Raw genomic sequence first — 41148 nt, 5'->3', positions numbered from 1 at the left:
GCCGGGCACCGCTGGTGGGGGCGTCCCCGGTGACCAGCACCACGGGGATCTGCGCCTGGACGGCCTCGGCGAGGGCGGTGAGCGCGTTGGTGTAGCCGGGGCCGTAGGTGGTGGTGCCCGCGGCGAGCCGTCCCGACGCACGGTAGTAGGCGTCGGCTGCGGCGATCGCGGCGCCTTCATGCCGGACGGCGGTGAAGCGGAGGCCCTGCTTCTCCGCGGCTTCCAGGAAGTAGACGTTGCCGTTGCCCATGACGCCGAAGACGTCGCTTACATAGCTGCTGAGAACCTGCGCCACGCGGCCGGAGACGGTGAGAGTAGTCATGCAGGAAGCGTGTGGCCTGCGTTTTACATTTGCAATACCCATGGATACTACTGGGATTTTTGGCAGCATGAAGCAGAAGAAGTGACAAAATGCCCAAAGGTGGTGCACGTCACCCGCGCTTACTCCGACGTGCGGGATTCCTGCTCGGACAGCCGGCTGATGAGTCCGTCGTAGCGGGGCGGCATGAGTTCCATGACGGAGATGGCGGTGCTGGTCCGCTGGATCCCGTCGATCTCCAGGATCTGGTTGGTGATGCGGTAGAGGTCGGCGGTGCCGCGGGCCACTACCTTGGCCATGAGGTCCGCGTCCCCGGTGGTGGCGTGCACCTCGATGACCTCCGGGATGGCAGCGAGCCCGCTTTCCACCGAGCCGAACCGCGTCTGGCTGATTTCCAGCGAGAGGAAGGCCATCAGTTCGTAGCCCAGTGCGGCGGGGTCCAGCCTCCGGCTGAAGGAGCGGAGCGCGCCGCTGCGTTCCAGCCGCGCCAGCCGGGCGTGGACCGTGTTGCGTGCGACGCCGAGTGTCCGGGAGAGTGCCAGGGCGCTGGCTTCGGGATCCTTGTCCAGGGCAAGGATGATGCGGCCGTCGAGCGAATCAAGGGTGCGAGAGTTCGCGATGGTCATATTTTCACCACAGTTACTAGAAGTTGAGCAGAAGTCCCACTGGCTAGAGCGTATCTTGCAATGTGGGCCGGGTCACTTCCATAGTCAGTCCTCATGACCGCTGAACAACTCTTGGCCGCTCCCGCCACCGTGCTGCCCACCCTTCGTGGCGCCGTCACCGGCCTTCCGTCCTACGTCCCCGGCCGACGCGGCGCCGGCGCGGACATCGCAGCCCTCGCCAGCAACGAAAGCCACTACGAGCCCCTGCCCGCAGCCGTCACCGCGGTGGCCGAAGCGGCGGGCAGGATGAACCGCTACCCGGACATGGCCGCCGTCGAACTCCGCGAACGGATTGCCCGGCACCTGGGCGTCACCGCCGCAGAGGTTGCCGTGGGACCCGGCAGCGTGGGCGTCCTCCAGCAGATCATCACCGGACTGTGCGACGCCGGGGACGAAGTGATTTTCGCGTGGCGTTCTTTCGAGGCCTACCCCATCCTGGTGGAGCTGGCGGGCGCCCGGCCGGTCCGCATCCCGCTGGACCACCTTGAGGGCCACGACCTCAATGCCATGGCCGCGGCTGTCACCGAGCGGACCAAGGTCATCCTGCTGTGCACGCCCAACAACCCCACCGGCGTGCCGATCAGCCACGACCGCATTGAGGCCTTCCTGCGCGCTGTCCGCTCGGACATCCTGGTGGTGATCGATGAGGCCTACGTGGAATATGCCGAAGCGGGCAGCGGCCCCGATTCCCTGGCGCTGTACCGCGAATACCCGAACGTCTGCATCCTGCGCACCTTCTCCAAGGCCTACGGACTCGCTGGCCTGCGCGTGGGATACGCCGTGGCGTCGCCGGCCATCGCCGAAGGGCTGCGCCGGACCGCCCTTCCCTTCGCCGTGAGCGCGTTGGGCCAGAAGGCGGCCGTCGCATCGCTGGACGCGGGGGAGGAGATAGAAGTGCGGGTCGCCGCCGTCAGGCAGGAGCGTGCACGGATGGCCGCTCAGCTGGAGGCCCAGGGTTGGAAGCTGCAGCCGAGCCAGGGCAACTTCCTGTGGATCCGGGCCGGTGAAGACCTGCTGGCGAGGCTGGTGGAAGCGTTCGATACCGCCGGTGTCATGATCCGGGCGTACCAGGGCGACGGCGTGCGGATCACCGTGGCGGACCCGGCCTCCAACGACCGCGTGCTCCGGCTCCTGGCAGCCCACACGGCCTGAACTTTTCTCCCCAACAGTTACCAACAACTAAGAGGAATCCCCATGGAACAACAGACAAAGACGTCTGCCCGCGCCCTCGGCGCGGCTCTCAAACCGCGCCAGCTCACGATGATGGGGCTTGGAAGCGCCATCGGCGCGGGCCTCTTCATCGGTTCCGGCGCGGGCATCCAGGCGGCCGGCCCGGCCGTGCTGGTCTCCTACCTCGTGGCCGGCACCCTGATCATCCTGGTGATGTGGGCGCTTGGCGAGATGGCCGCGGCCAACCCGGACAGCGGCGCCTTCTCCGTATATACCGCCAAGGCCTACGGTCCGGTGGCCGGCGCCACGGTCGGCTGGCTGTGGTGGATCCAGCTCGTGGTGGTCATCGCCGCCGAAGCACTGGGCGCGGCAGGCCTGCTGGCCACCATCTTCCCGGCGCTGCCGGTGTGGCTGATGGCATTCGTGTTCATCGTGGTGCTCACGGCTGTGAACCTGACCAGCGTGAAGAATTTCGGCGAGTTCGAGTTCTGGTTCGCGCTGCTCAAGGTGGCGGCCATCGTTGCGTTCCTGCTGGTTGGCTTCGCACTGCTCTTCGGCTTGGTACCGGGCGTGCAGTCGCCGGGCCTGTCCAACTTCATGGGCGAGGGCTTCGCGCCGAGTGGTTTCGCCGGTATAGCCACGGCGCTCTTTGTGGTGGCGTTCGCGTTCGGCGGCACCGAGATCGTATCCGTGGCGGCAGCTGAGACCGCCGAGCCTGCCCGCAGCGTGAAGAAGGCAGTCCGCACCGTGCTGTGGCGCATCCTGGTGTTCTACATCGGTGCCATCTTCATCATCGCGGCCGTGGTTCCGGTTGGTTCGGAGGGGCTGAAGAGCCCGTTCGCCGCCGTGCTGGAGGCCGCCGGCATGCCCGGTGCGGCCACCGCCATCACCCTGGTAGCCGTCGCAGCACTGCTCTCCGCGCTCAACGCCAACCTCTACGGCGCCTCGCGCATGGCGTACTCCCTTGCGGAGCGGGGTGAAGCACCTCGCGTGCTTGCTGCAGTGTCCAAGGCCAGGGTTCCGGTGGTCGCAGTCCTCGCCAGCGTCGCCTTCGGCGTGGTCACGGTGGTGCTGGAGCTGGCTTTCCCCGAGATGGTCCTTGGCGTCCTGCTCAATATCGTGGGCTCCACCTGCCTGCTGGTGTGGACGTCCGCGCTCCTGGCCCAGCTCGCGCTGCGCCTCCGCGCCGACCGCGAGGGAACGACGCTGCCCCTGCGGATGCCCGGCTTCCCGTGGCTCACAGGGTTCGGCCTGCTCATCCTCGCGGCGATCTTCACGGTGGGCTTTATCGGCGAGGACTCCCGTCCCCAGCTGCTGAGCACCTTCGGACTCGTGGCGCTGCTGGCGGTGGCGAATTGGTTTAACCACCGGAACCGGAAGGTTGGGTCCATGGTCGAAGCTTCGGACGGTTCCAAGCAGCCGGTGCTCATTGACTGAAACCAGGAGCTTGAACTACTTCTGGGTTAGGTCACAGAGTGCGCGCCCGGCTTTGGCCGGGCGCGCCTTTTTCGCAACTTCCGAATAAGGACCTATGTCACACCAGGAATCTTCGGCCGCAACAGACCTTGCTTCTTTGCAGACTCGGATCCAGTCCGAGTCTGCCGCTAAAGAAAGGACGAACGGCGGCAGCCCCGACATTAGAACAGCATTGCTGATGGCGAACCTGTGATAAGGATAAGAGACCCGGAGCGCCAGCTCGGATTTCACACTGGTGACGGCCTCGGTGGTGTTCCACTTTATGTGCCAGCGCCGGGCCGGGCACCAGCTGAGCCCGGTGTCCTAAGAGGTGGTTCGGGTGGTTGGCGCCCTCATCTGCGCCTACCTGCTCTTCCAGCTGGACAGCAGAGCCTCGGGGCTTCGTCACTGGGCAAGCGTCATACTCTTGCTCTAAGAGCCCGTTCCGCTAGGTCTTCCATCTCGTTCAACTTGGCTGACATCGCTTTCAGGTCCTTCAGACACTTCTCCCTGCGCGCCCAATCCCTAGATGCCGAACTAGCGTTTGGCCACTTCGGGCACGCGGTCAGAACCACTTCATATACCTCGGATAGAAGCATGCGAACATTCACCCCAAGGTGAAGTTCACGTTGTCTTGCCATCTCTTCGTTGGTAATCAAGTTCTGAATCGCACTAGGCCAGCGATCGACGCTCTCGGCGATCTTTGCCGTGCGCTTACTTGCCAACCTCAGTCGTGCCGTCGAGGTGAGCAGCATAACGATTATGTCCTGCTGCGTCGAGGGTTCAGTTGTTCGCGAGACCTCGTAGGCCTTGCCAATAGCGGCCACAAAACCGGCTATGGCTTCGATTTCGCGGGCATCACGGGCAACATTTCGCTGATGTTTGCTCGACAATGCAACGACAAACAGAGCGACAACGGCACCCATGAAAGCCCCTATGGCTCCGTTCCACAGAGCAATCCAAGTACCACACGAAACGCCAAACGCGTCGAAACAAGTTACATTCACTTGGCGAGTTTATCTTCGCTGTTGGGCGTGCAATCCCGAGAGGGTTTGGAGTGCCTCCTGCGACGTGAACGGCGCAGGAGGTCGTCTTCGCGTGGCGCTCCTTCGACGCCGGGACTGGTGCGGTTTGTTCCCGGGACTACGGGGGAGAGCCTCTCAGGCTGCGCATGGTTGTGCGACGTTCGTCAGGATGGAATGGATGGTTCCAGCGCCGGCAACTAACCCCGAATAGGATAAGCCGATGACTGCTGAACAAGACCAGCCCCGCTTCCTCACCATGGCGCAGGTCGCAGATGAGCTGAACGTGAAGCAAAGCCTTGTTCAGGGCCTCATCAGGACAGGGGAGCTGCGGGCTTTTCAGGTCGGCGGGAGGGGCCTTTGGCGCGTTGGCCGCCAGGACGTCGAGGACTATATTGAGGAGGCGTACCGGCGCACCGCTGAGCGGATTGCTGCCGGTGAGCTCGAAGATCGCACGGAGACTGGCGATCAGCAGTAGCTTATCCGGCACATGTCGGGCTCCCCCAGGTCCGTTGAAGGCTGGGACCTGAGTTCGGCTGATGCACATGAACGCTCGGGCCGGACAGTCTCCCGGGTCAGCCTCCGGTCGCCTGGGATGGCGAAGCGGTCTGCCTGTGAAGCATTCGGCGTTCCACCCACGGTACCAAAAGCATCGACTTCCCTGTGCGAATTGAGGATCACAAGACGGTCTTCTGTACGAAAGACCCACCCTCACGTCGGCCGTGAACTGTGTAAGGAATAGTGAGCGGCATGCCAAAGCAAACAACCGTTACAGCTGAATTATGGCAAGATGACCGGGTATGTGGCGGATCGGCCGGTAAGGACATTGAGAACTCTTGGCAAAGGAACATCTCGCAGAGGTTTAGCTGAAAAGAGTGTAGGGGAGTCCGGTCTAGGATCCCCTACACTCTGACTGCGAAGGCGCCTTAGCTACTGCAAGTCTTCAGACGATTCGTCCAGTACTTCTGGCTTTGAACTTGCAAAGCGCTAATCGTTGTCTTCTCCCGATAACTCTAAAGCGTGGTTGAAGTGCTTGAGTAGCACATCACGGCGGAATCGGAGCGCGACTGCATCATTGGGGCTCTGACTCAACCTGTCAAACTCGTTGAGCTCAAACTCGCCCCCGTCCTCGTTGGCTTTAGCGCTAGTCCGATTTTCAATTCGTTTTGATTCAAACTGCACAAGTCGCTCGCGCGTAATTTCTGTCAGCCAGTCTTGTTCCACCGCTTCCCGAAATACCAGGTAATAGACGCTAGCCATGCCTACAGAGTTCAAAAGTGTATCTTCACGAAGGAAAACGTCATGCATGGCCTCAAGGACAACAGAGACTTTGCTCGTCAACGCGGACGGATCGGAGACCCATTCGGCGGCATTTCTAACAAAGCGATCTAGATAGACCTTCTTGGTATCAGCGACGCCTCTTCGGTATTCAAAATAGATGAACTTTGTCGCCATATCGTAGTGGCGATAACGGGCATTGCTATATTTTAGATTGTCCTTGAAGAAAGGCAACTCGGCGAGCTGACGTGAAGCGACGGGTATCGGCCCGCCAAAAGCATTTCGTTTCTCTGCAGCATTGAGGGGAGCGGCTTCGTTCAGCCGTAGAAACATATCCTCAATAACTTCTGAGTCATCGGTTTCAATGGCTACAACATCCAGCTGAAAATTCTGGATCTTTCTCGCGATCGCTGAGTCAAAGTCGTAAAGCTCAGAAAACTTTCTACCCGCCAACGACTTACCGTCAACATCGGATGTTAGGTCCGTTGCTGTATCCACACCGTAGCGATCATTCATAAAATCCATTATCGCACGAATTCGTTGCTGGCCGTCGATTACGGAGTATCGGATTGCTCGTCCCTGAACTTCCACCATCGGGGCATGTTTACGAAAGTACAGTTTCGGTATATCGTAACCGCGAATGATGCTATCGATCAGTAGCTGTTGACGATCCAGACTCCAAACGTCACCATTCCTTTGATAGTCAGGATTTAGTTCAATCCGCGGATATGTTTCGACCAGATCTGCAACAGTAAACTTGTCAATTCGTTTGACTTCTACAAAACTCAACTGATCCTCCGGCCTACACGCCGACCTAGGTGCTCCAGATCAGGATAGATTGATGCCGCGTGGACGCCCAGGCGGTCCAATTCTTCGCGAATAAACTCTTTGGAGTCGTGCGGAATTATATATTTCTTGAGCGCTTGAGGAGCTTCAATTTCGAGTGGACGTGGATCCCGATGCGCGATCGTGAAGGCACCGGACTGTGCCCTTATTCTGTCAAAGCGTCGAATACCTATGAGCGCCAAGGGGTCGAGTCGACGGCCGGTTGCCAGCTGTGACGGTAGATACTTTCCCACATCATCGTCTTTTTCGTCTGTGACGTCGCAGACGGGCACGCGCCATTTCTGGTCGTACGTGACGCGCGCGGCTTCATTAAGTACCTGCGGTTTCAAAAGCCACAGAGCTGCGGGACCGGCGGCATCATCGACACCCGTCTCGTCGAGCGCGAAAAACAAACCGATGAGAGGGGACTCGGACCAGTCAAGGAGACGAGTTGGGACGTGGTAGTGCTGCATGATGAACATCCAGTCCCATTCGGTCAAACTCCAACCGCTAAGATCCGCTCGAGTCAGTAACGGTATAGCATCCCTCTTGAATTCTTCCATCAAGGGCTTTTCGTCCCTCACGCCGTCCAGCCGAACTAGGGACGGCTCCAGCAGCCAGCTCGAGCGCGCTTGACCGCGGTACCAGAGAAGTTCATCGTTGCTGTAGGTGGAAAGATCTGTAAGTAAATCACTGACGGATTTTACTTCGACCTCTTCAACTAATGGAGGAGAGCCAGGTGTCATGGGCTCAATATAGGTCACGAGTGCATGCGCCAAAAATCGATACCAGAGTGTGGAACTCACGGCTTTCATCGTTTGTCCGTCGTCGTGGGGTTTCCAAACGAGGGGGCAGTGCAGCCCATCTCGCAGTGAGCTAGAGTCCCTCTTTGCAGTTCTAGCGATGGGCGAGAGGACGTTGAGGCAAGATGACGCAACCAACGTGCCCACGCATCGAACCTGCTTGAGCCTGTCCGGCCACACATGCGTAAGGGAGCAGTGCCCATGTAGGAGCGCCTGAACCCGCCAGGACTTGTGGAGGAAAAGTTTCGGTGAAGCCGAATTCATACGATAAGTCGGACCGTCCAGGTGCTGACAGCATTGACCCAAAGGTCAGTGCCCGAATGACACGTATACGAGGTCGAGATACTCGCCCGGAAGTTGCTCTGCGTAAGGAGCTTAGGGCCCTTCGACTTGGGTACCGGCTTCACAAAAGGCCGATCCCCTCCTACAGGCGAACCGGAGACGTCCTCTTTCCGGGGGCCAAAGTTGTCGTGATGGTAGATGGTTGCTTCTGGCACCGCTGCCCCGAGCATTACCGACCGGCGACGCAACGAGCCGCGTTCTGGGATCAGAAGATAAATGAAAACGTGGAACGTGACCGCCAGACGGACCGATTCCTCAGTGAACGAGGATGGCTCGTGATACGAGTGTGGGAGCACGAGGTCCCTTCCGTTGCTGCGCAGCGGATTGCGGAGATGGTTCAAATGAGACGACGTAGAAGTCGGGCGTCGGAGGGGCACCCAGCGTAGATAGCTTTGTCGGCTAACGACGTTTGAATTACCTCGCCGTAAAAAGGGTCAGCAATTCATTCAGGTATAGGTGAAGATGACTCGACCACCAAGGACGGGAAGAGGTGGGCGGCTAGTTTGCTCAAGCCGACCAAGAAAAGGCCCGGAACAGAATTTCTGCTTGCCTATGCGTGCGGCCAAGAACGTTTCTCATCTTCAGTGTGGAGGAGTGCCTTACCTCTTGCTTTGTACCAAAATGGGCAGCAACCTCACGAACTTGTGCCGGGGTACAGAACCGAAGCCGGATAGGGCGCTGCTTGCGGGGCCCGCCGTTTTGTCGTCACGTAAGCACGCGCGCCAGATCATGGTCCGGCTGTCCAACCAACGTTACCGCAGCCTTTTGTGTTCCTGGCATTGCAGTTTGGCGCTTTGTACTGCTGCCGACAGCAGTACAAAGAGGAGCCTGTTGGCTGTAACACTGTATGAGACAAAGACGATGTAGCGATTACCCATAGCTTGCGAGTGGGACTAGGATCAGGCTAATGGGAACAAAAGTTCAGGACACATCCGAAGCGCAGCACGTTCACGTAGGCCGCTTCAGCTTATCTATTTCCGATGCTATGCGCAGCCAGCTGATGCGCTCCCTGGAAGTTCTGCAATGCGTACCCTTAATTCCGGAGCATGTCGACCACATCGAGCGCCGCCCTGGTATCTATCAGTTGTTTCTCGATGGCAAATCGGTATATGTCGGTAAGGCCGACGAGAATCTCGGGGCCAGAATAAGCCAGCATCACCGAAAGATATCCGGCCGAAGGGACACCGACGGAAATTCTAGTCGTCGTCTGGTGGAGCGCATGGAATTTCGTTGCATGTATATTGATGAAGATCTCGACGCGCTCGGTCCAGAAAAGATCCTGATATCACAGCTTCGCCCCGAAAAAAGGGCGGCATGGAACAGTAATGGATTTGGTAATAAGGATGTGGGTAAGGAGCGCGATACGTCTGCTGTCAAGTGGTTGCACTTCGATCGCACCTATCAGATCGATCTCGACTTAATAATCACGCCAGTAGAGCGAGCAACGAAAAGACACACTTATCCTGTGGATTCGCTTTATGAAGCAATGACAGTGCTCAAAACCGCTTTTCCGTTCACATTCCGATTTGGCCGTTCGCACGCCGACAAGGGGGAGTTGCTGGGAGTCGATGTCTCTGCAATAGATATCACTGGCAGCTCAAGAACGGTGCGCAGCTGGCTCGACTTGATAGCGGATCACTTGCCGGCTGGATGGAAAATAGTCGCTTTGCCGGGGTACGTTCTGGCCTATAAAACCAGTGATATTAAGAAGTACCGTTCCCGTATCTTCGTCTGGCATGCTGAGGGCGGTCATCATACATTCGAGGAAAATGAGCCTGAATGGGGCAAGGGCAACGTGCCAGAAGAGTAGCGTAACGCTTCGCTAGCTTGGCTGCCTTCCCTCATGCAAGATCGGAGAAGGTCTGGGCAGGAATCTATAGATTCGTTGTTATAGCGGCAGGGGAATTACCCTCTCCGCCTGTAGTGGCAGCGCCGCATTACACCGTGAGCGCGGCCTCGGTCAGCTCAAAGGCGAATTCTACATCTCGCAATTGGGCTGCCCTGAGATGGTCTGCAACACTTTCCGCGATCGTGGACGCTAGTTTCATTGGCACCGCATTGCCCAGCTGACGCATGGCTTCTCCCCAGGCTCCGTGAAGCTCATACTCGTCAGGGAATGTCTGTATGCGGGCCGCCTCTCGGACCGAATAATAACGGACCGTTCCATCGACTCGGCGAAGCATATTCTCGCCGCCCGGAACGCCATGTCCGCCTGCCTTGAGCGCTTTGCTCGGTTGATCCAGAGGACTGCCAGTGTGACCGGGATAGACCCTGGCGCCTTCTTTGAGCAGATGATTGTGCCAACCTTTGACACCGGACGCCTTCGGTTCCGGCATTCCCCGTAACGCATCGCGGACTGTTCGCCAGCGAATCCCGACCGGTGCGACATCTCCGGCTGCAATCGCCGCAATCCGATTAGCGAATCTGGCTGGCTTAGCGGGACGATGCTTGGACGCGAGTTCGTGTTCATCCCAATATTCACCTGTCACCCACTGGGACTCAAGCAGGGCATCATGCGAATGAGTGGGCGCGGGAAGTGACCACGGGGCTGAGATATCCGAGCGGAACCCGACGATAAAGACCCGGTGTCTGTGCTGTGGAACACCATAATCGGCGGCGTTGACAACAGTGGACGTCACGTTGTAGGTCAGGTCGTGTTCGTGGTTCGAAGTACCCTCTCGTTGCAGCCGCTGAAGATGCTCCATCCATGGTTCACCCTCGCGTGCAACGAGCTCAGGAAACCTGAGTCGGAGCAAAATCAGTTGATAATAATTAGCGAATGTACTTCGCGTTAGCCCTTTAACGTTTTCGAGCATGAATGCGCGGGGCCTCAGCGTCTGGATCACATGTGAGACTGCTGGAAACATGTCGCGTTTATCGTCTGCAGCTTGAGCTTTGCCTCCTGTGCTGAAGGGCTGACAAGGCGGGCCTCCGCTGACAAGGTCGAGGCCTGGCTTGATCACCGACCAGTCGACTTTGCGAACGTCTCCTTCCATGACGGGCCACCCTCTAACGGCTTCAAATCCGTCGGCCTGGTTCTCGCGTACCGTGTCACAGGCCCACCGGTCCCACTCGACGAAAAGTTCAGGACGGAATCCGGCCTGGTGAGTCCCGAGGGCCAAGCCTCCCGCTCCTCCAAATAACTCAACGGAGCGGAGCTGGTCTTTGCTACTCAAGGGAAACTCACTTTCTGATGGCACTCCACCGATTCTACTTGGGCGACTTGAGTCATGTGTCAGATTCAGGACTCACTCAACCATGCCCCTGTGACAACGCCGTGCCATGCCCTTGGAGCTCTGCTTCAACAGCAGAGGTTCACTAACGTGACTCACGTCGTGCGCCCTGCGTAAGTGATAGAGCAACGCTGTAACTTGCTAACATGCGAGATTGCATTCAAGAGGTTCTGTCTCTCCAGGCTGAATACAGCTCATCCAACACCGCCGCGATGCGTCGTAGAGGGGCGCTGGTACGTAAGGCCTTTTCCGCAGCCATTAGCGCCAAGGCCGCCGAAGTTCTTGAGGCGACGTCGATCGCTGACTTGGGCGTGAAGGGCAATGACGGTGTTGGCCGGAAGACAGAGATCCCGTGGGTTCGACTGCCTTCCAAGGGCCGTTCGCCCCGTCCTACGTCTGGATGGTACGTGGTCTACTTATTCAGCCGGACTGGAGAACGTTCTTATCTTAGCCTCATCCAGGCGACTACAAGCTGGGACGGTTTCGGCTTCAAACGTCGACCTGGACCCGAGCTTCTCCGGCGTTCCCAGTGGGCCCGACGAGCTTTGCAGCTGATGGATTCTTTGCCAGCGGGCTGGACTCACAGCCTTCGGCTGGATGGTCGACGTGGTGGACTAGGGGAGGGGTATGAACTTGGCAACGTAGTTGGCAAGGAGTATTCGGCAGATGCCGTGCCGGAAGAAGCTGAGCTCAGATTGGATCTTGCTCAAGCTTTGACTTGGCTCGGAATGCTGTACGACCTCGAGGACGAAGGTTTATACGTGCCTAGCGATTCTGGGCCTGATCTATCTGATGTACAGACGGCGATAGATGTAGTCGCGGGTAAGCCAGCTAGAAGCCAGGGTATTCGATTGACTGGAGCGGAACGGCTAGTTGTCGAGAGATTAGCCGTGGAGCGAGCAACTAGATTCTTTGAAATGCAAGGTTATTCGGTTACTGACGTTGGCGATCATGAGTCCTATGACTTACTCGCGCAGAGGGACGATGCCTCGATATTCATTGAGGTCAAAGGGACGACGTCGACCGGCACGGAAATCATCCTGACGCGCAACGAAGTTCTGCTTCACCAGGAGCGTTACCCCTCGAACGCCCTGGCGATTGTCCACTCAATTAGGCTGGATAGGACGGGAGAGATGCCTACTGCCTCTGGTGGATGCCTATGTGTTGAACAACCCTGGCAGCTTGAAAACAGTCAGCTCACACCACTGGCATTCCGCTATACCGTCTCTTAGCATTGCGATCCTCGCAGGGGACTGCCCCCGGTTTTGTTGACTCCTTGAACTAGCGAGCTTGTGCTCGTGCAAGGATGTTGACCATGCCCACGGCTTATGGGGCGGAGTTCCGCCAGGATGTTATTGATTAGGCCCGGAATGCCATTCTCGACACATACGCGCATGGGGCGCACTCTTGGATCACCTTTCCTGGAGCGGACGCCGAGGTCCCGACGCTGCGGTTGCTAGTAGGGCTGGGGATACCCGTGGCGATCATTAGCGAGTAGTTGAGAAGCGGGCGTCGTCTGACAGACCGCGGCAATGTTCTTGAACCGCCTGCCTGAGGAGATCCCACGACTGGGACTAACGCTGCTAACCAGCCAGCGATCGGTCAAACCCAGGTCGAGGTGAAAGCGTGAATCGTCGACGTCCTTCGATAATGAGTAACGGGCTGTCGGCGCGGTGAGATGTTCCCGCGGCGTCAGAATGTCGGAGGCACTATTACCCTTGGAGTCGAAGACAATATGAAGTCTTGAACCTCGCGACGTCACGCACCTACGATTTTGACTGCTTCACTAGAGGGGAAGTGATCGGCAATGACCTATTGGTGGGCAAACCAAAAGGACAACTACCCGGAAGCGATTTCTGAGGGGTCTCTTTGGACATGCCCCCGCCCTTGGGGAAAGGCCCTGGACCCTGGCAGAGCGTACATCAAGGAGATCCGCGAAGGTGACGTCGTCTTCCATTACCACAACAAGTGTGTCCGGGCTGTATCTACAGTCATTCACTCGTTTGTAGAGTATCCGCGTACTGCTGCTTACAAGGCCCGAGAGGGAGAGGGCGATACAGGCTGGTTGGTAAGAGTGAAGCCTGTTCGCAAGAATCTGGATCTTCATTTCAGTCAGGTGGCTGAACTGATAAAAATTGGCATGCCAGGACCGCTGAACAAGTCTGACCCTCCGATTCCTCAGCAGGGCAAATATATTTCTCTTCTCACAGACGAGGACGGGCAGAGGCTATTAGAGAAACTGTCCCTCGAGCTGCCGGTTGCTGATGAGGGTATATTGGGCCGGTCTAATGACTACTGGGACGGAGATGAAACCGACTCTGCAGTCATTACAAAGCTGCGTAAAGAACAGGCCGAGTTGAGGAAGGCGCTACTCGGCGGCCGTGATGCTGCTCCTTGTGCAGTGTGCGGAAAAGTACTTCCGAAGCGGTTGCTCATCGCCGGCCATATCAAACCTCGAAGCAAGTGCAGTGATAAGGAGCGCCGCAACTATAGGGAGATTGCCATGCTTGTGTGCGCCCTTGGCTGCGATTCGCTCTTTGAATGGGGTTATATTTTGGTTGATGAAACCGGTGACATTGTAAGGGGCCGTTCAGCGGATACTCCGGACCTCTTGCAAGCAGTCAACCTCGTGATCGGCCAGAAATGCAGTGCATTCAGTTTGGGTACGGCTGCGGCATTCGCGGAACACATGAGGATGAATGCCCCTTGATAGTCTTCGTTTCTGCGACGACTGCAAACTCGTGGAGACGGCAAGTAGGTGAGTTGGCCTGATCTGGCCTGTGTTGATGACAAACTGGCACCTATGAACAGAACAAGTACGTACAGCTGGGCGGAAGTTCCGGAAGCGGAGGAGAATTTTTCGGCCCGTAACGAAAACGCGCTCTACCTCGTTCAAGAGTTGGCAAAGCAGGGAAGACTCGCCACGGATGACGTGGAAGCGCTGGTGGAGCAAGTAGTTCAGCGGTGCGCAGCAAAGCCGGTGGAGTTTCAACGTGAAGCTCTACGTCGGACAAGCCTTCCAGAGGGTTACGCTTCCAATTTGGTCGGCGCCAGATTTTTGGTCCCAACGGGGGGCACCCTCGATGCGATCAAACCCATTATGGGCGAAAAGCCCTTGCTCGTTGTGCTCGAAGGGGTGCCGCACTTCTACTTTGACATCACGTTTCAAGAGCGTGACCTGAAGGCTGCGGCAGAAAATGGATCTGATTTGTTCTCCGCCAAGCTCAACACTGAACTTGATAACACGCAGAAGTTCGTGGACCTGATGAACTTATCAGTCGAGCAAGCTGAAGATCGAATGGAGGAGTTAGCCCGGATTTTTCATGAGGGCCGGGTTGGCGGCCAGGTTCCGATTTTATTTTCGCCAGGGTTGATTCTTTGGTTTTGAGCGCGCTGGCCGGGCCCAATGTCGCTGGGCTGGCGTCGGTTTCCACGTGTCCGATGGGTTGTGCTGGGTGGTTGAAGTGGCCGGCCGGGTTGTTCTCAGGCCAGGTGCGGGGCCCGGTGTCGGAGGCGGGTTTTCAGCTCGGCAGTGGCGGCCAGAAGCGTGGTGATTGTCCCGGCTTCCGGGGCTTTGTCAGCGATCAGCAGCCGGGTCTGCCGGGCCCGTGTGATGAGTTTCCCGGCGGTCGCGAAGAGCCGGTAGCGCCAGCGTTTGATGTCCCAGCACCGGGCTTTGTGGCCGGTGGGGAGGGCTGTTAGTTGCAGCCAGGAGACCAGGTTCATGGCCAGGGCGGCGATGTTGGCCCAGGCCTGGTTGGCGTGGAAGTCGAAGAACGGCAGCTTCCCGAGCCCGGTGTTTTTCAGGGTTTTGATCCTGTTCTCACACCGACCCCGCGCCCTGTGCCGGGCATCCAGGGCTGGTCCATGCCAGCGCGGCGAGTTTGTCAGGAAGGCCGTGACTCTGTGCCCGTCCATGTCCAGCAAGGTCGCCTGGGCCCCGGGGTGCAGGGGCTCGGCACGCAGGTAGAGGTTTGTCCCTGGCGGGTAGTCGGTGAGCCTGAAGACGTCGGTGGCGTTGATGACCCACGCGTTGGAGCGGTCATCGCCGTCCTGGTCCAGCGCCGGCTGCCAGTACTGCTTGTCATTGATCCACGCGACCATGTTCGCCTTCATCACCGGGACCGGGTAGGAGACACTGAACTGCACGCCTAACGATGAGAGGTAGTGCAGGAATTTCCGGGACGCGCCGGCGCTGTCCGTGCGCACCAGCACCTTCTCACCAATCAGCTGTCCGTCCTGGTCGTAGAAGTCGTCCGGGAGCTGGGCGATCGCCTGGGTGAAGACCTTGATGTGGTCATCTGCGCTGTTGGCCCCGGCGTTGCCAGGACGCAGGACCGCGGCCAGGACCTCCCCGGTCCCGTTGCCTGTGCCGTAGTCGATGCTGGCGATAAAGGGAGCGAAACCATAACCGCCCTTGTACGTGCCGGCGACCCGTTCTTTGTCGCTATGGGACGTGACGAGCGTGGCATCCAGGTCCACAATGAGCGGATCCAGCGCCGTGGCCGTTAACGCCGGGTTCCGTTCCGCGGCCGATTCCCACGCCCTGGAGCGCAGCTCCCGCATCAACGTGGCGAAGCCGTAGCTGAACAGCTCAGGGTTGGTCACGATCCGTTCAAAGAACCTCGAGACCGTCGCGTTTGAAGCGACCTTTCCGAAGACGCCGGCGCCGGCGCGCAGGATGTCCAGATCAGAGACGTGGTCCCCGCCGCCGGCGAGCATGACCGCCAACGAGCCCAGGATCGTGCCCGGCCGGTGGCGGGCCCCGGACGGGACGAACTGGCCCAAACGGTCCTCGCACAAGCCCCGAAACCCGAGCGTGTCAACAAAGGACGTCACCACCTTCAGCCCAGCGTGGGAGACCAGCGACTGCCCCGTCGTGGCGACAGGAAGGGACGGGAAAACTCCGGTAATCTTGGACATCAGAAAGGTGCTTCTTTCAGCCGGCAGAAAAGTGCGTCAACAACACTATTTTCCCAGCTCAGAAGCACCTTTCGTCGCTTAAACACACCGAACGAACGCCACCCTCATGAAAACCCCGGGTTAGTACGTGGCAGACTGACTGCTCTGAGAGACAAACAGAAACTTCTCCAAGATGCGCTCGAACCGTTGAACATTCCTTTGCACTTTGAGAAGACTCTCGAGTTTTCGCTTGAGCCAACGGCTCTGACCTTTGAGCAAGCCCAATCTCAAGGTCAAAGTCAGAAGAATTTCAAGCTCTCCGATGACATTGCTGATGCGGTTATTAGGTCGATACGTAGCTTTGCCGTCGCACTTGAAAGATCGCCAGGGACCTCCGAGAAGCTCTTGGATCTGAGAGACGAAAACCCCGTGGACCTGCCAACGGAAATCCTTAGCCTGCCCGAGGAAACTATCCGCGACATCCTGCTTATGGTTCTCAACGCCAACTGGCGGGGCCAGGCAACAGGGGAAACGTTCAATGGTAAAGGCAAGACGGACATTCTGCTCCGGTACGAAGAGCGAAATGCTCTGATCGTCGAATGCAAAATCTGGAGAGGTGAGACTGCGTTCAACGAGGCACTTGAACAGTTGGCTGGCTACCAAGTCTGGAGCGACACTAGAGCTGCAATTCTGCTCATTATTCGGCTTGCCAATCCCTCCCTCGCTATCAAAACCGCACAAGCTGAAATTAAGAATCATGATGATTTCGTTTCGGTTGAGCATGAGGATGACCAAGGTGGTACTTACAAAATGCGGTCTTCACAAGATCGGGCCCGATTTATTCTCCTCGAGCTCCTGCCGATAGTGATGCCGCCGAAAGCTAAGCCAACAAAGGTGGGCAAGAAGAAATCCAAAGAAGACGCCGAAGATCAGGGTGACCCGCAGACCGCTTCTGATACCGAAGATGGAGAACCTCTGGCGCGTGACGCACCTGAACCCGCCTAGGCTCTTCGCAGTTCCTACGACGCGCAGCCAGCACTGGTCTCCGTGAATTTTTGGAGTAGTGAAACGCCTGCGTTCTCTGTTCTGTCGGAGGTCCGCTTATGCGGATCCGACAGAACGGTGGGTAGACCAGTACGCATAGTCCTTGGCTCCAGGGATGCTTTTCTTCTGCCCGAAAGCTGACGACGAGAATGAGATGAGGAACCAATGGGGCTTAACGAGGAGACGACCAAGCTTCGCTTGATCACGCCTGCTATCGCGGCGAGGGCCGGATGGGATCACGGTCAAATTTTTATGGAGCACTTTTTTACCCGGGTTGAATGTTGCTCGCGAGAAGACGCAGGATCTCTTCGCCGAAACACTCTGCGGGCAAGCTCTTAAACAGGCTCGAACCCTATAAAGAATGACCGGGTGGTAGATGCGTTCACGGCACCCCAGCAAGCGGAACTCTATCTCCTTGCCGAAGCGGATATGGCTGATGCTGCGGAGAATTCCGAGCTGCGGCAGCGAGCAGGTGAAAATACCAAGAGTATGCTGACTGGTCTGTTCAAGTCGCTCGGATACGAGGTGGCTTTTGAGGGCGGCGCACCTAGTTAGGTTCTGCTGATCGATCGGGTTGGTTTAGCTGCGTTCGGGCTGTGACCGGCGGGCGTCAGGGGAGCGGGTGGCGTTCGCCCACGCTGACGGAGGACGACGGCGGCAGGTACTCCCGCCGTCGTCGTTCCATCCGTTGCTGCTGGCCCGGTGACGGGATGTTGGCACGCTTGGCGCGGTTGCACCTGGCGCAGGCCGCAACAAAGTTCTGCAGGCTCGTGGAACCGCCCTTGGACCACGGATAGAAGTGGTCCCCGTGCTCAGCCGGGCGTCCGCAGCGGCGGCCGAAGCCGGCTTCCAGCTCGCACACGCCGGCGGCCCGGACCATCCCTTCGCGGCGCTGCTGGCGCGTGAAGCGGCGCACCGGATCCCGGCGGCGGACGTCCCGGCCGGTGATGACGGCGGCGGTAACTCCAAGCACGACGGCGGCCACGCCCGGGAGCGCAACCGCGGCGACGACGTTTTCCACCATGCCGCTCAGGACCCCTGCCGCGGCGGACGGCCCCGCTCCGACAGCCGGTGCCGGCTTCGAGCTGAGCGCGGTCATCACCGCGACAGCGATCCAGATCATCACCGCCGAGTACGCCAGGCGAAGCCCCTGCCGGGTCCAGTAGATACGGCCGAGTTCCGGCATTGATTCCCCCAATTTTCAGTTCGCCGGAAGCGCGTGGCTCCGGACGACTAGGTAATCCTATCGGCCGGACGCCAGACGGTGTCCCAGGTTTGGCTCAGTTTTTGCCGAGCTTCCGGGTCCAACGAGGAGCACGATGCAGTTCCACGTGGAGCCGTATCGAGGTCCCCAGCCGGACACTCTGCTTGTCCACCTTCCGTGCCGAATAGACGCGGGTCACAAACAGGTGCAAGGGTGGACGGGTGAATGCCGACATCAACTTCTATTTCGACCCGGTCTGCCCTTTTGCCTGAATGACCAGCAAATGGGTGCGCATGGTGCAGGCGCAGCGCGGGTACACCGTGGACTGGCGGTTCATTTCGTTGCGGCAGATCAACGCCCACGTTGACTACGACGCGCATTTCCCGCCTGAGTACGAGGCCGGACACACGGCCGGCCTCCGGCTCCTGAGGATGGCGGCCCGGACACGAGCGGAGCATGGCCGCGAATCGATCGCCCGGCTCTACGAGGCGTTCGGGACCCACATCTTCGAAGCTGCCCCGGACACGGCCGGCCAGCGCAGCGAGGCCGAGGTGCGTGAGGAACGGGGAACGCGGGAGTTCGTGGAACCGGTCCTGGCCCGGGCCGGCCTGCCCCTGCAGGTTGTGGACGCTCTCGACGACGACTCCTGGGACAGCGAGATCCGGCAGGAGACGGATGAGGCGCTGGCGCTGACGGGCAAGGATGTGGGCACGCCCATCATCCACTTCGAACCGCCTGCCGGTGTGACCTTCTTCGGGCCGGTGATCAGCCGGCTGCCGGACGACCAGTCGGCAGCCGAGCTGTGGGACCACGTGGTGGGGCTGGCACGGTTCCCCGGTTTCGCGGAGCTCAAGCGAAGCCTGCGGGAGCAGCCGCAGCTTCCTGCCTTCGGGGTCAGCTCCGGTACGGTCGGTCAGCAGGAGGACTGGCACGGCGGCAGCCGGCGGCAGAAGAAGTGACTGTCTGTAAGGATGGACCCATGAACCAGAACAGCATCCGCCACCACCAGGAGTCGGTCACGGTCAAGGCATCAGCCGAGGCGCTGTACGACCTGGTCTCCGACATCACCCGCACCGGTGAGTGGAGCCCGGTCTGCACGTCGTGCTGGTGGGACGACGAGGTCAGTGCCGGCCAGCCCGGTGCCTGCTTCACCGGCCGTAACGAGCTCCCGCACCGGTCCTGGGAGACCCGCTCGGAGGTGGTGACCGCCGAGCGCGGCCGCGAGTTCGCCTGGGTGGTCGGCGGCAAATTTGTCCGCTGGGGCTTCACCCTCACCCCGGCAGACGGCGGGACCACGCTCACCGAGTCTTGGGAATTCCTGCCGGAGGGCTTAGCCATGTTCGGGGAAAAGTACGGTGCTGACGCTGACGCCCAGATCGCCGACCGCACCCGGCAGGCGCTGGACGGCATTCCGAAAACGCTCGCAGCAATCAAGCGGATCGCCGAGGCCACCGCCGCACATGAGGACGCCAGGTCCTAGGACTGGAACTGCTGCCTCACAGAGGGTTTGCCCGGCGCCGGCCGGGTGATTGGCGAGGGAGGCAGGCAGGGTGATGCCGCCGTCGTCCGCTATCTCCAGAGGTGCCGCCACGCCCACGGGTGAGCTGGCCTGGACGGCCACCGGCCAGGACAGGCGCCGCCGTGCCCCGGGCTACGCCTGTCCGTTGCCGGTACGGGAACGCCATGCCTCGAGCTGCTCGATGGTTTCCGGATGCTGGTATGCAATCTTCTGGCCGCTGTCCAGCGAAATCGTGTTGCTGTGGGTCCTGATGCCCTCCGGGATCTGCCGCCCGGTGCCGCTGGAGCGCACGAAGTTGTCCTTGGCGCCCACAAAACGGTTCCGGGCAATCTCGATGTCGCAGGGCAGCTCCACGTCATAGGTCAGCAGGTGCGTGCCCATGCCTGCCTGGTCCGGCCGGATGTTGGCAGCCCAGGAGAAGCCGGCATCGCGGCAGTCGTTGTCCGTAAACGAGCACCGGATGTGTCCCGTCCCTGCAGCCGGTGTTCCCCGGGACCAGACCTCCAGGCTCTGGTTGCAGTTCTCAATGGTGTTGCCCACGAACCTGCAGTCCGTCCACGCAGCATTGGATCCCTCGGCACTGCCCTGCATGGTGGTGCCGGTGTCATACGTCTGCCTGATCGTGTTGCCCTGGACCAGCACGTTCGCGCAGCCAATCCAGATTTCCACCCCGTTCCCGTACCGGGTGGTCTTTGATACCCGCGAACCGCCGATTTCCTCAATCAGGCAGTCCGTGATCTGCGCGTTCTGGGTCCCGTAGATACCCACGCCGTGGGCGCCGTGGCCAAGGATGTGCAGGTCCGAGGCGTTGGTGTTGGAGGCGGGACGGAAACCCTGCTGCTTCACGGCTATCTCCACCCCGGCACCCGGGGAGACGCCCTGCCTCACGTACACGTGGGTGTCGTCGCTGTAAAAGTCCCAGTCCTGCGCCAGGTCAGCCAGGTTCCACCGCTTCCAGCCGTGGATGGTGCCGCCGGCCTTCAGGAATCCGACGTCCGTTGAGGTTCCGGCCGTGTTGCCGGTGAACTCCCCGGATCCGGCCGTCAGGTTCAGCTTCCAGACGTTGGGGCTGTGCAGCGCCCACGCGTCCGTGCTCACCTTGTAGCCGTTGATCTGCGGCAGCGCCCCACTGCCGTAGGAGCCGAGGGTAAAAGCTCCCGTTGTCCCTTTCAGCACAGGAACCTTAAGGGAGCCCCAAAACACGTCACCGCGCCGCAACAAGACCGCGTCGCCGCGCCCCACTTCACCGGTGTCCAGCGCGGCCCTGACCCTTCCAAGCGTCTGCCAAGGTGCTGCCTTGGTGCCCGGGTTGGCATCGTCCCCGCCGCTGCTGACGAAGCGGGCGTTCGCGTAGGCAGGGGAGGGAACAACCGCCGCAGCCGGGGGAGTAAGCGCGCTGGGTACCCCGGCCGTGACTGCCGCTGCCCCAATCCACTCCAGGAACCGCCGGCGCCCCAGCATCATGATTTCTCTCCGGCCAGGGACTCGGTACGGCGGCAGCTCAACGGGCGGGGGAGGGGTTTAGAAAAAGGCACCAGAAGATTTTACTAGTCCTGGACTGCATTGGCTGAATCGCCGCTACCCGCGCGTTAACGGATGGTAATGCGGCCTTGGCATTCGGCACACGTACGTGTGGCTAGGTTGGAGGCGCACTCATCCCTAAAGTAGGCGTGAGTCCGGGAACGGTCTCCGTACACTGGGGTTTATGGTCTCCCGTATCAGCGAACTGGTCCTGAATTGTGCCGATCCGGAACTCCTGGCCGGGTTCTGGTGCGGGGTTCTCGGCTATGTAGAGCTCGACCGGGAGGACGGTGCCATCGAGATCGGCCCGCCGGGCGCCGGGTTCGGCGGCCTGCAGCCCACCATCATCCTGAGCCCGAGCAGCAACCCGCGGACCGAACGCCTCCCGTTGCACATTGATGTCAACCCGGTGGACCGGGACCAGGACGCCGAGCTGGAACGCCTGCTTGCCCTTGGGGCCCGTCCGGCCGACGTCGGGCAGACCGGCAGCGAGCAGTGGCACGTCCTGGCCGACCCTGAAGGCAACGAGTTCTGCCTCCTGCGCAAGCGGCTTGACCCCTGAAGGTCTACGGAAGGGGCTGCCTCTCGCCGACGGCAACCGCACTTTCAACCGGGACGTAGGTCCGGCGTCGCCGTTCCAGCCGCAGCTGTTGGCTCGGCGAAGGGATCCGTGCGCCCTTGGCGCGGTTGCACCGGCTGCAGGCGGCCACAAAATTCTGCAGGCTGGTGGATCCGCCCTTCGACCAGGGATAGAAGTGGTCGCCATGCTCGGCCGCGCGGGAGCACCGGCGGCGAAAACCCGTCTCCATCTCACACGCGCCGCCGGCCCGCGCCAGCCCCGCGCGGCGCTGCTGGCGCGTAAAGCGCCGCACTTGATCCCGCCGTCGAACGTCCCGTGCGTTGATAACGGCCGCGGCAATGATGAGGACGACGGCGATCGCGCCCGGGAGCGTCACCGCGGCTGTCACGCGGTCCACCATGGAACGGAGAACCTCCGTTGCCGAGGACGGGGCGGGGCCGGCGGATAGGGCCGCCTGCGGCATGAGCGAAAGAATGGCTGAGCCGAACAACCACAGGGTGACAGCCATGAACGCCAGGCGAAGGCCCATGCGTGTCCAATAAATGCGTTTCAGTTCCGGCATTCGGATGTCCCCCAACTCGTCCGCAGACCGTGACCGCTGCCGTCCCGGATCTATCGAGATCGTACAGTCCTCATCCTCCAAACGGGCCTATTCGCGGGAGTTCAAGGCGTCGAACTGCTCCTGCCAGTGCGACTTCTCGCCCTCCACGTACCGCCTGTGCGCCGTGTTCCATTTAGGCCAAATCTCAGACGCGGTCCTGGTACCGGACTCCGCGGGGCCTGGGGCCCGTGTTGCCTGCGGTGGGGGCGGCGCCCGGGGTACGTTCCGGTTGGGGCCAGCGGCGGTTTTCCGCTGTACGCTCGGCCGGGTGTTTCCCCTGATGAGCAGGTGCACGAGGTTCACAAGCCCAACGACCACGCCGAACGCCGCCCACAGAAGGCCGACCAAGATCACGGCACCCAGAAGGACGCCAATCCACAGCAGCAGCCCGATCGCTGGAAACAGGAAGACCATGGCCGGCCTTTAGAGCGTCTCGGGGACCGGACGTCCAGGAAAGAGCGTCGAGTACTGTTTCCGGTACATCCTGCGCCCGATGAGGCGGTAGCCCAGGCGGACCGGCGGGGGAATCTCCTTGAACAGTTCTCTCCGGTCTGCGGGCGGGTTCGTGGCCAGCACCATCCCCAGGTAGGTGACCAGGAATTTCTTATCGAACTGCTCAATGCTGTGCTGCCCCAGTCCGTTCATTTCCTCCTCGGTCATCACCCTGTCCGCGACCGGCATCACCTCGGTGACCTCGCGGCGCAGGTGCACTTTGAGGATTGCCGAGAGGTCCTCGTAGCGCGCGGCCAGTTCCGCAGCGGACTCTGCATCCGGCGTCGCCATCCAGCGCAGCCGGATAGGCTCGATGCCCTCGAGCCGCTGGGTGACCTGCCGGTGCTGCTCCAGCATCTGCGCCACGTGCAGCGCACAGGCCGGTGCCCGTTGCTCCAGCTGCGGGTACATGAGCAGGTCCTCGCCCTCGTGGTGGATGTGGAGCACCTTGTCGAAGTTGCCGAGGACTTCCCCCACGTAAGCGGCGCGGGCGGTGTCCCCGGCAGCGACCGAGCGCACCAGGCCGGGGGCCTCGTCGTAGGCCCAGAGGAAGAATCGGTGGATGCGCCGCATCCCGGCCGTCCCGGTGCACAGGACGGGCCCCGGCGGAAGGGGAGCGGCGGTTTCACCGGGCTGCATTGTGAAGAAGTCGGTCATTGGATGGGCCCCTAACACTCGTCATTCCAGGACCAGGACCTCTCCCCGGGAGCATAGTATCGCTTGCACCAAAGCCGAACAATGGTCCGAACCAGCCGCAGGAGCGGCCACCCGGCCATGCAGCCTCGCATCAAGGGGCCCAAGCACAAGACCCAGTCAGCCGACGCACCCCGGCAGCCGTATTCCGGGCGGCTGGGTGCCCTTGACACCCTGTCCATGCCTGAGAATTATCAAAAGTGCCGGTGCACCTGGTTGTCCCTCGCAGGATGACCCGCGGGCCGGCTTCATGGAGGGTTACCGGATGCAGCCAGCACTCCCGCGACGCAGGTCCTTGCGGAGCGTGGCCGCAGCCGCCGCAACCCTCGTGGCCGTCTCTGTTGCGGGGTGTACCGGCCCTCCACGGCCGCCGGACCAGCCGTCCCCGGCTGTGTCGTCCCCGTCTGCGACCCCCACGGCAGCGCCCCCAACCGCAACCCCGCCGCCCCATGGCAAACCTGCCTTTCCCCTGGGAGACGTTCGGATCGCTGCTGTGGGCGACATGAACGGCGTCAGGACTTATGCCCCTGACAGCCCGTCCGGCCGGAACGGTGCGGCGATCACGCGGCTGGTGCAAAACAACGAGATTGACGCGTTCCTGGGGATCGGGGACTTCCAGTACGACGCCGCGTACTGCGACGACTATGTGAAGTACTGGACGAGGCTCTGGGGTGGAACGATGCCCAAGCTGTACTGGGCATCCGCCCCCAACCACGACTGGAAACCCGGGCGCAACGAAGACCTCGACGATTTCATGAACGGCCAATGCCCGGGGTCCTCTGCCAAAGCTGCCATTAACCATGAGCGCGGATTTATCGAAAACGGGCAACCATATTCAAAAGACTTTGGGAACTGGCATTTCGCGTTCCTGTCCTCCGCGCACTGGCGGTACAACCCGGCGCGGGCCCAGGCGCTGACAACGTGGCTGGACCGGGACCTTGCTGCTGCCAAGGCTGCGGGCAAGCACCTGGCAGTGGTGCACCACGAGCCGTACTTCACGTCCAGCACGGAAACGCATAAGCGGAACCTGGACCATAAGCCGTGGATCGACGTGATGTGGAAGCACCGGGTCCGCCTGACCCTGTCCGGGTCGCAGCACAACTACGAACGCTCCTGCCCGGTGAACAACGCCGACCAGTGCGTCAGCGACGGGATGACGTCATTCCAGGTTTCCACGGGAGGCGTCGGGCTGCGCCCCTTCACCAGCAGCCCGCGGTACATCGTTAAGCGCTTCAGCGACACCCACGGGTTCCTTCGGCTGACGCTGAGGGCCGACGGGTCCTTAGACTGGAACTTCGTGCCGACGTCGGGATCCAGCACGGACGCGGGTACCCGTCCCGCAGCGCAGTGATCCATGAGAGTACGACGGCGGTGCTGCCGCCGGCTTTGTGCGGGCGGTGACTTTGCCCGGGCAGTGACGTCAGTCCGGCCGGCGTGGGACACTTCGGCCATGGGCATCGAACAGTGGTGGACGGAACTGCAGCCATCGACGCGGCAGTGGCTGATCAACAACAACGGAGATCAGGTGCCGGCGGCAATAGTGGCCGAGATTGCGGAGGCCGGCGGACCGGCCAGCGACGATTCCTGGTGGGCCGGCCAGGATGAAAGGCCGGGGCGCTACTTCCCGGACGACGCCATCGACTGGGTCGAGGCCACCGCGAACGAGGAAGAGCCGCAATAACTACTGCTTCTTTGTCTTTTTGCTGCTGCGGGATTTGGCCTGGACGGCACTGTTACGGACCACGAGCGTGGGTGCGATGGGGGTGCGGTCCACCTCCCGCCCCTCCATCGCACCCAGAAGCACCTCCATGCTCATATGCGCCAGCGCCGTGAAATCCTGGCGCACAGTGGTGAGTGGAGGAAGGAAGTAATCGGAACCTTCAATATCGTCGAAACCCACCACGCTGACGTCGTCCGGCACACGGACCCCATTTTCGGCGAAAGCGCGGATCAGCCCGAGAGCCGTGTGGTCACTGGCGGCGAAAATAGCCTGGGGTATTTTTCCTTCCCGAACGAGCTGGAGGGCGGTCTCGTAGGCCCATCGCGGGCTCCAGTCGCCCTCCGGGCACAACCCCGGTTCAAGTCCGGCGTCGCGAAGCGCTGCCTCCCACCCGCGTTTGCGCACCCGCCCGTCGAACCAGTCCATGGAGCCGGCGAAGTGGGCGATGTCCGTGTGGCCCAGGTCGATCAGGTGCTGGGTGGCCAGCCGTGCGCCCAGCTCCTGGTTTTCCGAGTACGTAAAGACGTTTGGCGTTGACGATGCTCCCGCGGCGATCATCTCCACGGGCACACGGCACGAGGCATTCCATACAGCTGCCGCCATGTCCACCACAGGTGCAATGACAATGATTCCGCCCACCCCGGTATCGTCCAGGGTGTCGAGGGCGGCCTGGACCGACTCTTCGTACGGCTGTTCAACACTAATGACGGTTGTGGCGTAGCCCTTGGTGCGTGCAACGTTCTCAAGGGCCATCAGCGTTCCCACCGGGCCGAAACGAGGCGAACCGTCGGAGAGTATGCCGATGGACGTGGACCGGCTGGTGACCAGGGCCGTGGCCGCCCGGTTCCTGCGGTACCCGATCTCCTTGATCACCTGCAGAACCCGTTGCCGCGTTGCGGCGCTCACATCCGGTGCATCATTGAGGACCCTCGAAACCGTGCCGAACGAAACGCCGGCCATGCTCGCCACATCATTGATGGTGGGCTTCCGGCGCAGCGGGCCATCCGCCAGCCTCTCGTTCGCCTCGTGGGGAACCGCTATGCCTGCCACTTGCTCTCCTGTCTTGCACCGCGCGTACACACCCCGGCTCCGTGCCTTATCGATCTTACGTCGGCCAGACCATCGCGGACGGTTAAAACCACTCCGAAAGTGATCCTTGACACAAATCTCCGTAAACGTTTACGATGATGTCCGTAAACGTTCACGGAAAAACCGTAAACGCTTACGGAGTCAATATTTCAACGAGGAAAGGAGCGGGATGCCCGGCCCCATCGTCTACGCACTCGCGCTCGATCCGAACGCAGCGCTCCGGGACGTCGACCACGCCCAGTGGGCAAACCTGGAAGCACTGCTGGGGGATACGGCGCCTGGCGATCTTGCAGCCGCCGTCCGCGCCTTCGTCTCCGCAGGCTCTTCGGCGGTCATTGGAATCTTCGATGACAATCTCCTCTGGGCCAGCCTGGTGGTCTCCGTTGACAACTCAGGCAAACCCGCGTCCGTGTCCACCATCCACGGCCAGGCCGCGGAAGCTCCCGGCGGCATGGCCAAGGCTGCCGGCGAGGCGGTGAAGTGGGTTCAGGCCCACCACGGACCGTGTTCCCTGGGCTTCTTCGTAGACAAGGTGCATGCAGAAGCGCTCCTGAGAGCCGCAGACAAGGCCGCTGCCATACGCTCAGCCTCGGCCTCCGGCGCACTCGTCCTGTCCCCGGTGCCACCGGCACTGGCACTTGCCCTCGCCTGACCCGTTCCAGGCATCCACCCCTATCCACCCACTCAAAGCACTGGAGAACAATGATGATCCGCAGGCTTCCCTTTGTGGCCCTCGCCGCAGCCCTGTCTCTTTCCGTCGCTTCCTGCAGCAGTTCGACGTCGGGCGCCTCAAGCGTTCCCGACGCCGGCGTCTCCGAGAAGGCCCAGCAGGCCCTTGACGAGATCAAGGGCCAGGTCCTCAGCAAGGGGCCCAACGGCGAGACGCCCTCCCCGGCGTCCGCAGCAGACCTGACACCTGAAGAGATTGAGAAGGTCAAGGCGCTCAACGCCACGGCCGCCATCGTGATGCACTACGGCGGAAACGACTGGGCCACGGCGCAGGTCAACGGCCTCAAGAGCGAATTCGAACAACTCGGCATCAAGGTCATCGCCACAACCGATGCCAACTTCAAGCCGGACAAGCAGGTTTCGGATATCGAGACTGTCATGACGCAGGAGCCTGACATCATCGTCTCCATCCCCACGGACCCCGTAGCCACGGCATCCGCATACAAGAAGGCCGCGGAGGCCGGCACCAAGCTCGTCTTCATGGACAACATCCCCCAGGGACTGACAGCCGGCCAGGACTACGTCTCCGTTGTTTCTGCCGACAACTACGGCAACGGCGTTGTCTCCGCCCACCAAATGGCCAAGGCACTGGGTGGCAAGGGGAAGATCGGGCTCGTGTTCCACCAGGCCGACTTCTTCGTGACCAAGCAGCGCTATGAAGGTTTCAAGGAAACCATCACCAAGGAATACCCGGACATCCAGGTGGTCGAGGAAAAGGGGATTGCCGGCCCTGACTTCGCTGGAGACGCCCAGGCCGCTGCCAACGCCATGCTGAGCAAGTACCCTGACCTGTCCGGCATCTGGGCGGTCTGGGATGTACCTGCAGAAGGTGTGATGGCCGCTGCCCGGGCCGCGGGCAGGCAGGACCTGAAGATCGCCACGGAGGACCTCGGCAAGAACGTCGCCATTGCCCTGGCCAAGGACGAACTCATCGTCGGCCTCGGGGCCCAGGTGCCGTTCGACCAGGGCGTCACGGAAGCCCGGCTGGGCGCAGGGGCCCTCATCGGCAAGGAAGCGCCCGCCTACGTGGCCCTGAGTGCCCTTCCGGTTGACCACTCCAACGTCCTGGAGGCCTGGAAGCAGGTCTACCACGAGGATGCACCGAAGGACATCCAGGACTCCTACAAGAAGTAGCCAAAAACAGGCGGTGCGGGGTGTCCACCCCGCACCGCACCGAAAGGGCAACGATGAACACCGCAGACAATGTCGTCGAAATGCGCTCGATTTCCAAGGGCTTCAACGGCGTTCCCGTCCTGAAGGACGTCAGCTTCGACGTCCGTAAGGGCGAGGTCCACGCACTGGCGGGCGGCAACGGCGCCGGGAAGTCCACGCTCATGAAGATCCTCCAGGGCGTCTACCAGGCGGACGCCGGGGAGATCCTCATTGGAGGCAAGCCGGCCGTCATCAATACGATCCAGGACGCGAAGGCCGCCGGGATCGGGATGGTCTTCCAGGAATTCAGCCTGGTGCCGAGCCTGACCGTTGCACAGAACATCTTCCTGGCCGCGGAACCGCTCGGTCCCGGACGGCTCATCGATGACCGTGCGGCGGTGCGCCGGGCCAGGGAAGTTTTCGCAGAGATGGAGGTCGACGTCGATCCCCGCGCCCAGGTCTCGCGGCTCGGTACTGCCTACTGGCAGCTGACTGAGATCGCCAAGGCACTCGCACAGAACGCGCAGGTGCTGATCATGGACGAACCCACTGCCAGCCTGGCCCGGCACGAGTCCGAAGCGCTCTTCGAACTGATTGACCGCCTCAAGCAGCGTGGCATTTCCATCATCTACATCTCGCACCGCATGGATGAGGTGTACAGGCTCGCGGACAGGATCACCATCCTCCGCGACGGCCGCCACCTCCTCACCGCGCCGCTGACGGATGTCACCCCCGAGCAGATCGTGGAAGGCATCGTGGGCAAGAAGATCGAGGGCCAGCTTTCCTACCGTGCGCGTGACCATGCGGAACACACCGGGGCGCCGCTGCTGGAAGTCCGCGGCCTCAATGCGGGGCCGCGGGTCCGGGATGTTTCCTTCGCGCTCCGGCCCGGCGAGATCCTGGGCCTGGCAGGACTGATGGGCAGCGGACGCACCGAACTCGCCCGTGCGCTCTTCGGCATTGACAAGGTGGACAGCGGCGACGTCCTCCTGCGCGGCAAAAAGGTCACCCTTGCCTCGCCGCAGCAGGCCATCAACGCCGGCGTCGCCCTCATCCCGGAGGACCGCAGGGCCCAGGGCCTCGTCCTGGACCACTCCGTCCGGGACAACCTGCTGCTTCCCCTCCTGGGCCAGATCCAGCGGGGACCGCTCCTGGACGGCGCCAAGGGCAAGGAACTGTCCTCGTCCTTGATCAAGAAGTTCGCGGTGAAGGTGGCCCACCCCCACCGCCCGGTGCGTCTCCTTTCCGGCGGAAACCAGCAGAAGGTGGTCATCGCCAAGTGGCTGGGCACCGATCCGGACATCCTGATCCTGGACGAGCCAACGGCCGGCGTCGATATCGGCACCAAGAGCGAAATCCTGGACATGATCCGTGCGCTCGCCGGCGCCGGCAAGGCCGTCATCGTCATCTCCTCCGAGTACCCCGAACTACTCGCGGTCAGCGACCGCGTCCTCGTCCTCAAGGACGGCTCCATCATCCGTGATATTCCCCGCAGCGAGATCGCTGACGAGGAATATCTCCAACTCGCAGTGCAGGGAGTCTGAAAGTGAGCAAGGCAAACACCATCGCGTCGCGGGACACCGCGGCCCCCCGCAGTATCAGCACCATCCTCAAGGACCTCGACTGGCGGCGCTACGTCATCTACATCGGCTTCGTCGTCGTCTTCCTCTTCTTCGCCGTCCTGCTCCGCGACCAGGGCTTCCTGTCGCCGAACAACCTGCTGAACATCTTCCGGCAGACCGCCACGATCACCGTCATCGCCGTCGGCATGACCTACGTGATCGCATGTGCGGAGATCGACCTCAGCGTCGGATCCGTGGCCGGCCTCTCCAGTGTGTGCACGGCAATGGCACTGTCCCAGTTCGGCCTGATCCCCGGCATCCTGGCCGGCCTCGCCGTCGGACTGGTGGTCGGGTCCATCAACGGTGCCCTGGTCAGCCTCCTTGGCATCCCGTCCTTCCTGGTGACACTCGGCATGCTGGGGATAGCCGTGGGCGTTGCCCAATGGATCACCGCGTCGGCGCCCCAGCCCATCCTGAACGACACCTTCAACACGCTGTTCGGATCCGGCAACTTCGGTCCAATACCCGGCCTGGTGGTCTGGAGCGCCATCTTCGTCGCCATCGGCGCCGTGGTGCTGAACCGCACCAAGTTCGGCCGACAGGTCCTGGCCACGGGCGGCAACCGCAACGCCGCAGATTTCACCGGCATCAACACCAAGCGCATCAAATTCCAGGTGCTCCTCATCTCGGCCATGGCGGCAAGCGTCGCCGGCATGCTCTACGCCGGCCGCCTCCAGTCCGGACGGTTCCAGTGGGGCTCCGGAGACGAGCTTTCCGCCATCGCCGCCGTCATCCTGGGCGGAACCAGCCTCTTCGGAGGGTTCGGTTCCATCATCGGCACCCTCTTCGGTGCCCTGCTGATCGGCCTGATCAACAACGGACTCATCCTGGCCGGCCTCGACAGCAGCCAGCAGCAGGTGGTCCGGGGCGCCATCATCATCCTGGCCGTCGCACTGGCCCGGAAGAAGTAACACCCATGACCCCCAAATCTCCTGTGGCACCTGAAAGGCACAAGCAATGAAACTTGGTTACTGTTCCATTACCTGGGGCGGCGTGGTGGGCCACCCCCAAGGCGTGACGAGCGTCAAGGACCTTTTCTACATGACCCACGGGTCCATGAAGGACGCCGTCCAGGACATCGCATCGGTGGGCTACGAGGGTGTCGAGATGTTCGACGGCAACCTCGCGGAATACGCGGATAAGCCGGAGGAACTCAAGGACATCCTGGGCGGCTCCGGAGTTGCCCTGACCAGTGTGTATACCGGCGCCAACTTCATCTATGCCGATATCCTCCCCGACGAACTGCACCGGATCCATCGGGCGGCCGAGCTGGCCGCGGACTTTGGCGCCGAACGCCTGGTAGTCGGAGGCGGCGCGCGGCGTGCGGCCGGAACCACCGAAGAGGACTACCACCGCCTCGGCGCGGCCCTGGACAGGGTCATGGACATTGCAGAAAGCTTCGGGCTCTCGGCCAGCTACCATCCGCACCTGACCACCATCGTGGAAAGCCCGGACGAGCTGGACAAGCTCATGCCGCTCACCCGGATCGGCTTCTGCCCCGACACCGCCCACCTTGCGGCCGGGGGAGCGGACCCGGCTGCGGTCATCCGGAAATACCCCGACAGGATCCGGCACGTCCACCTCAAAGACCTTCGGCGGGACCCCTTCGCGTTCCTGCCCCTGGGCCAGGGCGAACTCGACTTCCCGGACATCCTCGCCGCCATCCGGGAGAGCGGCTACGACAGCTGGCTCATGGTCGAGTTGGACGGCTACGACGGGGATCCCCGGGAAGCAGCCGCCATCAGCAAGAAGTACCTCGAGAAACTCCTCTGACTCCATTGACCACAGGGAATGCCACCGCAGGCGCTCCCGCCTTTTCCGAAAGGAACTTGATTTACATGCAGAACCTCAACGTCGGCCTCATCGGAGGCGGCTTCATGGGCAAGGCCCACTCCCTGGCGTACGCCGCCATGCCAATGTTCTTCTGGCCCGCACCGGCGCTGCCGGTCCGCAAGGTCATTGCTGAAGCCACCGAGGACCTTGCTTCGGAAGCGGCCCGCCGTTTCGGCTTCGAAAAGTCCACCTCGGATTGGCGCAGCATCATCGACGACCCGGACATCCACGTCGTAGACATTGCAACGCCCAACCACCTCCACGCCGAGATTGCCATTGCCGCCGCCGAAGCCGGCAAACACATCATCTGCGAAAAGCCCTTGGCCCGTACGGGCGAGGAATCCAAGGCCATGTACGACGCGGTCAAAGATAAGAACCTCGTCCACATGGTTGCGTTCAACTACCGGCGGACCCCTGCCGTTGCCCTGGCCAAGAAATACATCGAGGAAGGTGCAATAGGCCAGATTCTCAACTTCCGCGGGACCTACCTGCAGGACTGGAGCGCCGACCCCAACTCCCCGCTCTCCTGGCGCTTCCAGAAATCCATCGCAGGCTCCGGCGCCCTCGGCGACATCGCAACGCACGTCATTGACATGGCGCGCTACCTCGTCGGCGAGTTCAGCGCCGTCAACGCCCTCCTGTCCACCTGGATCCCCGAGCGGCCGCTCCAAACCAGTGGTGCCGACGCGCTCGGCACGGTACGTGGCGGGGAGGGCCCCCGCGGCCAGGTTGATGTGGACGACGAAGTCATGACCATGATCCGCTTTGCCAATGGTGCCGTGGGTTCCGTGGAAGCTACACGCAATGCCCACGGGCGGAACAACTACATCACCTTCGAAATCCACGGAACCGAAGGAAGCATCGTGTTCAACTACGAGCGGCGCGACGAACTGCAGGTTTGCTTCGCGTCCGACCCCGGCGACCGCCGGGGATTCCGCACCGTTTATACCGGGCCGGCCCACCCTTACGGGGAAGGGCTCTGGCCCATCCCTGCCCTCGGCATCGGGTACGGGGAAACGAAGATCATCGAGGCCTATGACTTCTTCAAGGCCATCGCAGAAGGCGGCAGCGTAAGCCCGAGTTTTGCTGACGGCTATCAGGTGGCGCTCATCGACGACGCAATCGTCGAGTCCGCTGCAAAAGAATCGTGGGTCGAGGTTCCGCAGATCAACGCATGACCCAGCGGGAGGGGCGGTGATCCTGCCGCCTCTCCCGCCCGCACAACAGCACCCGAGGACGTGAAAATTGACGCACACAACAGTCAGTAACGAAGAAGCCCAGGTCTGGCTGATGCCGGTGTTCACCGCAAAAGCAGGGCACGAAGCAGCGCTTCATGAAGCACTCGTTGGGCTGCAGTCCGCGAGCCGAAAAGACGCCGGATGCCTGGAATACACCGTCTTCTCTGACGACCAGAGGCCCGGTACGTTCGTCCTCTTTGAGGGATGGGCCCGCCAAGAGGACCTCAAGGCCCACAACGAAGAAGACCATGTGAAGGAATTTGTGAAAGGGGTGCAGCCGCTGCTGGCTGCACCGTTCTCCGTAACTCCCATCACGCCCCTTACCGGACCCTAAACGGCGGCCTGCCTGCCTCAGCCGTCGGCCAGGAGGCTGGCCGCCAGCGTCCTGGCAACGAAGCGGCCGAAACGCTCCGCGGTCCAGCCGCGCTTGAGGACCAGGGTCTCGTAGAGCTCAGCCGAAGTGCCCATAAAGAAGACGTCAGCAACCTCTTCCACCGCAAGGCCCGGCCTCAGGAACCCCCTCCCGAGCACCTGGCGTGCGTTGTGCAGCATGCGCTGGTACCGCTCCTCGTCCACGTCCCGAAGGAGCGCGGCCATGTCCGGGTCCCCGCTGGCCGCGGCGTCCCTGATGAGGAGAAAGACGGGCGAGCCCAGCGGGCTGACTTCCGCGACGAACCGGCCGAACTGCTCCATGAGCTCGCGGGGGTCTGCGACGGTGGCCTGGGCCCGGTCCGACCGCTCTTCAGCCGGCGGACCTCCTGCTCCACGCAGGCTCTGTTCGTAGATGGCCCGGACGAGACCCGGCTTTCCGCCAAACCCCTTGTATACGGATTCCTTGGAGACGCCGGCGGCGTGGGCGATGGCGGCGATGGTGGTCCGGCCGTATCCGGTGGCGAGGAAAAGCTCGCGCGACTGGGCCAGCACCCGTTTCCTCGACTCTTCGGCCGCCTCCTGCCGGCGCCGGGTGTCGTAGCTCCGGGAGCGGGGCGGAACACCGTTGACCGCAGGACCCATCGGGCTTAAACTCCTTGTATCAGTTGAATACAGCTGACTGTAATTAATTACAGCGTACCAGCCTCTCCGCCTTCCACGACGGACACCAAGGAGCAGATCATGGACGCTTCAGGAATCGACCGCGTGCCCGACGGCCCGGTGCGGCGCATGCTGGCCGCAGCCAATCGCCATGACCTCGAGGCTATGCTGACCGAGTTCGCGGATGACTACCGGAACACCACCCCCGCCCACCCGGCCCGCAGTTTCACCGGGTCGGCCCAGGTCCGCAAGAACTGGGCTGCCCTCTTTGCCGGCCTGCCGGACCTCTCACTCACCGTCCATGACGCCGCCACCGGACCGGCCGGCAGGATCTGGCTGGAATGGAGCAACCGCGGCACCCGGGCGGACGGATCCGTGCAGCGCGCCGCCGGCGTGTCCATCCTTACCGTCCGCGACGACAGGATCGCTGCGGCCCAGTTCTACCTCGAACCCGTGGATCACGAGCCCGGCGACGTCAATGTTGCCATCGGTGAAGCGGTCCGCGGGATCGACGGAGGTGGCCGGCCATGATCCTGGTCGTCGGCGGCACAGGCCGCCTTGGCCGCGCCGTGGTTCCCCTTCTGGCGCAGGCCGGCTACAGGGTCCGCGTCATGGCCCGGGGCAGTTCCCGTCCTTTCGCCACGACGGTAAGCGACGGCGTCGAACTTTTCTGCGGCGACCTTGGCTCCGAAACGGACTGCCGGGAAGCAGCGGCGGGCTGCACTGAGGTAGTCTTCGCGGCCTCGGGGTTCGGGCTCAAGGACTCCAGCCCGCGCACCGTAGACCGCGACGGCGCCGTCCGCCTGGTGCGCGCCGCAGCGGATGCAGGGGTACAGCACATGGTGATGATGTCCATGCACGGCGCCGCCCCCGACGGGCCCATCGATTTCCTGCGCTGCAAGGCCGCGGCCGAGGACGCCGTCCGCGCGTCAGGCATGGACTGGACGGTTGTCCGGATCGGATCGCTCCTGGAACAGCGGCTCGAGATGATGGCCGTCCCGCTCGAGTCGAAGGGCAAGGTTCCTGTGTTCGGTTCCGGATCCGTCCCGGTGACCTACACCTCGGTCCAGGACGCGGCCGCCGTCGTGGTCCGTGCCCTCAAAGACCCGGCGCTGCGGAACCGTGTCATCGAATGGGGCTCGCAGACGCTCACCGGCAATGAGTTGGCGGAAGCTGTGCTTTCCCGGGCCGGCCATGGCGCGGTCCAGCGGGTCCCGGCGGCTGCCTTAAAGGTGCTGTCCGTGGCTGCCAGGCCGTTTTCTCCGTTCCTTGCCCGGGCGGCAGGGGCCGGTATCTGGGAGGAGTCCGGAGCAGCTGCCTTCCCGTTTGGTCCGGCCCGGGCGGAGTTTCCGGACATTTCCGTCACCGGGCTGCAGCTTGGCAAGCCGGCCCGTGGGCCGGGACGCCCGGCCTAGCGGGCATGCAACAATGACGCCATGACCCAAGAGCAGCATTCCTCCACCGCGCAGCTGGACAGTACCGACCGCCCCGCATTCGAAGCCGCCTACCAGGCCGCCCAAAAGAGCCTGGCCGGTGGCGGCATTCCCATCGGGGCCGCACTCGCCCGGAACGGCGAGGTGGCTGCCAGCGGGCACAACGAACGCGTCCAGAACGAAGATCCCATTGCGCACGGGGAAATGTCCGCGCTCCGCGCAGCCGGGCGGCAAAAGACCTACCGCAACACCACGCTGTACACCACCTTGGCTCCGTGCGCCATGTGCGCCGGAACCATCATCCAGTTCAAGATCCCGCGCGTGGTGGTGGGGGAGGCGCGCACGTTCGACGGCGAGCTGGAGCTCCTCCGGTCGCGCGGGGTTGAGGTGGTGGTGCTGGATGACCAGCGTTGCGTGGACATGATGCGCACCTTCCAGGCAGACCACCCGGAGCTGTGGGCGGAAGATATCGCGGAGTAGGGGATTTCCGGGGGACCTTGATACGGGCCCAGAGTCGGGACCAACGGCACATCCTGGCCGCCACAGTGTCCATCAGACTGGAGACGGCACGATCGGAGGTTCAGCCATGACTGTTTTAGTTGCGTATGCCAGCGCGATGGGTTCCACGCAGGAGATCGCCCAACATATAGCGGACCGCATGGCGGCTTCGCTAGAAGGCGTCGAGTGCCGGTCCGTGGACGGGGTGGAGTCGGTCTCCGGCTACGACGCTGTTGTGGTTGGCAGCGCCGTCCACAATCAGTCGTGGTTGCCCGCGGCCGATCAATTCTTCGCCCGGCACGCCACTGAGCTCGCCAAGCTGCCCGTCTGGGCCTTCAACGTGGGGATGGCCGATGCGTTGCCGAAGCCGTTCCGCAAAAAGGGCGCGGCACTGCAGCAGGCACGCCTGGCAGGAGTGCTGCCCCAGGACCTTGCGCTTCGCGGCCACAGAATGTTCTCCGGCGTCTACAAGGCAGACCAGATGTCGTCAGCGCTGCGCACCCTGTTCCGGCTCACCGGCGGCCGCTTCGGGGACTTCCGGGACTGGACCGCCATCGACGCCTGGACCGACGAGATCGCGGCCCAGCTCGCCACGCCTGCGTCGCCCACCTCCCCAGGCAGCGCGGCGGCATAACGACGGCGGGCAGCGCACCGCCGTCGTACTTCTCCAGGAGGGGTTACGTGCGCGCCCGCCTGAAGCCGCCCTAGGAAATCTGCAGACCGCCGTTGATGTCGTAGGTGGCCGCGGTGATGAAGCCGGCGTCCTCGCCCATGAGGAATGACATCAAAGCGGCCATGTCCGTCACTGTTCCCACGCGGCCCACCAGGATGTCCTTGGACATCTCCTTCTTCCGCTCGTCCGTCAGCGTGCCGCCCATGATGTCCGTGTCCACGGGACCCGGGGCGATGCAGTTGACGGTGATCCCGTGCTCGCCCATCTCGCGGGCAAGTGCCCGGGTGAAGCCGATGATCCCGGCTTTGGCTGAGCTGTACGCCACCTTGGAGTAGGTGCCGCCGCCGCGCTGGGCGGAGATGGAGGAGATGCTCACCACCCGGCCAAGCTTCCGGTCAATCATGCCGCCAAGGACGCGCTGGGTTACCAGGAAGGTCCCGGTCATGTTGATCGCGAAGACCCGCTCCCAGCCTTCCTTGGTTTCCTCCATGAAGGGCCGCGGGGAGCTGATGCCGGCGATGTTGGCCAGGGCCACGACGGGAGGCAGTTCCGCCTCCACCCGGCTGACGGCGGCATCGATGGACGCCTCGTCCGAGACATCCGTCTTCAGCCCCAGCGCCTGCACGCCGTGCTTGTCCCCGATCTCCTTGGCAGCGAGGGCCGCTGCTTCGCCGTCGATGTCCAGGATGGCGATGTTCCAGCCCTCGCGGGCCAGCCTGTCTGCGGTTGCGCGGCCAATGCCGCGCTCCGAGGCGGCGCCGGTCAGGACGGCCGTGCGTGCAGCGGGAAAAGTGGTGGTGTCAGTCATGCTGGTTCAACTCCTGTGTTGGATTCCTTGGCTTTGATGAAGCGCGCGTAGTCGTCGTAGGTCTGGTTGATGTGCTCGTCCATGGCCTTGCGGGCTGTTTCCGGCTCGCCTGTGGCAATCGCCGCCAGGACCAGCCGGTGGTGCTCCAGCGCATGGCGCTGGACTTCGGGGAACGCCGATGTTTCCCGGCGCGTGGTGTAGAGCAGGTGGCCCAACTGGCCCAGGAGCGCCGGGAGGAACGGGTTCGCCGAAGCCCTGAACACCACGTTGTGGAAGGCAAGGTCCGCCAGGGTCACGGCGTCCAGGTCTGCGGCCTCATGCGCTGTTTCCAGGTCCGCAATCGCCTTCTCCATGGCGGCAAAATGCTCGGCCGTGGCGTGCCTGGCTGCGAGTTCGGCGGCTCCGGTTTCCATGATGCGTCGGACCTCGAGCAGCTTCAGCGCTGCCTCGTCAATACCGGTGCCGCGGGCTGCTGCCCGGAGGATGGCCTCCAGCCCCGTCCATTCCTCGGGCGGATTCACGTAGGTCCCCAGGCCGCGCCGGACCGTCACGATGTTCTGGGCCTGCAGGGTCTTCAGGGCCTCGCGGACCGTCAGCCGGCTCACATCGGCGGACTTGGCGAGCTCCGCCTCCGCCGGCAGCGACGACTGGGGCGGAAGGTCGCCGGAGAGCACGCGTTCCAGAAGCTCGGCGAAGACCGAGTCAGCAAGTGTCTGGCGGCTCACCGGCATCCCTCCTCCATTGGCTTGTCAGATGTCTTATGTCCGGATAGTGTGGCACCCGTCACTCGACGGAGTCAATTCCAAAAGGCACTGGCGCCATTCGAGGAGAGCCGGGCAGCGCGCCCGGGCTCTTGTCCCCAAGGAGTACATCAACGTGGATATACAACTGCTACTTGCGCTGGTACTGGGCATCGCGACCATCGTCGTGCTCGTACTTCGCACCCGGCTCGACGCATTCGTCGCGCTGCTCATCGCCGCCCTCGTGACCGGCCTCGTGGCCGGCCAAAGCCCCCTCGACATCGTCAAGGCCATCACCACCGGCTTCGGCAACACCCTTGCCTCGATCGGCATCGTGATCGGCCTGGGTGTGGCCATCGGCAAGATCCTCGAAGTCTCCGGCGCCGCCAACGCGCTGGCCCTCGCCTTCCTGCGGCTGTTCGGCAAGGGCCGGGAGCCCTGGGCCATGGGCACCGTGGGCGCCCTGGTGTCCATCCCGGTCTTCTGCGACTCCGGCTACGTGATCATGAACCCGCTGGCCCGCTCCATTGCGCGGGTCAAGCGCGCCGGCTACGTGACGCTGGCCCTGGCACTGGGCGTCGGCATGACCCTGACGCACCACCTGGTCCCGCCCACCCCCGGCCCGCTGGCCGTCACCGGCCTGCTGGGCGCGGACCTGGGAGCTGTCATCCTGACCGGCCTGGTGTTCACCGTCCTGCTCCTTCCCATTGCCGTGACCTACGCCAAGTGGATGGGACCCAAGCTCGAAAGTTCCGTCACCGAGGAGGTCCGCGAGGCCGTCTACGGCCGCGCCGCACTGGTGGGTGCCGCTGAGGGATCCCACCACGGCAGCACCGGAACCATGACCGACGACGACGCCGCCGCCCCCGCGCAGGAGGACCTGCCGGACGATCCCGAGCTGGACCTGGGCACCCCGCCCGAGGGCGCCAAGCCGCACCGCGTGGGCGCGTTCCTCGCTTCCCTGCCCCTCCTGGTCCCGCTGCTGCTGATCGTGCTGAACACGGTCACCGGCGCCATCGACCAGAACGCCCAGGGCGTAGTCGGCGGCACCTACGAGCCGTCCGCCTGGGTTGTTCCCTTCGCCTTCATCGGCAACCCGGTGATCGCGCTGATCATCGGCGTCCTGCTCGCCGTCTACGTCCTGCTGCCGCGGTGGACCCCGCGCAGCCGGGTCCAGGGCTGGTTTGCCGAGGCTGCCGCCTCCGCCGGACTCATCCTGCTGATCACCGGTGCCGGTGGCGCGCTGGGACAGGTGCTCCGCAGCTCGGGCGTAGGCGACGCACTGGCTGAAGCCATTGCGGCCACGGCCCTGCCCGCGTTCCTGGTGCCGTTCCTGGTGGCCACCCTGGTCCGGCTGGCCCAGGGCTCGGGCACGGTGGCGATGATCACCGCCGCCTCGGTCACCGCCCCGCTGGTGGGCACGCTCGGCATCGACCCGCTGGTGGCAGCCATGGCCTGCACCGCCGGATCCATGATCCTGAGCTACTTCAACGATTCCTACTTCTGGGTGGTCACCCGGTTCACCGGCCTCGAAGGCACCGCAGCGCTCCGCGGCTGGTCCGGCATCACCACCGCCGTGTGGGCCGGCTCCATTCCGCTGCTGTTCATCCTGAACCTCATCCTGGGCTGAGCCGCTCCACTGTAGGACACGCTGACCAAGCGCCGGAAGGGCCTGGGTCCGGTTTCAAACCGGGCCCAGGCCCTCACGCGTTCGGGGGCCCTTGGACTCTGGCCGCACGGCGGGCAGGCGGGCACAGTGGAGCCACACGCTGAGCCAGGGAAAGAAGACACCATGCCCCGCACATCTGTCCTCACCGGCGCTGCCTCGGGCATCGGGAAGGCAACCAAGGACCTGCTTGAGCAGCGGGGCGAACGGGTCATTGGGGTGGACATCCACGACGCCGAGGTGGTGGTGGACCTTTCCACCGCTGAAGGGCGCGCAGCCCTGGTCCAAGAGGCAGGCAGGCTCAGCGGCGGATCCATCGATGCCATCTACGCCGTCGCCGGCCTGGCCGTCCCGGCGCCCGCCACCGTGGCCGTGAACTACTTCGGCACGGTGGCCACCCTTGAAGGCCTCCGCCCCCTTCTGGCGGGATCGGAGGCTCCACGGGCCGTCCTCGTTTCTTCGATGGCCGCCCTCCTGCCCAGCGACGGTGAGCTCGTTGCTCTGCTGACGGCGGGGGATGAGCCCGCTGCCATGGCACGCGCTGAGGTCCTGGCCAGGGATCCGGCGAGTACGGGACAGCTGATCTACGCGTCGGCCAAGCTGGCGCTCTCCCGGTGGGTCCGCCGCGAGGCCGCCACGCCGGCGTGGGCCGGGGCCGGCATCCCGCTCAATGCCGCGGCGCCCGGCATCATCGCCACCCCGATGACAGCCGACCTCATCGCCACCCCGGCACGGCGGGAGCAGCTGCTTAATGTGGTCCCGATGCCGCTGAACGGGATCGCCGAGCCCATCGTCGTTGCCCGCCTGCTGGCGTGGCTCAACAGCGAGGAGAACACACACCTGTGCGGACAGGTCATCTATGTTGACGGCGGCAGCGACGCCGTCCTGCGGGGCGACTCCGTCTGGTGACCAGGTGCCCGGCCACGCGAGGCTCTGTACGCGTTTGCGTAACTCTTGACTGCGCGGGTACACGGAACCCGCGCCAACGCTTGGGCCCGCAGCAGCAGCGGACCCAAAAGTTTCGCATTTCGGTAACGTCAGCACCCCAAGGAGCATCATGACCAGGCCCAGGCTTTCGGCATTCAGCGTTCTCACCTTCAGCGCCCTGGTCATCCTCACAGGCTGCTTCGGCCCGCCGGCCCCGGCGCCCACGGGTACCTCCACCGCAACAACAACGACGGCGGCACCCACCACCAGCCCAGCCGCACCAACGACGGCGAGCCCCACCGCGGCGACCAGCCCGCCGG

43 protein-coding genes and 1 pseudogene are annotated in these 41148 nt (G+C 62.5%); 29 read left to right on the top strand and 15 right to left on the bottom strand.

What is annotated here, in order from left to right:
• Both ACKAE7_RS12250 and ACKAE7_RS12245 read right to left on the bottom strand, forming a co-directional pair.
• Positions 1 to 322: thiamine pyrophosphate-binding protein (locus ACKAE7_RS12250; protein ID WP_408979324.1), on the bottom strand; the 322-nt coding region annotated here is incomplete at its 3' end.
• 119 nt (positions 323 to 441) lie between these two features.
• Entirely contained in the window at positions 442 to 945 is a 504-nt protein-coding gene (locus ACKAE7_RS12245; protein ID WP_188813887.1) for an Lrp/AsnC family transcriptional regulator, read from the bottom strand.
• A gap of 93 nt (positions 946 to 1038) precedes the next feature.
• Here ACKAE7_RS12245 and hisC point away from each other — a divergent pair, with 93 nt between their 5' ends.
• The gene (gene hisC / locus ACKAE7_RS12240) at positions 1039 to 2136 is read left to right on the top strand and encodes a histidinol-phosphate transaminase (RefSeq protein ID WP_408979323.1); all 1098 of its coding nucleotides are present in this window, start codon (positions 1039 to 1041) and stop codon (positions 2134 to 2136) included.
• 42 nt (positions 2137 to 2178) lie between these two features.
• Entirely contained in the window at positions 2179 to 3591 is a 1413-nt protein-coding gene (locus ACKAE7_RS12235) for an amino acid permease (RefSeq protein ID WP_408979322.1), read from the top strand.
• 437 nt (positions 3592 to 4028) lie between these two features.
• Here the strand turns inward: ACKAE7_RS12235 and ACKAE7_RS12230 are convergent, their stop codons facing one another.
• Positions 4029 to 4535 (bottom strand): hypothetical protein, encoded by a 507-nt coding sequence (locus ACKAE7_RS12230; protein ID WP_408979321.1) that lies wholly within the window; start codon positions 4533 to 4535, stop codon positions 4029 to 4031.
• 319 nt (positions 4536 to 4854) lie between these two features.
• Here ACKAE7_RS12230 and ACKAE7_RS12225 point away from each other — a divergent pair, with 319 nt between their 5' ends.
• Entirely contained in the window at positions 4855 to 5109 is a 255-nt protein-coding gene (locus ACKAE7_RS12225; protein WP_408979320.1) for a helix-turn-helix domain-containing protein, read from the top strand.
• Between the two features lie 509 nt (positions 5110 to 5618).
• On the opposite strand, the gene ACKAE7_RS12220 is transcribed toward ACKAE7_RS12225, so the two are convergent.
• Both ACKAE7_RS12220 and ACKAE7_RS12215 read right to left on the bottom strand, forming a co-directional pair.
• Positions 5619 to 6698: a DUF262 domain-containing protein gene (locus ACKAE7_RS12220; RefSeq protein WP_408979319.1), complete on the bottom strand. Its 1080-nt coding sequence runs from the start codon at positions 6696 to 6698 to the stop codon at positions 5619 to 5621.
• Entirely contained in the window at positions 6695 to 7540 is an 846-nt protein-coding gene (locus tag ACKAE7_RS12215; protein ID WP_408979318.1) for an FRG domain-containing protein, read from the bottom strand. The genes ACKAE7_RS12220 and ACKAE7_RS12215 overlap by 4 nt, the downstream gene beginning before the upstream one ends.
• A 245-nt stretch (positions 7541 to 7785) precedes the next feature.
• On the opposite strand from ACKAE7_RS12215, the gene ACKAE7_RS12210 reads away from it, so the two are divergent.
• Entirely contained in the window at positions 7786 to 8265 is a 480-nt protein-coding gene (locus tag ACKAE7_RS12210; protein WP_408979317.1) for a very short patch repair endonuclease, read from the top strand.
• A 521-nt stretch (positions 8266 to 8786) separates the two neighbouring features.
• Positions 8787 to 9689 carry a GIY-YIG nuclease family protein gene (locus ACKAE7_RS12205; RefSeq protein WP_408979316.1) on the top strand — a complete coding sequence of 301 codons (903 nt, stop codon included), beginning with the start codon at positions 8787 to 8789 and terminating at the stop codon, positions 9687 to 9689.
• Positions 9690 to 9816: 127 nt separating this feature from the next.
• Here the strand turns inward: ACKAE7_RS12205 and ACKAE7_RS12200 are convergent, their stop codons facing one another.
• A complete protein-coding gene (locus ACKAE7_RS12200; protein ID WP_408979315.1) occupies positions 9817 to 11079 on the bottom strand; it encodes a DNA cytosine methyltransferase in 1263 nt (420 codons plus the stop codon).
• A 179-nt stretch (positions 11080 to 11258) separates the two neighbouring features.
• On the opposite strand from ACKAE7_RS12200, the gene ACKAE7_RS12195 reads away from it, so the two are divergent.
• The 3 genes from ACKAE7_RS12195 to ACKAE7_RS12185 all read left to right on the top strand — a co-directional run bounded on the left by ACKAE7_RS12195 (position 11259) and on the right by ACKAE7_RS12185 (position 14500).
• The gene (locus ACKAE7_RS12195; protein ID WP_408979314.1) at positions 11259 to 12344 is read left to right on the top strand and encodes an MrcB family domain-containing protein; all 1086 of its coding nucleotides are present in this window, start codon (positions 11259 to 11261) and stop codon (positions 12342 to 12344) included.
• 575 nt (positions 12345 to 12919) lie between these two features.
• Positions 12920 to 13822, top strand: coding sequence for a hypothetical protein (locus ACKAE7_RS12190; RefSeq protein WP_408979313.1), 903 nt, complete (start codon positions 12920 to 12922; stop codon positions 13820 to 13822).
• Between the two features lie 93 nt (positions 13823 to 13915).
• A complete protein-coding gene (locus tag ACKAE7_RS12185; protein WP_408979312.1) occupies positions 13916 to 14500 on the top strand; it encodes a hypothetical protein in 585 nt (194 codons plus the stop codon).
• Between the two features lie 95 nt (positions 14501 to 14595).
• On the opposite strand, the gene ACKAE7_RS12180 is transcribed toward ACKAE7_RS12185, so the two are convergent.
• Positions 14596 to 16035 (bottom strand): IS1380 family transposase, encoded by a 1440-nt coding sequence (locus ACKAE7_RS12180; RefSeq protein WP_408979311.1) that lies wholly within the window; start codon positions 16033 to 16035, stop codon positions 14596 to 14598.
• A gap of 186 nt (positions 16036 to 16221) precedes the next feature.
• Between ACKAE7_RS12180 and ACKAE7_RS12175 the strand changes: the two genes are divergently transcribed.
• Both ACKAE7_RS12175 and ACKAE7_RS12170 read left to right on the top strand, forming a co-directional pair.
• Positions 16222 to 17019 carry a hypothetical protein gene (locus ACKAE7_RS12175; RefSeq protein ID WP_408979310.1) on the top strand — a complete coding sequence of 266 codons (798 nt, stop codon included), beginning with the start codon at positions 16222 to 16224 and terminating at the stop codon, positions 17017 to 17019.
• A 408-nt stretch (positions 17020 to 17427) separates the two neighbouring features.
• Positions 17428 to 17613, top strand: a complete 186-nt coding sequence (locus ACKAE7_RS12170) for a DUF4230 domain-containing protein (RefSeq protein WP_408979309.1) — start codon at positions 17428 to 17430, stop codon at positions 17611 to 17613.
• A gap of 55 nt (positions 17614 to 17668) precedes the next feature.
• On the opposite strand, the gene ACKAE7_RS12165 is transcribed toward ACKAE7_RS12170, so the two are convergent.
• Positions 17669 to 18244 carry an HNH endonuclease gene (locus tag ACKAE7_RS12165; RefSeq protein ID WP_408979308.1) on the bottom strand — a complete coding sequence of 192 codons (576 nt, stop codon included), beginning with the start codon at positions 18242 to 18244 and terminating at the stop codon, positions 17669 to 17671.
• 290 nt (positions 18245 to 18534) lie between these two features.
• Here ACKAE7_RS12165 and ACKAE7_RS12160 point away from each other — a divergent pair, with 290 nt between their 5' ends.
• Together ACKAE7_RS12160 and ACKAE7_RS12155 are read left to right on the top strand one after the other, a co-directional pair.
• Positions 18535 to 19221 (top strand): hypothetical protein, encoded by a 687-nt coding sequence (locus ACKAE7_RS12160; protein WP_408979307.1) that lies wholly within the window; start codon positions 18535 to 18537, stop codon positions 19219 to 19221.
• Positions 19222 to 19241: 20 nt separating this feature from the next.
• Positions 19242 to 19742: an SRPBCC family protein gene (locus ACKAE7_RS12155; protein WP_408979306.1), complete on the top strand. Its 501-nt coding sequence runs from the start codon at positions 19242 to 19244 to the stop codon at positions 19740 to 19742.
• Between the two features lie 171 nt (positions 19743 to 19913).
• Here ACKAE7_RS12155 and ACKAE7_RS12150 read toward each other — a convergent pair whose 3' ends face one another.
• On the bottom strand, positions 19914 to 21245 hold the full coding sequence (locus ACKAE7_RS12150; RefSeq protein WP_408979305.1) for a right-handed parallel beta-helix repeat-containing protein: 1332 nt from the start codon (positions 21243 to 21245) through the stop codon (positions 19914 to 19916).
• Positions 21246 to 21486: 241 nt separating this feature from the next.
• Here ACKAE7_RS12150 and ACKAE7_RS12145 point away from each other — a divergent pair, with 241 nt between their 5' ends.
• Positions 21487 to 21864: a VOC family protein gene (locus ACKAE7_RS12145; protein WP_408979304.1), complete on the top strand. Its 378-nt coding sequence runs from the start codon at positions 21487 to 21489 to the stop codon at positions 21862 to 21864.
• 4 nt (positions 21865 to 21868) lie between these two features.
• Here the strand turns inward: ACKAE7_RS12145 and ACKAE7_RS12140 are convergent, their stop codons facing one another.
• A complete protein-coding gene (locus ACKAE7_RS12140) occupies positions 21869 to 22390 on the bottom strand; it encodes an HNH endonuclease (RefSeq protein ID WP_408979303.1) in 522 nt (173 codons plus the stop codon).
• Between the two features lie 516 nt (positions 22391 to 22906).
• Entirely contained in the window at positions 22907 to 23632 is a 726-nt protein-coding gene (locus tag ACKAE7_RS12135; protein ID WP_191034356.1) for a hemerythrin domain-containing protein, read from the bottom strand.
• Positions 23633 to 24161: 529 nt separating this feature from the next.
• On the opposite strand from ACKAE7_RS12135, the gene ACKAE7_RS12130 reads away from it, so the two are divergent.
• Together ACKAE7_RS12130 and ACKAE7_RS12125 are read left to right on the top strand one after the other, a co-directional pair.
• Entirely contained in the window at positions 24162 to 25019 is an 858-nt protein-coding gene (locus ACKAE7_RS12130; protein WP_238340454.1) for a hypothetical protein, read from the top strand.
• A gap of 99 nt (positions 25020 to 25118) precedes the next feature.
• A complete protein-coding gene (locus tag ACKAE7_RS12125; RefSeq protein ID WP_408979302.1) occupies positions 25119 to 25349 on the top strand; it encodes a hypothetical protein in 231 nt (76 codons plus the stop codon).
• Here the strand turns inward: ACKAE7_RS12125 and ACKAE7_RS12120 are convergent, their stop codons facing one another.
• The gene (locus tag ACKAE7_RS12120) at positions 25350 to 26438 is read right to left on the bottom strand and encodes a substrate-binding domain-containing protein (protein ID WP_191034353.1); all 1089 of its coding nucleotides are present in this window, start codon (positions 26436 to 26438) and stop codon (positions 25350 to 25352) included.
• A gap of 208 nt (positions 26439 to 26646) precedes the next feature.
• Here ACKAE7_RS12120 and ACKAE7_RS12115 point away from each other — a divergent pair, with 208 nt between their 5' ends.
• The 7 genes from ACKAE7_RS12115 to ACKAE7_RS12085 all read left to right on the top strand — a co-directional run bounded on the left by ACKAE7_RS12115 (position 26647) and on the right by ACKAE7_RS12085 (position 33385).
• Positions 26647 to 27129 carry a hypothetical protein gene (locus tag ACKAE7_RS12115; RefSeq protein ID WP_190610993.1) on the top strand — a complete coding sequence of 161 codons (483 nt, stop codon included), beginning with the start codon at positions 26647 to 26649 and terminating at the stop codon, positions 27127 to 27129.
• 50 nt (positions 27130 to 27179) lie between these two features.
• A complete protein-coding gene (locus tag ACKAE7_RS12110) occupies positions 27180 to 28340 on the top strand; it encodes a substrate-binding domain-containing protein (RefSeq protein WP_190610988.1) in 1161 nt (386 codons plus the stop codon).
• Between the two features lie 53 nt (positions 28341 to 28393).
• The gene (locus ACKAE7_RS12105; protein ID WP_190610986.1) at positions 28394 to 29902 is read left to right on the top strand and encodes a sugar ABC transporter ATP-binding protein; all 1509 of its coding nucleotides are present in this window, start codon (positions 28394 to 28396) and stop codon (positions 29900 to 29902) included.
• 2 nt (positions 29903 to 29904) lie between these two features.
• Entirely contained in the window at positions 29905 to 30891 is a 987-nt protein-coding gene (locus ACKAE7_RS12100; RefSeq protein WP_191034350.1) for an ABC transporter permease, read from the top strand.
• Positions 30892 to 30937: 46 nt separating this feature from the next.
• Positions 30938 to 31753 carry a sugar phosphate isomerase/epimerase family protein gene (locus tag ACKAE7_RS12095; protein ID WP_408979301.1) on the top strand — a complete coding sequence of 272 codons (816 nt, stop codon included), beginning with the start codon at positions 30938 to 30940 and terminating at the stop codon, positions 31751 to 31753.
• Positions 31754 to 31818: 65 nt separating this feature from the next.
• The gene (locus tag ACKAE7_RS12090) at positions 31819 to 32991 is read left to right on the top strand and encodes a Gfo/Idh/MocA family protein (protein WP_408979300.1); all 1173 of its coding nucleotides are present in this window, start codon (positions 31819 to 31821) and stop codon (positions 32989 to 32991) included.
• 67 nt (positions 32992 to 33058) lie between these two features.
• Complete coding sequence (locus ACKAE7_RS12085; protein ID WP_408979299.1) at positions 33059 to 33385, top strand: putative quinol monooxygenase; 327 nt, start codon at positions 33059 to 33061, stop codon at positions 33383 to 33385.
• 17 nt (positions 33386 to 33402) lie between these two features.
• On the opposite strand, the gene ACKAE7_RS12080 is transcribed toward ACKAE7_RS12085, so the two are convergent.
• Positions 33403 to 34065 (bottom strand): TetR/AcrR family transcriptional regulator, encoded by a 663-nt coding sequence (locus ACKAE7_RS12080; RefSeq protein ID WP_408979298.1) that lies wholly within the window; start codon positions 34063 to 34065, stop codon positions 33403 to 33405.
• A gap of 99 nt (positions 34066 to 34164) precedes the next feature.
• Between ACKAE7_RS12080 and ACKAE7_RS12075 the strand changes: the two genes are divergently transcribed.
• From ACKAE7_RS12075 to ACKAE7_RS12060, 4 genes are all read left to right on the top strand, one after another.
• On the top strand, positions 34165 to 34614 hold the full coding sequence (locus tag ACKAE7_RS12075; RefSeq protein WP_408979297.1) for a nuclear transport factor 2 family protein: 450 nt from the start codon (positions 34165 to 34167) through the stop codon (positions 34612 to 34614).
• Positions 34611 to 35498, top strand: a complete 888-nt coding sequence (locus ACKAE7_RS12070) for an SDR family oxidoreductase (RefSeq protein ID WP_408979296.1) — start codon at positions 34611 to 34613, stop codon at positions 35496 to 35498. Before ACKAE7_RS12075 ends, ACKAE7_RS12070 begins: the two co-directional genes overlap by 4 nt.
• 21 nt (positions 35499 to 35519) lie before the next feature.
• Positions 35520 to 35996: a nucleoside deaminase gene (locus tag ACKAE7_RS12065; protein WP_408979295.1), complete on the top strand. Its 477-nt coding sequence runs from the start codon at positions 35520 to 35522 to the stop codon at positions 35994 to 35996.
• 106 nt (positions 35997 to 36102) lie between these two features.
• On the top strand, positions 36103 to 36648 hold the full coding sequence (locus ACKAE7_RS12060; protein WP_408979294.1) for a flavodoxin domain-containing protein: 546 nt from the start codon (positions 36103 to 36105) through the stop codon (positions 36646 to 36648).
• Between the two features lie 70 nt (positions 36649 to 36718).
• On the opposite strand, the gene ACKAE7_RS12055 is transcribed toward ACKAE7_RS12060, so the two are convergent.
• The gene (locus ACKAE7_RS12055) at positions 36719 to 37495 is read right to left on the bottom strand and encodes an SDR family NAD(P)-dependent oxidoreductase (protein WP_408979293.1); all 777 of its coding nucleotides are present in this window, start codon (positions 37493 to 37495) and stop codon (positions 36719 to 36721) included.
• Positions 37492 to 38226: a FadR/GntR family transcriptional regulator gene (locus ACKAE7_RS12050; protein WP_408979292.1), complete on the bottom strand. Its 735-nt coding sequence runs from the start codon at positions 38224 to 38226 to the stop codon at positions 37492 to 37494. Before ACKAE7_RS12050 ends, ACKAE7_RS12055 begins: the two co-directional genes overlap by 4 nt.
• A gap of 145 nt (positions 38227 to 38371) precedes the next feature.
• Here ACKAE7_RS12050 and ACKAE7_RS12045 point away from each other — a divergent pair, with 145 nt between their 5' ends.
• The 3 genes and pseudogenes from ACKAE7_RS12045 to ACKAE7_RS12035 form a co-directional block, all read left to right on the top strand.
• The gene (locus ACKAE7_RS12045) at positions 38372 to 39865 is read left to right on the top strand and encodes an SLC13 family permease (protein ID WP_321201385.1); all 1494 of its coding nucleotides are present in this window, start codon (positions 38372 to 38374) and stop codon (positions 39863 to 39865) included.
• A gap of 162 nt (positions 39866 to 40027) precedes the next feature.
• Positions 40028 to 40810, top strand: a complete 783-nt coding sequence (locus ACKAE7_RS12040) for an SDR family oxidoreductase (protein WP_408979291.1) — start codon at positions 40028 to 40030, stop codon at positions 40808 to 40810.
• Between the two features lie 148 nt (positions 40811 to 40958).
• A pseudogene (locus ACKAE7_RS12035) lies at positions 40959 to 41148 on the top strand (hypothetical protein); the annotation flags it as partial.

It is taken from the genome of Pseudarthrobacter sp. NKDBFgelt (assembly GCF_046097905.1).
Taxonomy (GTDB): Bacteria; Actinomycetota; Actinomycetes; order Actinomycetales; family Micrococcaceae; genus Arthrobacter; species Arthrobacter polychromogenes.
Note: the sequence above shows the minus strand (reverse complement) of the source record. Positions and strands in the feature narration are given on the sequence as shown.

Bases quoted from the DNA above. Each gene is read 5' to 3' on its own strand.
- ACKAE7_RS12165 (WP_408979308.1), bottom strand. From the start codon at position 18,244: ATGCCGGAACTCGGCCGTATCTACTGGACCCGGCAGGGGCTTCGCCTG.
- ACKAE7_RS12065 (WP_408979295.1), top strand. From the start codon at position 35,520: ATGACCCAAGAGCAGCATTCCTCCACCGCGCAGCTGGACAGTACCGAC.
- ACKAE7_RS12070 (WP_408979296.1), top strand. From the start codon at position 34,611: ATGATCCTGGTCGTCGGCGGCACAGGCCGCCTTGGCCGCGCCGTGGTT.
- ACKAE7_RS12060 (WP_408979294.1), top strand. From the start codon at position 36,103: ATGACTGTTTTAGTTGCGTATGCCAGCGCGATGGGTTCCACGCAGGAG.
- ACKAE7_RS12145 (WP_408979304.1), top strand. From the start codon at position 21,487: ATGGTCTCCCGTATCAGCGAACTGGTCCTGAATTGTGCCGATCCGGAA.
- ACKAE7_RS12105 (WP_190610986.1), top strand. From the start codon at position 28,394: ATGAACACCGCAGACAATGTCGTCGAAATGCGCTCGATTTCCAAGGGC.
- ACKAE7_RS12055 (WP_408979293.1), bottom strand. From the start codon at position 37,495: ATGACTGACACCACCACTTTTCCCGCTGCACGCACGGCCGTCCTGACC.
- ACKAE7_RS12245 (WP_188813887.1), bottom strand. From the start codon at position 945: ATGACCATCGCGAACTCTCGCACCCTTGATTCGCTCGACGGCCGCATC.
- hisC (WP_408979323.1), top strand. From the start codon at position 1,039: ATGACCGCTGAACAACTCTTGGCCGCTCCCGCCACCGTGCTGCCCACC.
- ACKAE7_RS12110 (WP_190610988.1), top strand. From the start codon at position 27,180: ATGATGATCCGCAGGCTTCCCTTTGTGGCCCTCGCCGCAGCCCTGTCT.
- ACKAE7_RS12115 (WP_190610993.1), top strand. From the start codon at position 26,647: ATGCCCGGCCCCATCGTCTACGCACTCGCGCTCGATCCGAACGCAGCG.
- ACKAE7_RS12235 (WP_408979322.1), top strand. From the start codon at position 2,179: ATGGAACAACAGACAAAGACGTCTGCCCGCGCCCTCGGCGCGGCTCTC.
- ACKAE7_RS12205 (WP_408979316.1), top strand. From the start codon at position 8,787: ATGGGAACAAAAGTTCAGGACACATCCGAAGCGCAGCACGTTCACGTA.
- ACKAE7_RS12095 (WP_408979301.1), top strand. From the start codon at position 30,938: ATGAAACTTGGTTACTGTTCCATTACCTGGGGCGGCGTGGTGGGCCAC.
- ACKAE7_RS12180 (WP_408979311.1), bottom strand. From the start codon at position 16,035: ATGTCCAAGATTACCGGAGTTTTCCCGTCCCTTCCTGTCGCCACGACG.
- ACKAE7_RS12190 (WP_408979313.1), top strand. From the start codon at position 12,920: ATGACCTATTGGTGGGCAAACCAAAAGGACAACTACCCGGAAGCGATT.
- ACKAE7_RS12080 (WP_408979298.1), bottom strand. From the start codon at position 34,065: ATGGGTCCTGCGGTCAACGGTGTTCCGCCCCGCTCCCGGAGCTACGAC.
- ACKAE7_RS12090 (WP_408979300.1), top strand. From the start codon at position 31,819: ATGCAGAACCTCAACGTCGGCCTCATCGGAGGCGGCTTCATGGGCAAG.
- ACKAE7_RS12040 (WP_408979291.1), top strand. From the start codon at position 40,028: ATGCCCCGCACATCTGTCCTCACCGGCGCTGCCTCGGGCATCGGGAAG.
- ACKAE7_RS12150 (WP_408979305.1), bottom strand. From the start codon at position 21,245: ATGATGCTGGGGCGCCGGCGGTTCCTGGAGTGGATTGGGGCAGCGGCA.
- ACKAE7_RS12155 (WP_408979306.1), top strand. From the start codon at position 19,242: ATGAACCAGAACAGCATCCGCCACCACCAGGAGTCGGTCACGGTCAAG.
- ACKAE7_RS12075 (WP_408979297.1), top strand. From the start codon at position 34,165: ATGGACGCTTCAGGAATCGACCGCGTGCCCGACGGCCCGGTGCGGCGC.
- ACKAE7_RS12185 (WP_408979312.1), top strand. From the start codon at position 13,916: ATGAACAGAACAAGTACGTACAGCTGGGCGGAAGTTCCGGAAGCGGAG.
- ACKAE7_RS12195 (WP_408979314.1), top strand. From the start codon at position 11,259: ATGCGAGATTGCATTCAAGAGGTTCTGTCTCTCCAGGCTGAATACAGC.
- ACKAE7_RS12140 (WP_408979303.1), bottom strand. From the start codon at position 22,390: ATGGCTGTCACCCTGTGGTTGTTCGGCTCAGCCATTCTTTCGCTCATG.
- ACKAE7_RS12160 (WP_408979307.1), top strand. From the start codon at position 18,535: ATGACCAGCAAATGGGTGCGCATGGTGCAGGCGCAGCGCGGGTACACC.
- ACKAE7_RS12135 (WP_191034356.1), bottom strand. From the start codon at position 23,632: ATGACCGACTTCTTCACAATGCAGCCCGGTGAAACCGCCGCTCCCCTT.
- ACKAE7_RS12125 (WP_408979302.1), top strand. From the start codon at position 25,119: ATGGGCATCGAACAGTGGTGGACGGAACTGCAGCCATCGACGCGGCAG.
- ACKAE7_RS12050 (WP_408979292.1), bottom strand. From the start codon at position 38,226: ATGCCGGTGAGCCGCCAGACACTTGCTGACTCGGTCTTCGCCGAGCTT.
- ACKAE7_RS12230 (WP_408979321.1), bottom strand. From the start codon at position 4,535: ATGGGTGCCGTTGTCGCTCTGTTTGTCGTTGCATTGTCGAGCAAACAT.
- ACKAE7_RS12225 (WP_408979320.1), top strand. From the start codon at position 4,855: ATGACTGCTGAACAAGACCAGCCCCGCTTCCTCACCATGGCGCAGGTC.